Annotated in this window: 55 protein-coding genes and 1 tRNA gene (1 of these 56 running past the window's edge); 23 read left to right on the plus strand and 33 right to left on the minus strand. The window is 72.3% G+C overall.

Annotated elements, in window-relative coordinates:
* Positions 1-466: 466 nt before the first annotated feature.
* The 18 genes from Q7F20_RS02185 to Q7F20_RS02270 form a co-directional block, all read right to left on the minus strand.
* Positions 467-1,063, minus strand: a complete 597-nt coding sequence (locus Q7F20_RS02185; RefSeq protein ID WP_305738473.1) for a dihydrofolate reductase family protein — start codon at positions 1,061-1,063, stop codon at positions 467-469.
* Positions 1,064-1,120: 57 nt separating this feature from the next.
* Positions 1,121-2,218: an LLM class flavin-dependent oxidoreductase gene (locus Q7F20_RS02190; RefSeq protein ID WP_305738474.1), complete on the minus strand. Its 1,098-nt coding sequence runs from the start codon at positions 2,216-2,218 to the stop codon at positions 1,121-1,123.
* Entirely contained in the window at positions 2,218-3,360 is a 1,143-nt protein-coding gene (locus Q7F20_RS02195; protein ID WP_305738475.1) for an LLM class flavin-dependent oxidoreductase, read from the minus strand. Before Q7F20_RS02195 ends, Q7F20_RS02190 begins: the two co-directional genes overlap by 1 nt.
* Positions 3,357-4,982, minus strand: a complete 1,626-nt coding sequence (locus Q7F20_RS02200) for an ABC transporter substrate-binding protein (RefSeq protein WP_305738476.1) — start codon at positions 4,980-4,982, stop codon at positions 3,357-3,359. The genes Q7F20_RS02195 and Q7F20_RS02200 overlap by 4 nt, the downstream gene beginning before the upstream one ends.
* Complete coding sequence (locus Q7F20_RS02205; RefSeq protein ID WP_370871604.1) at positions 4,979-6,625, minus strand: dipeptide ABC transporter ATP-binding protein; 1,647 nt, start codon at positions 6,623-6,625, stop codon at positions 4,979-4,981. Before Q7F20_RS02205 ends, Q7F20_RS02200 begins: the two co-directional genes overlap by 4 nt.
* Positions 6,622-7,512, minus strand: coding sequence for an ABC transporter permease (locus Q7F20_RS02210; protein WP_305738477.1), 891 nt, complete (start codon positions 7,510-7,512; stop codon positions 6,622-6,624). Before Q7F20_RS02210 ends, Q7F20_RS02205 begins: the two co-directional genes overlap by 4 nt.
* Entirely contained in the window at positions 7,509-8,549 is a 1,041-nt protein-coding gene (locus Q7F20_RS02215) for an ABC transporter permease (RefSeq protein WP_305738478.1), read from the minus strand. The genes Q7F20_RS02210 and Q7F20_RS02215 overlap by 4 nt, the downstream gene beginning before the upstream one ends.
* Entirely contained in the window at positions 8,546-9,568 is a 1,023-nt protein-coding gene (locus Q7F20_RS02220; RefSeq protein ID WP_305738479.1) for an LLM class flavin-dependent oxidoreductase, read from the minus strand. The genes Q7F20_RS02215 and Q7F20_RS02220 overlap by 4 nt, the downstream gene beginning before the upstream one ends.
* Positions 9,565-10,926, minus strand: coding sequence for an NtaA/DmoA family FMN-dependent monooxygenase (locus Q7F20_RS02225; protein WP_305738480.1), 1,362 nt, complete (start codon positions 10,924-10,926; stop codon positions 9,565-9,567). The genes Q7F20_RS02220 and Q7F20_RS02225 overlap by 4 nt, the downstream gene beginning before the upstream one ends.
* Entirely contained in the window at positions 10,923-12,167 is a 1,245-nt protein-coding gene (locus Q7F20_RS02230; RefSeq protein ID WP_305738481.1) for an LLM class flavin-dependent oxidoreductase, read from the minus strand. Before Q7F20_RS02230 ends, Q7F20_RS02225 begins: the two co-directional genes overlap by 4 nt.
* A gap of 12 nt (positions 12,168-12,179) precedes the next feature.
* Positions 12,180-12,542, minus strand: coding sequence for a carboxymuconolactone decarboxylase family protein (locus tag Q7F20_RS02235; RefSeq protein ID WP_305738482.1), 363 nt, complete (start codon positions 12,540-12,542; stop codon positions 12,180-12,182).
* Positions 12,543-12,929: 387 nt separating this feature from the next.
* Positions 12,930-14,204, minus strand: coding sequence for an NtaA/DmoA family FMN-dependent monooxygenase (locus tag Q7F20_RS02240; protein ID WP_305738483.1), 1,275 nt, complete (start codon positions 14,202-14,204; stop codon positions 12,930-12,932).
* A complete protein-coding gene (locus tag Q7F20_RS02245) occupies positions 14,201-14,968 on the minus strand; it encodes an LLM class flavin-dependent oxidoreductase (RefSeq protein ID WP_305738484.1) in 768 nt (255 codons plus the stop codon). The genes Q7F20_RS02240 and Q7F20_RS02245 overlap by 4 nt, the downstream gene beginning before the upstream one ends.
* A 141-nt stretch (positions 14,969-15,109) precedes the next feature.
* Positions 15,110-16,333, minus strand: a complete 1,224-nt coding sequence (locus Q7F20_RS02250; RefSeq protein ID WP_305738485.1) for an acyl-CoA dehydrogenase family protein — start codon at positions 16,331-16,333, stop codon at positions 15,110-15,112.
* Between the two features lie 81 nt (positions 16,334-16,414).
* Entirely contained in the window at positions 16,415-17,899 is a 1,485-nt protein-coding gene (locus tag Q7F20_RS02255; RefSeq protein ID WP_305738486.1) for a reverse transcriptase family protein, read from the minus strand.
* 120 nt (positions 17,900-18,019) lie between these two features.
* Positions 18,020-19,387 (minus strand): NtaA/DmoA family FMN-dependent monooxygenase, encoded by a 1,368-nt coding sequence (locus tag Q7F20_RS02260; RefSeq protein ID WP_305738487.1) that lies wholly within the window; start codon positions 19,385-19,387, stop codon positions 18,020-18,022.
* A complete protein-coding gene (locus Q7F20_RS02265; RefSeq protein ID WP_305738488.1) occupies positions 19,330-20,493 on the minus strand; it encodes an LLM class flavin-dependent oxidoreductase in 1,164 nt (387 codons plus the stop codon). The genes Q7F20_RS02260 and Q7F20_RS02265 overlap by 58 nt, the downstream gene beginning before the upstream one ends.
* Positions 20,490-22,025, minus strand: coding sequence for an MFS transporter (locus tag Q7F20_RS02270; protein ID WP_305738489.1), 1,536 nt, complete (start codon positions 22,023-22,025; stop codon positions 20,490-20,492). The genes Q7F20_RS02265 and Q7F20_RS02270 overlap by 4 nt, the downstream gene beginning before the upstream one ends.
* Before the next feature lie 223 nt (positions 22,026-22,248).
* Here Q7F20_RS02270 and Q7F20_RS02275 point away from each other — a divergent pair, with 223 nt between their 5' ends.
* Positions 22,249-22,965: an MgtC/SapB family protein gene (locus Q7F20_RS02275; RefSeq protein ID WP_305738490.1), complete on the plus strand. Its 717-nt coding sequence runs from the start codon at positions 22,249-22,251 to the stop codon at positions 22,963-22,965.
* A 4-nt stretch (positions 22,966-22,969) separates the two neighbouring features.
* Positions 22,970-23,530, plus strand: a complete 561-nt coding sequence (locus Q7F20_RS02280; RefSeq protein WP_305738491.1) for a histidine phosphatase family protein — start codon at positions 22,970-22,972, stop codon at positions 23,528-23,530.
* A gap of 360 nt (positions 23,531-23,890) precedes the next feature.
* On the opposite strand, the gene Q7F20_RS02285 is transcribed toward Q7F20_RS02280, so the two are convergent.
* The 3 genes from Q7F20_RS02285 to Q7F20_RS02295 all read right to left on the minus strand — a co-directional run bounded on the left by Q7F20_RS02285 (position 23,891) and on the right by Q7F20_RS02295 (position 25,907).
* Entirely contained in the window at positions 23,891-24,700 is an 810-nt protein-coding gene (locus Q7F20_RS02285; RefSeq protein WP_305738492.1) for a DUF1684 domain-containing protein, read from the minus strand.
* A 179-nt stretch (positions 24,701-24,879) separates the two neighbouring features.
* Positions 24,880-25,815, minus strand: coding sequence for a transporter (locus Q7F20_RS02290; protein WP_305738493.1), 936 nt, complete (start codon positions 25,813-25,815; stop codon positions 24,880-24,882).
* Positions 25,773-25,907, minus strand: a complete 135-nt coding sequence (locus tag Q7F20_RS02295; RefSeq protein WP_305738494.1) for a hypothetical protein — start codon at positions 25,905-25,907, stop codon at positions 25,773-25,775. The genes Q7F20_RS02290 and Q7F20_RS02295 overlap by 43 nt, the downstream gene beginning before the upstream one ends.
* Before the next feature lie 103 nt (positions 25,908-26,010).
* Between Q7F20_RS02295 and Q7F20_RS02300 the strand changes: the two genes are divergently transcribed.
* Positions 26,011-27,237, plus strand: a complete 1,227-nt coding sequence (locus tag Q7F20_RS02300; protein ID WP_305738495.1) for a cobalamin-independent methionine synthase II family protein — start codon at positions 26,011-26,013, stop codon at positions 27,235-27,237.
* Between the two features lie 178 nt (positions 27,238-27,415).
* Here the strand turns inward: Q7F20_RS02300 and Q7F20_RS02305 are convergent, their stop codons facing one another.
* From Q7F20_RS02305 to Q7F20_RS02315, 3 genes are all read right to left on the minus strand, one after another.
* Complete coding sequence (locus tag Q7F20_RS02305) at positions 27,416-31,996, minus strand: hypothetical protein (RefSeq protein ID WP_305738496.1); 4,581 nt, start codon at positions 31,994-31,996, stop codon at positions 27,416-27,418.
* Complete coding sequence (locus Q7F20_RS02310; RefSeq protein WP_305738497.1) at positions 31,978-32,664, minus strand: hypothetical protein; 687 nt, start codon at positions 32,662-32,664, stop codon at positions 31,978-31,980. Before Q7F20_RS02310 ends, Q7F20_RS02305 begins: the two co-directional genes overlap by 19 nt.
* A 92-nt stretch (positions 32,665-32,756) precedes the next feature.
* On the minus strand, positions 32,757-33,719 hold the full coding sequence (locus Q7F20_RS02315) for an SDR family oxidoreductase (protein WP_305738498.1): 963 nt from the start codon (positions 33,717-33,719) through the stop codon (positions 32,757-32,759).
* A gap of 94 nt (positions 33,720-33,813) precedes the next feature.
* On the opposite strand from Q7F20_RS02315, the gene Q7F20_RS02320 reads away from it, so the two are divergent.
* The 3 genes from Q7F20_RS02320 to Q7F20_RS02330 all read left to right on the plus strand — a co-directional run bounded on the left by Q7F20_RS02320 (position 33,814) and on the right by Q7F20_RS02330 (position 36,379).
* The gene (locus Q7F20_RS02320) at positions 33,814-34,071 is read left to right on the plus strand and encodes a hypothetical protein (RefSeq protein WP_305738499.1); all 258 of its coding nucleotides are present in this window, start codon (positions 33,814-33,816) and stop codon (positions 34,069-34,071) included.
* 52 nt (positions 34,072-34,123) lie between these two features.
* Entirely contained in the window at positions 34,124-35,434 is a 1,311-nt protein-coding gene (locus Q7F20_RS02325; RefSeq protein ID WP_305738500.1) for a PP2C family protein-serine/threonine phosphatase, read from the plus strand.
* A 111-nt stretch (positions 35,435-35,545) separates the two neighbouring features.
* On the plus strand, positions 35,546-36,379 hold the full coding sequence (locus Q7F20_RS02330; RefSeq protein WP_305738501.1) for a glycoside hydrolase family 16 protein: 834 nt from the start codon (positions 35,546-35,548) through the stop codon (positions 36,377-36,379).
* A 3-nt stretch (positions 36,380-36,382) separates the two neighbouring features.
* On the opposite strand, the gene Q7F20_RS02335 is transcribed toward Q7F20_RS02330, so the two are convergent.
* Genes Q7F20_RS02335 through Q7F20_RS02345 form a run of 3 tightly spaced genes read right to left on the minus strand, consistent with a single transcriptional unit; the run spans position 36,383 to position 37,238 of the window.
* Entirely contained in the window at positions 36,383-36,601 is a 219-nt protein-coding gene (locus tag Q7F20_RS02335; protein ID WP_305738502.1) for a hypothetical protein, read from the minus strand.
* A 22-nt stretch (positions 36,602-36,623) separates the two neighbouring features.
* Positions 36,624-36,878, minus strand: a complete 255-nt coding sequence (locus Q7F20_RS02340; RefSeq protein WP_305738503.1) for a Rho termination factor N-terminal domain-containing protein — start codon at positions 36,876-36,878, stop codon at positions 36,624-36,626.
* Positions 36,879-36,902: 24 nt separating this feature from the next.
* On the minus strand, positions 36,903-37,238 hold the full coding sequence (locus tag Q7F20_RS02345) for a DUF3140 domain-containing protein (RefSeq protein ID WP_305738504.1): 336 nt from the start codon (positions 37,236-37,238) through the stop codon (positions 36,903-36,905).
* An 85-nt stretch (positions 37,239-37,323) separates the two neighbouring features.
* Here Q7F20_RS02345 and Q7F20_RS02350 point away from each other — a divergent pair, with 85 nt between their 5' ends.
* On the plus strand, positions 37,324-38,223 hold the full coding sequence (locus tag Q7F20_RS02350) for an SDR family oxidoreductase (protein ID WP_305738505.1): 900 nt from the start codon (positions 37,324-37,326) through the stop codon (positions 38,221-38,223).
* 61 nt (positions 38,224-38,284) lie between these two features.
* The gene (locus tag Q7F20_RS02355) at positions 38,285-38,422 is read left to right on the plus strand and encodes a hypothetical protein (RefSeq protein WP_305738506.1); all 138 of its coding nucleotides are present in this window, start codon (positions 38,285-38,287) and stop codon (positions 38,420-38,422) included.
* Here Q7F20_RS02355 and Q7F20_RS02360 read toward each other — a convergent pair.
* On the minus strand, positions 38,406-39,092 hold the full coding sequence (locus tag Q7F20_RS02360) for a DapH/DapD/GlmU-related protein (RefSeq protein ID WP_305738507.1): 687 nt from the start codon (positions 39,090-39,092) through the stop codon (positions 38,406-38,408). The genes Q7F20_RS02355 and Q7F20_RS02360 overlap by 17 nt on opposite strands.
* Positions 39,093-39,244: 152 nt before the next feature.
* Here Q7F20_RS02360 and Q7F20_RS02365 point away from each other — a divergent pair, with 152 nt between their 5' ends.
* The gene (locus tag Q7F20_RS02365) at positions 39,245-40,192 is read left to right on the plus strand and encodes an isoprenylcysteine carboxylmethyltransferase family protein (protein ID WP_305738508.1); all 948 of its coding nucleotides are present in this window, start codon (positions 39,245-39,247) and stop codon (positions 40,190-40,192) included.
* Here the strand turns inward: Q7F20_RS02365 and Q7F20_RS02370 are convergent.
* Positions 40,173-40,592, minus strand: a complete 420-nt coding sequence (locus Q7F20_RS02370) for a VOC family protein (RefSeq protein ID WP_305738509.1) — start codon at positions 40,590-40,592, stop codon at positions 40,173-40,175. The two genes, Q7F20_RS02365 and Q7F20_RS02370, sit on opposite strands and share 20 nt — an antisense overlap.
* A gap of 96 nt (positions 40,593-40,688) precedes the next feature.
* Here Q7F20_RS02370 and Q7F20_RS02375 point away from each other — a divergent pair, with 96 nt between their 5' ends.
* Entirely contained in the window at positions 40,689-41,402 is a 714-nt protein-coding gene (locus Q7F20_RS02375; protein ID WP_305738510.1) for a hypothetical protein, read from the plus strand.
* A gap of 320 nt (positions 41,403-41,722) precedes the next feature.
* Here Q7F20_RS02375 and Q7F20_RS02380 read toward each other — a convergent pair whose 3' ends face one another.
* Positions 41,723-42,871: an epoxide hydrolase family protein gene (locus Q7F20_RS02380; RefSeq protein WP_305738511.1), complete on the minus strand. Its 1,149-nt coding sequence runs from the start codon at positions 42,869-42,871 to the stop codon at positions 41,723-41,725.
* 104 nt (positions 42,872-42,975) lie between these two features.
* Here Q7F20_RS02380 and Q7F20_RS02385 point away from each other — a divergent pair, with 104 nt between their 5' ends.
* The 4 genes from Q7F20_RS02385 (at position 42,976) to mgrA (ending at position 46,468) form a co-directional block, all read left to right on the plus strand.
* Entirely contained in the window at positions 42,976-43,590 is a 615-nt protein-coding gene (locus Q7F20_RS02385; RefSeq protein WP_305738512.1) for a TetR/AcrR family transcriptional regulator, read from the plus strand.
* A gap of 103 nt (positions 43,591-43,693) precedes the next feature.
* Positions 43,694-44,065: a tRNA-dihydrouridine synthase gene (locus tag Q7F20_RS02390; RefSeq protein ID WP_305738513.1), complete on the plus strand. Its 372-nt coding sequence runs from the start codon at positions 43,694-43,696 to the stop codon at positions 44,063-44,065.
* Positions 44,065-45,372, plus strand: a complete 1,308-nt coding sequence (locus Q7F20_RS02395; protein WP_305738514.1) for a glutathionylspermidine synthase family protein — start codon at positions 44,065-44,067, stop codon at positions 45,370-45,372. The genes Q7F20_RS02390 and Q7F20_RS02395 overlap by 1 nt, the downstream gene beginning before the upstream one ends.
* 52 nt (positions 45,373-45,424) lie before the next feature.
* Complete coding sequence (gene mgrA / locus Q7F20_RS02400; RefSeq protein ID WP_305738515.1) at positions 45,425-46,468, plus strand: L-glyceraldehyde 3-phosphate reductase; 1,044 nt, start codon at positions 45,425-45,427, stop codon at positions 46,466-46,468.
* A gap of 324 nt (positions 46,469-46,792) precedes the next feature.
* On the opposite strand, the gene Q7F20_RS02405 is transcribed toward mgrA, so the two are convergent.
* Positions 46,793-46,865, minus strand: a tRNA-Val gene (locus Q7F20_RS02405).
* 85 nt (positions 46,866-46,950) lie between these two features.
* Between Q7F20_RS02405 and Q7F20_RS02410 the strand changes: the two genes are divergently transcribed.
* The 5 genes from Q7F20_RS02410 to Q7F20_RS02430 are packed head-to-tail and all read left to right on the plus strand — an operon-like array spanning position 46,951 to position 50,598.
* Positions 46,951-47,595 (plus strand): SatD family protein, encoded by a 645-nt coding sequence (locus tag Q7F20_RS02410; protein ID WP_305738516.1) that lies wholly within the window; start codon positions 46,951-46,953, stop codon positions 47,593-47,595.
* Complete coding sequence (locus Q7F20_RS02415) at positions 47,595-48,437, plus strand: hypothetical protein (protein ID WP_305738517.1); 843 nt, start codon at positions 47,595-47,597, stop codon at positions 48,435-48,437. The genes Q7F20_RS02410 and Q7F20_RS02415 overlap by 1 nt, the downstream gene beginning before the upstream one ends.
* 60 nt (positions 48,438-48,497) lie before the next feature.
* Positions 48,498-49,025 (plus strand): hypothetical protein, encoded by a 528-nt coding sequence (locus tag Q7F20_RS02420; RefSeq protein WP_305738518.1) that lies wholly within the window; start codon positions 48,498-48,500, stop codon positions 49,023-49,025.
* Between the two features lie 35 nt (positions 49,026-49,060).
* Complete coding sequence (locus Q7F20_RS02425) at positions 49,061-50,041, plus strand: aldo/keto reductase (RefSeq protein WP_305738519.1); 981 nt, start codon at positions 49,061-49,063, stop codon at positions 50,039-50,041.
* Positions 50,038-50,598, plus strand: a complete 561-nt coding sequence (locus tag Q7F20_RS02430) for a hypothetical protein (RefSeq protein ID WP_305738520.1) — start codon at positions 50,038-50,040, stop codon at positions 50,596-50,598. Before Q7F20_RS02425 ends, Q7F20_RS02430 begins: the two co-directional genes overlap by 4 nt.
* A gap of 136 nt (positions 50,599-50,734) precedes the next feature.
* Here Q7F20_RS02430 and Q7F20_RS02435 read toward each other — a convergent pair whose 3' ends face one another.
* Both Q7F20_RS02435 and Q7F20_RS02440 read right to left on the minus strand, forming a co-directional pair.
* Positions 50,735-52,318: a phenylacetate--CoA ligase family protein gene (locus tag Q7F20_RS02435; protein WP_305738521.1), complete on the minus strand. Its 1,584-nt coding sequence runs from the start codon at positions 52,316-52,318 to the stop codon at positions 50,735-50,737.
* Positions 52,315-53,352 (minus strand): hypothetical protein, encoded by a 1,038-nt coding sequence (locus tag Q7F20_RS02440; RefSeq protein ID WP_305738522.1) that lies wholly within the window; start codon positions 53,350-53,352, stop codon positions 52,315-52,317. The genes Q7F20_RS02435 and Q7F20_RS02440 overlap by 4 nt, the downstream gene beginning before the upstream one ends.
* Before the next feature lie 102 nt (positions 53,353-53,454).
* Here Q7F20_RS02440 and Q7F20_RS02445 point away from each other — a divergent pair, with 102 nt between their 5' ends.
* The 4 genes from Q7F20_RS02445 to Q7F20_RS02460 all read left to right on the plus strand — a co-directional run.
* Positions 53,455-53,832: a holo-ACP synthase gene (locus tag Q7F20_RS02445; RefSeq protein WP_305738523.1), complete on the plus strand. Its 378-nt coding sequence runs from the start codon at positions 53,455-53,457 to the stop codon at positions 53,830-53,832.
* Between the two features lie 113 nt (positions 53,833-53,945).
* Positions 53,946-54,233 (plus strand): acyl carrier protein, encoded by a 288-nt coding sequence (locus Q7F20_RS02450; protein WP_305738524.1) that lies wholly within the window; start codon positions 53,946-53,948, stop codon positions 54,231-54,233.
* Entirely contained in the window at positions 54,230-55,414 is a 1,185-nt protein-coding gene (locus Q7F20_RS02455) for an acyl-CoA dehydrogenase family protein (RefSeq protein ID WP_305738525.1), read from the plus strand. The genes Q7F20_RS02450 and Q7F20_RS02455 overlap by 4 nt, the downstream gene beginning before the upstream one ends.
* Positions 55,411-56,111, plus strand: the 5' portion of a protein-coding gene (locus tag Q7F20_RS02460; RefSeq protein ID WP_305738526.1) for an amino acid--[acyl-carrier-protein] ligase. 244 nt of this gene lie beyond the right edge of the window; the window shows 701 of its 945 coding nt (coding positions 1-701); it begins with the start codon at positions 55,411-55,413; the stop codon falls past the right edge of the window. The genes Q7F20_RS02455 and Q7F20_RS02460 overlap by 4 nt, the downstream gene beginning before the upstream one ends.

Consider the following 56,111-nt stretch of genomic DNA (forward strand, 5'->3'; position numbering starts at 1 on the left):
GGGCGCCGGGTCGCCGGGCGGGCGGGGGGCGGGCGCCGGCGGGGCGCGGGCGCCGCTGCTGGTCCCGACCCGATACGACACGATCGACGTCGGGCGACAACGACCACGTCGTCCGTTGCACACGCGGACATCCGCGGACGCGCGACAGCGACACCGCCGATGTCGTACGACAACGACCGAGTCGTTCGTTGCACGCGCGGGCATCCGAGGAGGCTCCCCGACGGACGCGACAACGCCGACGTCGCACGACAACGACCGAGTCGCCCGTTGCACACGCAGACATTCGCGGACGCCCGACAGCGACACCACCGATGTCGCACGACAACGACGACGTCGCCCGTTGCACACGCAGACATTCGCGGACGCCCGACAGCGACACCGCCGATGTCGTACGACAACGACCACGTCGCATCGAGTCGGCAGCCCGGCAGCCCGGCGGACACGAGCCCCGCCCCCGGCCTCCGCCTCAGGCGTACGCCGGCCGACCCCCGACGCGGAACGTCCGCGCGACGACACCCGTCCCGAACACCCGGTACGAGAGCAGCTCGAGCGCGAGGTCCGGCCCGTGCAACGGGAAGAACTGCTTCCCCTCGCCGAGGATCACCGGGAACTGCACGAGGTCGAGTTCGTCGACCAGCTCGTGCTCGAACAGCCACTGCGCGAGCCGGACGCTCCCCACCACCAAGAGCTCGCCACCAGATCGGGCCTTGAGTGTTCGGACGCCGGAGAGCACGTCCCCGGAGAGCACGGTCGTGCCCTGCCACTCCGGGTTCGTCACCGTGTTCGACACCAGGTACTTCGGCTTCGAGCTGATGGCGTCGCCGAACCCGCCGTCACCGACCTGCGAGCCCCAGTACGGAGCGAACACGTCGTACGTCGTGCGGCCGAGCAGGAAGGCGTCCGGTCGGCGCCAGTCGTCCAGGATGTACTGGACGCCCTCGTCGTCGCCGAGCGGGAGCGCCCAGCCGCCTCGGGTGAACCCCGGGTCGGTGTACTCGTTGTTGCCGCCGTTCGCCTGGGCGACACCGTCGAGGGTGATCTGCACGTGGACGGTGAGCTTCATCGGGACCTCCTGACGCCTCGACCCCATGATGCTCGCCCGCCGGCCCACCGGCCCCGCTCACGCCGCGACGGTCCCCTCGGGCACGGTCGAACCGTGCTCGTCGGCAGCCGTCCAGAGGGTCGTCGGGAACGCCGCGCGCACCACCGGCACCACCTCGGCGGCGAACCGCTCCAGGGTCGCGAACTGGTCCGCCAGCGGGAGCGTGGTCGGCAACGACACGGACTGCAGGTCCGTACCGAGCCGCTCGTGGAAACGGCCGATCTTGTCGACCACCTGCTGCGGACTGCCGACGAGCGCCGGTCCCTCGGCGACGGCGTGGTCGATGTCACGGAACGGCGTGTTGTTCCCGGGAACGTCGCGGCGTGCGACGAGTCCCTCGTACACCGGACCGTAGAGCCGCTTCGCCTCCTGTGAGGTCGCCGCGACGAAGATCCCGCCGGCACCGGCGCCGGCACCGACGTACGGCACACGGTCGGTGTGGCCGGCCTCGGCGAACGCCTGCCGGTAGCGATCGACGAGGACCCCGTAGGCCTCGAGGGGCTGGATGGCGTTGGCGCTGAACAGCGGGTCACCCCACCGAGCAGCGAGTTCCACCGACACCCTCGACGAGGCCGACCCGTGCCAGACGCGAGGTCCGCCCGGACGGAACGGGCGCGGCAGGGTGGTGAGTCCGTGCTGCGGGTTCGTGCCGGGCCCGCCCGCCCAGTCGACGGGAGCCGGACCCCAGAACGCGCGGAGCGCCGCGTACTTCTCGGCGAGCAGGTCCCACTGGTCGGCGAGGTCGAGTCCGAAGATCGGGTACTGCAGCACCTCGTTCCCCTTGCCGACCGTGAGCTCCAGCCGACCACCGGAGAGCTGGTCGACGGTCCCGTAGTCCTCGGCGACCCGGACGGGGTCGAGGATCGACAGCACCGTGACGCCGGTCTGCAGGCGGATGCGGGAGGTCGAGGCCGCGATCGCCCCGAGCAGCACGGTCGGTGCGGCGGAGAGGAACGGACCGGCGTGCCGCTCCCCCACGGCGAACGAGTCGAACCCGAGCTCCTCGACGAACCGCGCGGTCTCGACGACCGACGCCAGGCGCTCCGAGGGCGGCACGATGTGCCCGGTGACCGGGTCCTCCTGGTGCGGGACGATGTCGAGCAGCTGGAAGCGCATCAGCGCACCGTCGCTGCCGCCGCGGGGACATCAGCGCGACGCGCCCACTCGGCCGCGAGCAACTCGTAGGACCGCACCCGCGCTTCGTGGTCGTGGGTGATCGTCGTGACGAGGAGCTCGTCCGCACCCGTGACCCGACGGAGTGTCTCGAGCTGGTCTGCCACCTGCGAGGCGTCCCCGACGAACCGGGTGGCGATCCGGTCCGCGACCGACGCCGCCGCGTCACCCTCCAGCGGGTGCTCCCGCGCCCAGTCCGGCGTCGGGTACTCGATCGCCCCGACGCCCGAGCGGATCGAGTGCACCCACTGGCCGTACCCGAGCGCGAGCTCTGCAGCCTCGTCGGCGTCCCGACCGACGACGACGTCCGCGGAGACGATGACGTGCGGAGCGTCGAGCACGCCGGGTCGGAACGCTTCCCGGTACGCCCCGACCGACGCGAGGACCGTTCCGGGCGACGTGTGGTAGTTCGCACCGTAGGGCAGGCCGAGCGCGCCGGCGGCCCGTGCGCTCGCCCCGCCGGTGGAGCCGTGGATCCAGAGTTCGACGGGGGTACCGGCGGCGGGCGGTGCTTCGACCACCGCGCCGTCGTGCGACCACGTGCCGGCGAACAGCGCCCGGATCAGGTCGAGTTCGCCCTCGAACCGGTCGACGTCGCCCGGCACCCGGCCGAGCAGCTCGCCCTGCAGCGCGAACCGGCTGCGCGGAGCGATCCGGAAGTCGAACGGTGCCGGGATGAGCAGGCCGTCGACGACCTCGGCATCGCGGGACGCGGCTGGCAGGCGCGCAGGAGTACCGGGCGCGGGGGCACCGGACCGGCCGAGCCCGAGGTCGATGCGCGGGCCGTAGAGCGCGGCGAGCGTGCCGAAGGTCTCGGCGATCTGCAGCCCGCGGACGTTGCCGACCAGGGTCGCCGCGCTGCCGACCCGGATCGTCGAGGTCGCCGCAGCCACCGCACCGATCACGATGTTCGGAGCACTGCCCGCGACGCCGGGGTTGAGGTGGTGTTCAGCGAGCCAGTACCGGGTGTAGCCGGACCGCTCGGCGGCGCGGGCGAGGTCGAGCGTGTTCGCCAGCGCCGCGGCAGCGGTCGATCCGGACGACACCGGGACGAGGTCGAGGACCGACAGGGGGACGGCCGTCATGCTGCGTCCGTCCATGCGCCGGTGAGCTGGTCGAGGCGGGTGTCGGCGCCGAACGCGATGCCGTGCACGTCCTTCGCGGTCGCGATGATGCTGGTGAGTTCGTGCACGGGGACGAAGTCGACCTGGGCGGCGATGCGCTGCTGGATCTCGGCGAAGGTCGCGGCGCGCTCGGTGGCGGACGACTGCGAGAGCTCCTTCGTGAAGAGGGCGTCGAGCGTGCTGTCGGCGGCACCGATCGACTGGGCACCGTTGCTCGAGAACTTGGACCGGAGGACGTCACCGTCGGCGCGGGAGCTGTTGTCCCACGCGAGGTCCCAGTCCCCGCTCGTGGTGTTGGCGAGGTACTGCGGGACGGTGCCGCTCTCGAGGGTCAGACCGACGCCGATCTTCTTCAGCTCCTGCTGGATGAGTTCGAGCGACGTCTGGTTCGGCCCGAAGTTCGTGATCCAGATGAGCTTGAGCTGCAGCTTCTGCCCGTCCTTCGCCCGGATGCCGTCCGACCCCGTCTTCCACCCGGCGTCGTCGAGGGCCTGCTTCGCCGCGGTCGGGTCGTACGAGATCGCCGAGGAGGTGTCCTCGTAGCCCGGGGTGGTGGAACCGAGCACGGACGTCGCCACCTTGAACAGGTCGTTCAGGGACGTGTCCCGCACGGTCTTCGGGTCGACGGCCTGCGCGATCGCCTTGCGGACGGCGAGGTCGGCCACGAGTGGGCGCTTCTGGTTGAACGTGAGGCCGAACACCTGCCCGGGGTTGGCGCGGGTGACGAGCTCGTACTGCGACTTCACGGTGTCCACGTCGCTCGGCTGCACGCTGCTGATCGCGTCGAGCTGACCGGACTGCAGGCTGCCGGTCCGGACGCTCGCCTCCGGGACGACCTGGAACGTGACCTTCGACAGGTGCGCTGCCCCGGCGTTCGACCGCGCGGCGGGACCCCAGTCGTAGTCCTTGCGCTTCGTCAGGACGGTGGCGGTGTTCTTCGTGTACGAGGACAGCGTGAACGGCCCGGTCCCGATGACGGCCTTGCCGTCGGCGCGGTCGTCGAACGGCGTCTCGGTGGTCTTCGGTGCGACGATGCCGAGCGCGACCGAGGCCGTGGCGTTCGGGAACGCGGCGTTCGGGGTCGTGAAGTCGACCTCGACGGTGTCGTCGTCGATGACCTTCGTCTCCCGGTACCCCGAGAAGTACGCGGCGGCGGTGCTGGACGCCCCCGCCTTCGCGATGTCGTCGAAGGTGTCCTTCACCGCAGTGGCGTCGAACGCCGAGCCGTCGGAGAACGTCACGCCGGACCGCAGGTCGAACGTGAACGCGGTCGCGTCGCTGTTTGCCGAGTACTTCGTCGCGAGCCAGGGCTTGAGCGAACCGTCGGACGGGTCCTGCCAGAGCAGTGAGTCCACGAGCTGCCGGGTGATGGCGAGGGTGTCGTTGCCGGCGCCGGTCCCGGTCGGGTTGAGCGTGATCGGGTCGTTGGCGATCGCGTAGGTCAGCGAACCGCCGTCGACGGGCTTCGACGACGAGGACGACGACGCGGTGCCGCCCGACGAGCAGCCGGCCATCACCAGGGCCGCCGCGGTACCGGCCGCGATCGCGGCCACCAGACGGATCGGGGTGCGGTGGATGGTCATGAGGCTCCTTCGGAAGGGGTGAGGGGTGTGGCGCGCCGGGATCGCCCGGGGATCGCGTCGAGCAGGGCACGGGTGTACTCGTGCTGCGGGTGGTGGAGGACGTCGGCGACGCCGCCGTGCTCCACCACGCGCCCGCCCCGGAGGACGGACACCTCGTGGGCGATGCGGCGGACGACGGCGAGGTCGTGCGAGATGAAGAGGTACGAGACGCCGAGCGTCTCCTGCAGGGACGCCAGCAGATCGAGGATCTGGGCCTGGACGGACACGTCGAGCGCCGAGACCGGTTCGTCGAGCACGATGAACGACGGGTCGAGCGCGAGCGCCCGGGCGATGGCGACGCGCTGTCGCTGGCCGCCCGACAGCTCCGACGGTCGACGTCCCGCCGCCGAGGCGGGCAGGGCGACGAGGTCGAGCAACTCCGCCGCACGGGCCGCGCGGGAGCGTCGGGTGCCGATCCCGAACGCTGCGAGCGGGTCGGCGATGACCGACCCGACCGACAGCCGTGGGTGCAGGGCCGCGTACGGGTTCTGCTGCACGATCTGCGCGCGACGCCGGTACGCCCGCAGGGACGCACCGCGGGCAGCGGTCACGTCCTCGCCGTCGAACCGGACGGTGCCCCCGTCGGCGCGTTCGAGGCCGAGCACGAGACGCGCCGTGGTCGACTTGCCGGACCCGGACTCCCCCACCAACGCGAGGGTGCGGCCACGCGGGACGGTCACGTCGACGCCGTCGACGGCGGCAACGCGGGCGAAGGACTTCCGCAGGCCCGTCGCGACGACGAGCGGGTCGTCGCGGTCGGACGGGAGGCGCGGCTCGGCTCCCACGGACACGGTCACGTCGTCGAGACTGGGCGCCGCTCGGATGAGTGCGCGGGTGTACGCCTCGCGCGGTGCGCCGAGCACCTCGGCGGGCGTGCCCTGCTCGACGATCCGCCCCTCGGACATCACCACGATCCGGTCGGCCCGGTCCGCGGCGACCCCGAGGTCGTGCGTGATGAAGAGCACACTCGTCCCGCGCTCGGCGACGAGCCGGTCGAGGTGGTCGAGGATCGTCCGCTGCACGGTGACGTCGAGGGCGCTCGTCGGCTCGTCGGCGACGAGGAGTTCCGGGTCGCCGATCAGCGCGATGGCGATGAGCACCCGCTGCCGCATGCCGCCCGAAAGCTCGTGCGGGTACTGCTTCGCCCGGAGCTCCGGTCGGTCGATCCCGGCGCGGCGGAGTTCCTCCACGGCGCGCTCGTGTGCGTCGGCTCCCGTCGCGATGCCGTGGATCTCGAGCACCTCGGCGACCTGACGACCGATCCGCGTGACGGGGTTGAGCGAGACGGTGGGGTCCTGCGGCACGAAGCCGATCCGGACGCCGCGCACGCTGCGCACCTCGGCGTCGGAGGCGGTGACCAGGTCGAGGTCCCCGGAATCGGCGCCGGTCCCCGAGAGCCGCACCGTGCCTCCCGTCAGCTCTGCCGCTGCGGGCAGGAGCCGGAGGACCGCGTGCGCCGTCGTCGACTTGCCCGACCCGGACTCGCCGACGATCGCGACGCGTTCGCCGCGCCCGACGTCGAGGGAGACGCCGTGCAGCGCCGTGCGCGCGTGCCGGCCGTGGCCGTACGCGACCGTGAGGTCGCGGATGCTGATCAGGCTCACCGGACGGCCCGCCGTTCGGTGTCGAGGGCCCGGGCGACGCGGTTGCCGGCGAGGACCGTGACCGCGATGACGAGACCGGGGATGGTCGTCAGCCACCACGAGGTCGCGATGAAGTCACGGCCGGTCGAGACGAGCGACCCCCACTCCGGCGCCGGCGGCCGGGCGCCGTAGCCGAGGAAGCTGAGGCTGGAGACGGCGAGGATCGCGGTGCCGAACTCGAGCGCGGCGAGGACGAGCACGGGACCGGCTGCGTTCGGCAGCACGTGCACGAGCAGGACACGCCACCAGCGGTTGCCGTTGGCCGTGGCCGCCTCGACGTACTGCGCGGTCCGGACCCGGACGACCTCGGAGCGCATGATCCGGGCGATGGTGGCGATGCTCGCGACGCCGACAGCCACCGCGACGTTCACGGTGCCGAAGCCGAGGACGGTGACGATCGTCAGCGACAGCAGCAGGCTCGGGATGGCGAGCAGGACGTCCGCGACGCGCATGAGCACCGTGTCGACCACCCCGCCGACGAACCCGGCGAGGAGCCCGACCACGGAGCCGCCGACGAGCCCGATGAGGATCGCGAGGATCGCCGCCTGCAGGGTGAGCGCCGTGCCGTGCACGACCCGGGCGTACAGGTCGCGACCGAGCTGGTCAGTGCCGAACCAGTGTGCGGCGTCGGGTGCGGAGAGCTTCACGGCGGGTTCCGCGGCGAGCGGGTCGTGGTGGGTCAGGGCTCCGGGGAGCACCGCTGCGAGCACGACCACGGCGAGCCAGAGCACGGCGAGCGTGAGGGTCGGCCGGGTGACGAGGCCCCGGAGCGCGGTCGCGCCGCCGGGGACGCGGTCGGTGACGAGCGCCGCGGGACGGCCGATCGCGAGCTGCGTGGTCTCGGTCATGCGGGGACCCCCTGGGGTGTCGGAGCGGTGGTGCCGCTGCCGGAGGTGGCGCCGCCCGCGCCGCCGCCCGGTGTCGCGCCGTCCCGCTCGCGGAGCTTCCGGCGGCTCCCCGCCAGGACGACGCGCGGGTCGAGGAGTGGGTAGACGAGGTCGACGACGAGGTTCGCGACGACGAAGATCGCCGCGGCGACGAGCACGATGCCCTGCACGACGGGGATGTCCTGCCCCTGCACGGCGGTCGCGGTGACCCGGCCGAGGCCCGGGCGGGAGAACACCGTCTCGGTGACGACGGTGCCGGAGAAGAGCTGCCCGACGATGAGGCCGGTCACGGTGAGGGCCGGCAGCGCGGCGTTCTTCAGCGCGTGGCGGAGCTGCACGCGCCACCGTCCGGCGCCCTTCGCGTACGCGGTGTCGACGTACGGCTCGCGGAGCGTCGCCACGAGGGACTTCGACAACAGCTGGGCGATCGTCGCGCCCGTCGGCAGCGCCAGGGTGACCGCGGGCAGGACGACGGATGCCGGGCCCTCGCCGCCGAACGCCGGGAACACGTGCAGGCCGAACGAGAACCACTGGACGAGCAGCAGGGCGAACCAGAATCCGGGGACGGCGACACCGACCGGGGGCAACTGCAGCAGGAACTGGCCGAGGGCGCGGTTCCGGGTCCACGTCGCGAGGACCGCGAGTCCACCGCCGAACACGATCGCGAGGAGCAGGCCGACGACGGCGATCTGCGCGGTCGGCCCGACGGCCTCGCCGATGACCTCGGTGACGGGTCGTCCGACGCCGATGGAGCGACCGAGGTCGCCGGTCAGCAGCGAGCCGAGGTGCTGGAAGTACTGCACGAGGACCGGCTGGTCGAGTCCGTACTGGTGACGGAGGGCGTCGAGCTGCGCCTCGGTCACGTCGGTGGCGTCCGGACCGAGCATGATCCGGGCGGGGTCGCTCGGCAGGACGTACAGGACGAAGAACGAGATCGTCCACGCCGCCCAGAGGACGAGCACCGCCTGTCCGATGCGTGAGAGGACGTACCGGGTCATGCCGCCACCGCCGTCTGCGCGGGCGCCCAGCCGAGGGCCGGCGCGACCCGGGACACGACGTCCGACACGATCTGCTCGTACTCGTCGCCGGCGAACTCGTACGGCAGCTCGATGCGGAACTCGTCGACCTCGGCGAGCGTGGCGTCGTGCACGAGCTGCTCGACGATCTGGTCCGCCGGGCCGACGAGGTCCGCCGAGAACAGGGTGCGGCGCGGTCCCTGCGGCGCGGTCTGCCGGGCGAGCCGGGACTCGTACCAGGCCCGGTAGCGCTCGCGGGAGACGCGGTCGGCGGAGTCTGTCGGGACGACGCACCGGCCCCACGCCACGCGCGGCGCGCGCCCGGCGGGGAGCGCCGACCGGTACGCGGCGAGCTGGTTCCGCTGTGCGGTGCCGTAGTCGTCGGTCCCCTCGCCCGAGGTGAGGTTGCCGATGAGCAGGTTGAGCCCGGCGCTGCCCGCGAAGGCGGCCGAGCGGAGCGACCCACCGCCGTACCAGACCCGGTCGACGAGCCCCGGAGCGTACGGCTGGAGTCGCGGACGCTGGACGTTCCCCGGGCTCTGGATGACGGTGTCGTCCCCGCCGAGGAAGTCCCCGCGCAGGTTGTCGACGAACCGGGTGACGCGTCCGTAGCCGCGGTCGAAGGAGCGCCAGTCGCCGTCGAACACGAGGTCGCCGAGGATGTCCTCGTGCGGCGAGCTCGTCGACAGGCCCACCTGGACGCGGCCGTGCGACAGGACGTCGGCGAGCGAGAAGTCCTCGGCGAGGCGGAACGGGCTCTCCCAGCCGATCGGTACGACGGCGACGCCGAGCTCGATCGTGCTCGTGCGCTGCGAGGCGGCCGCCAGGAACACCGCGGCGGAGCCGATGCCGTGCTCGAGGTGGCGGTGTCGGACCCAGGCGCCGTCGACGCCGAGCCGCTCGGCGCTCGTGAACAGGTCGAGCGTCGCGTCGAGCCCGTCGACCGGCGCGTCGTCGTCGAAGTTCCCCGGGACCAGGATCGCGAGGCTCGACACCGTCATGCGAGCACGCCCGACCGGTCGCGCGAACGGATGGTCCCCGGCAGACCGAGGGTCTCGCGGAGCGTCGCACCGTCCTCGTAGGACTCCCGGTACACGCCACGCTCCTGGAGCAGCGGGACGACCGTGTCGACGAACTCGTCGAGGCCGTACGGGTTGGTGTGCGGCACGACGACGAAGCCGTCGGTCGCGCGCTCCTGCACGTACCGGTCGATCTCGGCGGCGATGTGCGACGGCGTCCCGACGAAGCCGCCACGGGTCGACGCCTTGATGACGAGGTCGCGGATCGACAGGTGCTCCGACTCCGCGAGGTCCCGCCAGGAGCGCACGAGGGCGGGGACGTCACGGGTGTGCCGCGCGCGGCCGCGGGTGATGGCGGCACCCTCGAGGTCCGGCTCGACGTCGGGCAGCGGCCCGTCGACGTCGTACGACGACAGGTCTCGGTTCCACACCTGTTCGAGGAACGCGATCGCGGTCGCCGGGCTGACCTGCGCGCGCTGGATCGCTCGGGCCTTCTCGGCTGCCTCGGCAGGCGTGTCCCCGAGCACGAACGTCGACGCGGGCAGGATGTGCAGCTCGTCCTTCGAGCGACCCGCACGCTCGAGTCGTGCGGTGATGTCGTCGTAGTACGACTTCGCGTCGTCGAACTCGGTGTGCAGGGAGAAGATGACCTCCGCGTGCCGGGCAGCCAGGTCACGTCCCTCGTCGGAGTCGCCCGCCTGCACGACGACGGGGTGCCCTTGGGGACTGCGCGGCACCGGGAAGGTCCCGGAGACGTCGAACTGCGGCCCGTGGTGGTCGACGTCCCGGATCCGGGAGCGGTCGGCGAACACTGACGAGGCGACCACTGCGTCGGACTCCCACGAGTCCCAGAGCTCGCGGGAGAGCTCGATGAACTCCGCCGCCCGCGTGTACCGGTCGGCGTGGTCCAGGAACCCGCCCCGACGGAAGTTCGCACCGTGGAACGCATCCGAGCTCGTCACGACGTTCCACCCCGCGCGCCCGTCCGTGAGGTGGTCCAGCGTTGCGAGCTGCTTCGCGAGTTCGAGCGGCTCGTTGAACGTGGTCTGCAGCGTGCCGACGAGTCCGATGTGCTCCGTCACCCCGGCCAGGGCGGCGAGGATCGCGAGCGTGTTCGGGCGCCCGACGACGTCGAGGTCGTGGATCCGGCCCTTCTGCTCGCGGAGCCGCAGCCCCTCGGCGAGGAACAGGTAGTCGAACAACCCGCGCTCGGCGTTCCGGGCGAAGTGCTCGAATGACGAGAACGCGATCTGGCTCTCGGCGCGGTCGTCGCTCCAGACGGTCGTGTTGTTGACGCCCGGGAAGTGGGCGGCGAGGTGGACCTGACGCTTGGCGCTCATGCTGAGACCCCCTGGGTGGACGTGGCGTACCGGCTGACCGCCGGCGCGATGCCGAGCCGCGTGCGCAGGTCGGCGGTGGGACGTGAGGCCACGTCGGCGCGGAGGCCGGCCGTGACGAGGGCGGGGACGAGCTCGCGAGCGATCGCCGTCGAGTCGAGCGGGATGCGCAGCGGGCGGAGTCGGACGCCGGCGAACCCGAGGTCCCGCAGCTCGGCGATCAGCGACACGAGCTCGGGAACGGTCGTCGCGAGCACGGAGGTGTCGGAGGCCGATGCGTACGGCGTACCGGAAGCGGCGTCGAGCGCGGCCAGCGCGTCGGCGGCCGCAGCCGGCGACGACCCGATGAGCACCGCGAGGTCGGCGAGGACCGGACGACGGACGTCCGAGCCGGCCGCCTGCTCGGCGTCACGGACCTCCGACAGGACGACCCGCGCCTCTCCCCACCAGCTCGGCCCGCCCGCCGCTCCGCGACGGTCGGGTACCGGCTGGCGTGGGCCCAGTCCCCCGTACCCGGGCGTGACCAGCACGACGTCCGCAGCGTCGACCGCGAACGCGGCCGCGTCGGCGCGGTGCGCCAGCGAGAAGACCGGCGGGCGGCCCTGCGGCGACCGCGGCACGATCGACGCACCGTGGACCGACACGAACGCACCCTGGAACTCGGCGTTGTGGATGCGGTCGCGGTCGATGAACCGGCCGGTGGTGACGTCGCGGATGATCGCGTCGTCGTCCCAGCTGTCCCAGAGTCGCGAGACGACCTCCGCGACCTCACGCGCCTCGTCGAAGAGGACGGAGGCGTCGTCGCCGCCGGGGCGGCGGCCGAAGAGCGCGGCCTCGCGGGCTGTCGGACTCACCTGGATCCGCCACCCGGCTCGCCCCAGCGACACGTGGTCGAGGGTCTGGAGGCCCGTGGCGACGTGGAACGGCTCGGTGTGCGTCACCGAGACGGTCGGCACGAGACCGATCGCGCGGGTCGCGGGGGCGACGGCGTTCGCGACGAGGAGGGCGTCGAGGCGACCGACGACCGTGCTCGTGTCGAGCTCGCCCGCGTGGTCCACCGGGCCGGCGGTGAAGGAGTCCTCGATGGTGACGGCGTCGACGCCGAGGCGGTCCTGCTCGACGACGACGTCGCGCCAGTGCCGGAGGCTGGTGAGGCGCTGCGCCGTGGGGCCGGCGGTGCGCCAGGCGGCGGGGTGCCAGCCGGCGCCCTGCAGGGCGGTGACGAGGGTGATGCGGTCGGGCATGGAGTGCGCTTCCTAGTGGGAGTGGGATTCCGAGGGAGCCGCGGCGTCGGCGCCGAACTTGAAGCCGAGGCGGCCGTGGGCGAACCCGCCGCCGGCCCGGATGGCCGTGGCGACCCAGGCGGCCTCGGCGAGTTCAGCCTCGTTCGCGCCGGCCGTGACCGCGCGCTGGCTGTGGCCGTCGATGCAGTAGACGCACTGCGTGGTGATGCCGACCGCCAGCGCGATGAGCTCCCGGTACTTCAGCGGGATCTCGCGACCCTCGGCCTGGAACACCGACTCGTCGAACTGCACGAAGGCCTTGAGGATGTCCGGGGTCTGCTGCTTGTAGACCTTCGTGAAGGTCTTGTCGTGCTCACGGTCGAGGTAGTCGGTCATGGGGCGACGCTACGGCCGACCGGGCCCGGGCACGACGGGTGTTGCGGAGCGTGACCGGACGTTGCCCCGTGTGACGCGGCGCCCCCGGCCCGGCGTCACACGGCGTCACGCGGCGCGCGGCGCGCTCGCGCTCGGCGCGCTCGCAGTGTGCGAGCTTCCGCGCACCGTGCCGGCTCGCGAGGCTCGCACCGCGCACTGGACCTCGCACGCTGCGGGCCGCAGGGTGGTGGCGGTGCCGATCCGCGCCTCCAGGCCCTGTGCGCCTCGCACGGTGCGAGCGCGACGTACTGTGCGAGGTCCCGCGCACAGTGGGAGGCGCGCACGCTCCCACAGCGAGCGGAACCTCGCACACTGCGTCTCCGCGCCGCCGCCGCGCGCGCCCGCGCGCTACAGCCCGCGCACCCGCGCGCCGAGCCGCCCGCGCAACGTGACGTCCTCGTACTCGCGGTGGAACACCCCGCGCCGCTGCAGGATCGGCACGAGTTGGTCCACCACGGTCTCGAGGCCCCGCGGGAACTCGTCGATCATGAGGTTGAAGCCGTCGGCGGCGCCGGTGCGGTACCACTCCTCGATCGTGTCGGCGGCCTGCTCCGGCGTGCCGACGACGATCCGGGCGCCGTACCCGCCGAAGCCGCGCAGGACCTGGCGCAGCGACGTGTTGTGCGCGCGGACCCAGCGCACGACGGTCTCGTGGTAGCCGAGCGAGGGGCCGTACGTGACCGGGTCGACCTCGCGGTCGAGGATCGTCGCCGGGATCGGCGCCTCCGGGTCGAGGTCGGTGAGGTCGGCGTCGAGGTGGGTCCCGAGTGCCCGGAGTGCGTAGCCGTCGGGGGCGAGGGCCTCGAGCTCGTCGAACCGTCGCTGCGCCTCGGCCTCCGTGCTGCCGAGCACGAGCGACAGCCCCGGGACGATCGCCACGTCGGCGGACCGCCGGCCGTACGTCTCGGCGGCCTGCTTCACGGCGCGGTAGTGCTCCCGGGCGGGCTCGGGGGTCAGCTCCACCGCGAAGACGCCCTCGGCGACCCGGGCAGCGAGGTCCCGACCGTGCGGCGATCCCCCGGCCTGGAACACCACCGGGTGCCCCTGTGCCGACGGCGGGACGCTGATCGCCCCGGCGAACTCGGTGAACTCGCCGTGGTGGTCGACGGGCACCCCGGTCGAGGCGGACCGCCAGAGCGCCTGCACGAGGTCGACGACCTCGCCCGCGCGGGCGTACCGCTCGGGTCGCTCCGGGTTCGTCGCGACGCCGAAGTTCGCCGACACCGACCGGTCGTAGGTCGTCACGGCGTTCCAGGCCACCCGGCCCCCGGACACGGTGTCGAGCGACAGCAGCCGCTCGGCGAGGTCGACCGGGTCGTTGTAGGTCGTCGAGGCCGTCCCGACGAGCCCGAGGTGCGTGGTCGCGCCGGCGATCGCCCCGAGGGCGACGAAGGGCTCGAGCAGCCCGTACGCACGGACGTTCGGGTCGCTGAGGGCCGGGTGGTCGGCGAAGAACACCATGTCGAGCAGACCGCGTTCCGCGATCCGGCCGAGGTCCTCCCAGAACCCCGCGCTGAGCAGGTCGGTCGGCTCGACGTCCTGGGTCCGCCAGGCCGCCGGCCGCTGGCCGAAGCCCTGCAGGTTGACCCCGAGGACGAGCCCGGCGTCCGCGGCGGCACTCATGCGCCGACCGGCGCGGGGACCGGCAGACCCAGCAGGTCACGCAGCGTCCGTGGGCCCGCACCGTGGCCGGTCGTGGTCCGGGAGGCGCGGCTCGGCCCCGCCCCGTCGGCTGCGGCCGGCAGCGGTGCGAGCGGGTGGGCCGCGCCCCCGAGCACCAGGTCGGCACCCTCGTCCGCGACGTCGTGCCAGACCGCGAGGACGGGTTCGCCCTGCCGACTCGACGGCGTCGTCAACGGCCCGCGGACCCGGTAGCCGTCGGGACCGCCGTCGTGGTCGAGCGGGACGATCCGGTCGGTGTCGGCGAAGCGGCCGGCGTCGCGGTCCCCGACGATGCTGTCGAGCGGCCACGTCCGCCACAACCCGCGCACGACCTCGGCGAACTCGGCCGCGTCGTGCTGCTCCTCCGTCGCCGGGAGCCCGTGGTCCCGCGCGCCGACGACGAGTCCGACCCGGGCGTCCAGGACGTGGTCGAGGGAGAGCACCCGGCGGGCGACGTTGTAGGGGTGCGCCCGGGTCGGGGCGGCGGCGACCAGCAGTCCGTGCTCGGGCAGTGCACGACCGAGGGCGAGCGCCGCGGCGGTCGGGTCGAGCCGGTGTCCGCGACCGCGTTCGGCGTCGAAGCGGTCGGTGCCGATCGCGACGACCACGGCGCCGGAGGCCCGGATCCGGTCGGCGAGCCGGGCGATCCCGCCGGGTCGGGCGACGGCGGCGGCGAGGTCGGCGTCCGGCACGGCGACGATCGTCGGTGCGGGTGTCTCGGTCACGGTGGTCCCTCCGTACTCGTGCAGAGCGGCCCGCCACCATCGCCTCCCCTGCGTCCGTGGCGGGCCGTTGCCGACGACCGTACGGGGCGGCACGGACCCAGCGGGTGCAGGTGTCGTCGGGTTGCGCCTCGTGACGGTGGGTTACGCGCGGTCGAGCGGGCTGGCGCCGTTCACGAGCAGGTCCCCGACGATGCGCCGCTTGTGCACGCGCGGGTTGTGCGAGGCCAGGGTCCGGGCGTTCCGCCAGTGTCGGTCGAGCCCCAGGGAGCGGAACGTGCCGCTCGACCCCAGGGCGTCGAACACCAGGGTCGTCGCGTCGAGGACGGCGTCGGTGACGACGGTCTGGGCCTGGGCGACCGCGATCCAGCTCCGTTCGAGCGCGGCGCGCAGCACCGGGTCCGCCGACGGGTCGGCCCCGGTCGCCCGGAGTCCGGCGTGCCGGTCGACGGCGGCGTCCACCGGACCGAGACTCGCGGTGAACGCGGCGTCGGCGGCGTACACCCGTGCCGCGACCGTGCCGATCGTGCCGAGCAGCTCCGGGTCCGCCTTCGGGTCCGCGGCCGTGCCGTTGTGGTGCCCGCGGCGACGATCGCGCAGCGCCCCGATCCCCTCGCGCAGCGCCGCACGCCCGATGCCGACGAGGATCGCGTGCATCACCGTCTGGTAGTACTGCTCCTGGTACGGGTAGCGCGTCGCGTACGGCAGGACCCGCTCGTCGGGGACGTGCACGTCCGTGTAGGTGACGCTCCCGCTGCCGGTGACGCGCTGCCCGAAGCCGTCCCAGTCGTCACCGATCCGCACCCCGGGGTCCTGCGCGTCCACCAGCGCGACGAACCGCGCTCCGGTGTCGTCGAGCGCGAGCACGGTGATCCACCGGGCGTAGATGCTCCCCGTCGAGTAGAACTTGCGGCCGGTCACGCGCCAGCCGCCGTCCGGGTCCGGGGTCAGCCGCGTGCTGATGTCGGGGCCCGCGGGGTTCGGGGTCTCGCTCCACCCGCCGCCGACGAACTCGCCGCCGCCGAGCCGCTCGACGATCTCCCGATCGAACGGCGACCCCTCGGCGTGCACCCGGTCCTCGACGAAGGAGAAGTGGTTGCGCCACACGTGCGCGAGGTTCGGGTCGACCTCGGCGATCTCGGCGACCGCGCGGAAGACGTCCGACAGCCGTGCCCCGACGCCGCCCCACTCGGCAGGGGTGCGCCAGCGGGCGAACCCCGCGTCGACGAGCCAGCCGAGCTGCTCCGTCGCGGGCCGTTCCTCGCGCTCGCGGTCACGGGCGTCGAGGGCGATCCGGGCGATCACCGGTCGCACCGGCGCGATCAGTTCCTCGTAGCGGGCGTCGGCCGGGATCTCACTCGGGGACATGGCGGCACGCTACCGGCGCTCGGACCTCGGGCGAGAGGCCGCTGCAACCGGGCGTCACACCCGCGGGCGGGCAGGCCGGGATCACCACCTGATCCGGGCGAACTCCTCGTGCAGACGCCGTGCCCGGCCCGGGTGGACCTGCTCGACCCACCCGATCCGGCCGAGCAGGTGCGCCCGGAAGTCGGGATGTCCGCGACGGTTCTGCGACGCCGGACCGTGCTCGGCGGCGTTGTGCAGGATCGCGTGCAGCCGGTCGACCTCGCGTCGCCCCGGCGAGGTCCGCTCGTTGACGACGACCCCGGTGACCGACTGCCGGGAGCCCCGTCGGCGCACCCGGGTCTTCGACGGGTTGAGTCGGAGCCCCTGCTCCGTGACGATCCGGTCGACGCCGCGCAGGAAGGCGTCAGGTCGTGCGGCGAGCCGGTCGTCGCCGCTGAACGTCAGGTCGTCGGCGTACCGCGTGTAGACGGCGTCGACCGAGGCCGCCCATCCCGCGAGCCGCGCGTCGAGGTGCCGGAGCGCGGTGTTCGCGAGTGCCGGGGAGGTCGGCGCACCCTGGGGCAGGTGGGCTTCCCGGAGCATGCCACGCAGTGCTTGGCGCTCCTCGGGCCTGCCGCCGTCCGGCATGGCACCGAGGACGTGCACCGGCACGCGGTGCGTGCAGACCCCGGTGAGGACGTGCGCGAGCGGCTCCGCGAAGCCCGTCGAGCGGAACACCCCGTACACGGTGGGCGCGGTGACGCTCGCGAAGAAGGACGTCAGGTCGGCCGTGACGACGACCTGCCGACCGGTGTGCGCGGCGGCCCCCGACACGACGCTCCGACCACCGACGAAGCCGTGCGCCGCGTCGTGCACCGGGAGCGCGGTGAGGAGCTCGTCGAGGATCGTCCGCTGCGTCCGGCGGAGCAGGTCCATCGGCTTCTCGAGCAGGCGCGGCGTCCGACCGGGTCGACGCACCCACTCGTGCCGGTGGTGGTGCAGCGGGCTGGACGCACCGGGCCGGCGGTTCCAGGAGCGGGTGTCCGCCAGCCAGAGCAGCCGCCCGACGGTGAGGTCGAGCTCGCGCGCGAGCTCCGGCAGCGTGTCGACGAGCAGTCGGCTCGTGGTCTCCGGACGCGCCCGGACCGAGGTCACCCGGCGCGCGGTCACCCGGACCGGTCGACGGGACTCGCGCGCGCGGTGCAGTTCGGCGAGCCGCGGCGACGCCCCGAGCACCGCCGCGAGCTGTCGCGGTGCGTCGACCGGTGGTCGCGGGTACGCCGCGAGTGCCGCCGCGACCGCGAGTCCGACGTAGGCGCGCTCCACGCCGACCACCGCCCAGCCGGCGGCGGTCAGGTCGTCGGGCGCCCAGTGTTCGGCCGTCAGGAACGCGTCGGCGAGGGCGGCGGCGACGACGGCGAGGGGCGTGGGGTTCCCGGAGGACCCGTCGGTGCCTCCGTGCGGCTGCGCGCGCGGAGCGCGCCGTCCCGCTCGGGGCGTGTCGTCCTGCTGGTCCTGCGTCCCCCGGGGTGACCCCGGAGAGGTCGACGCGGCACGCGCGTCGGCCGCCTCCCCCGGGAACTCCAAACGCTCACCCTACGGCGATCCCCTGACGGACGGGAGGCGCGGTGCGGGGCCGACCCGCGCCTCCCGTCCGTCGGTCGGTCGCCGCCACGGCGGTGCGCCGCTCCCCGGGACCTGCCCGCCTCAGGCGGCAGCGCGCCGGGTGAGCGGACCGCGCAGGCCGAGGTGGTCCCGCAGTGTGTCGCCGCGGTACTCCGTCGGGTACACGCCGCGGTCCTGCAGGAGCGGCACGAGGCGGTCGACGATGTCGTCGAGGCCGGACGGGACGAGCCACGGCGAGACGTTGAACCCGTGCACGGCCCCGGCGTCGGCGTACTCGGCCAGCCGGTCGGCGACGGTCGAGTAGCCGCCGACGATGCCTCCGCGACGGACGCCGACGCGCGTGACGAGCTGGCGGATCGAGAGTCCCTCGGCCTCGGACAGCGCGCGCCACTGCGTCGCGAGCTCCTGCGACTTCTGGAACTGGAACGCGGAGCCGCGCGTCGAGCCGGTGACCTCGACGACGGGGTCGATGTCGGGGAGCGGCCCGTCCGGGTCGTACGACTGCAGCGACGTGCCCCAGACGTTCTCGAGGTACGCGATCGCGGTGGCGGGCGTGATCTGGTGCTCGGCGACCCAGCGCGCCTTCTCCTCGGCCTCGGTGTCGGTGTCCGCGAGGACGAACTGTTGGCCGGGGAAGATCTTCACGTCGTCCTCGGGGCGCCCCGCCGCGCGGGTCCGACGACGGATGTCGGCGGCGAACGTCAGGGCGTCCTCGAACTCGGGGTGCGCACTGAAGATGACGTCGGCGGCTCGGGTCGCGAAGTCGCGGCCCTCGTCGGAGTCGCCCGCCTGGAAGAGGACGGGGTGGCCCTGGGCGCTGCGTGGCAGCCGGCCCTCGGCCCGGACGGCGTAGTGCCCGAGATCGCGCTCGACGACGTGGATGCCCGAAGGATCGGCCCAGCTCGTGGCGCCCCGGTCGGCGGCGACCACGCCGTCGTCCCACGAGTCCCAGACGGCACGGACCGTCTCGACGACCCGCTCGGCGTGGGTGTACCGGTCCGCGTGGTCGAGGTACCCGCCGCGGCGGAAGTTCGCGCCGGTCCACGCGTTGTCGGTGGTGACGACGTTCCAGGCCGCGCGACCTCCGGACAGCAGGTCGAGGCTCTGCAGGCGGTGTGCGAGGTCGACCGGGTCGTTGTAGGTGGTGTTCTGCGTGGCGACGAGGCCGATCCGCTCGGTGATCGCTGCGAGGGCGGCGAGCTGGGTCTGCGCGTCCGGCCGACCGACGACGTCCAGGTCGTGGACCTGCCCGAGGTGCTCGCGGAGCCGGAGTCCCTCGCCGAGGAAGAACGCCGCGAAGAGTCCCCGCTCGGCGGTCTGCGCGATGCGACGGAAGGACTCGAACGCCGTCTGCGAGCCGGACTCCGGCTCGGTCCAGATCGTCGTCGAGTTCACCCCCTGGAAGAAGACGCCGAACTGGATCTGGTTGCGCGGGGTCCTGGTGCGCATGCGGTGGCCTCCTCGAGGGCGGCGGTGCGGGACGCTGCGTGGCGGTTGACCGCGACGGGAAGGCCGAGGACGTCACGCAACTGGTCGCCGGGTCTGGGCGACCGGAAGGATCCGGCCGCACGGAGGGCCGGCAGCACCGCGCGGCCGATCTCGTCGAGGTCGTCGTCGAGCACCGCGGGGCGGAGCCGGACGCCGTCGACCTGCCCGGCGAGGTCGGCGAGCAGGTCCGCGAGGCCGGCGGAGTCGCCGACGTACCGCCCGACGTCGCCCGGCGCCCACGGCTCGTGGGCGTCGAGGGCGGCGACCCGGCGTGCGGCGGAGACTCCGGCCCGGTCGAGGGCGACCTCGAGCTCGAGCCACACCTGCGCAGCGCCGGCAGCGGCCGCGACCCGACGGGTGGCCTCGGCGCTCGACGTGACGAGTGCGACGTCGGCGCCCGCCGGGAGGCCGCCGGCCAACGGTGCGAAGACGGGGAGCTGCCCCTGCGGCGGCCGCGGGATGATGCTCGGTCCGGCGACGGAGAACCGCGGCGACTCGGCGGTCACCCGGTGCAGGCGCGCCCGGTCGACGTACCGCCAGGTCGTGGTGTCCCGGATGACCGCGTCGTCCTCCCAGCTGTCCCAGAGCTGACGGACGACCTCGATCGCGTCTGCGGCGGTCGCCACGGCTTCGGCGGTGTCGACCGGGGCACGTCCGTACACGGCGGCGGATCGCACGTCGGCGGCCGTGTCGGCGATCCACCCGACGCGGCCGTCGGAGGCCAGGTCCGCAGTGGCGAGCTGCGTCGAGACGTGGAACGGCTCGGTGTGGACGGCGGGGGCGACCGGGACGAGGCCGATCGCCGACGTCAGCGGTGCCGCGAAGGCCGCGCGCTGGACCGCGTCGAGCCGGCCGACGGGACCACGACCGGCCGCCGTCCCCGGCGGGACCGCTGCGTCCGCGAACGTCACGGCGGTGAAGCCTGCTCGCTCGGCGGCCCGCACGGTCGCAGCGACGCGCTTCCCGCTGAGCAGCTCGGCGGGCGCGTGGTCCACCGCTCGCCACGCAGCAGGGTGCGCGCCGTCGCCGTCGAGTTCGATCGCGATCGCGAACGGGGGTGTGGTCATCGTTCCTCCCGGAGTCCGTCCCGAGCGACCCTAGGCAGGACGTCGCCGGCCTCGATCGTCTGTTGCGAACGACGACGGCGTGTTACCCCGCGTGGCACCACCGATGCCGCGAACGACCCGGCGAGCAACACGGCGCACACGACGAGGGCGGCGCGCATCCCGCCGGGCGTGACGGTGACCCCGGTCCTGCCCGCGAACGAGACGCCGGCGACCAGCGCCACGCAGAAGGTGGCCGCGAGCCGCTGGGTGAGCTGGAGGAACGACGCCGCGACCCCGTGGCCGCCGGGGAGCGCGTGTTGGAGCGTCGTGTGGCGCATCGCGGGCTCGAACACGCCGCTCGAGGCACCGACGACGAGCTCGACGCCGAGGACCGTGGCGAACAGCGCGACCCCGTCGAGGGCACCGACCGCCACGGCGAGGGCCACGAGCCCGCTGCCCTGCACGGCCAGGCAGACGGGGAGCAGCCGTGCGCCGAACCGGGCGTGGGCCCGGGTGCTCGCCCACGACCCGACGATCCGGGCGGCGGCTCCCGGGGCCAGGACGAGCGCGACGACGACCGGAGTCAGGCCGAAGCCCTGCAGGAGGAAGACCGTCACGACGGAGGACTGGGCCACGCCCGCGCCGAACCACAGCGCGGCGACCGCGTTGCCCCGCACGAAGCCACCGGATCGCACCAACGCCGGAGCGAACAGGGGCCCGTGCGCTCGTCGTTCCCACCACACGAGGGCCAGGACCGTGCCGACCAGACCGAGCACGACCGCCGCGATCACCCCGCTGCCCACGCCCGGGTCGATGACGGGCACGGTCACGAGCACCACCAGGATCGCGGTGAGGACGATCCCGGGCAGGTCGAGCACCGGACGGCGGCGTTCCCGTCGCTCGCGTGCCGGGACAGCGCGCAGCGCGAGCACACCCGTGGCGAGCACCCACGGCAGGCTGATCGCGAGCACGAACCGCCAGGCCGTGGACGGCGGTGCGACGGCGAGCACGCCGGCGGCTGCGAGCGGGCCGACGATCGCCGAGGCCGACGCTGCCGCGCCGTACGCCGCGAGGGCTCGGACGCGCTCACGGTCCCGGAAGCGGTCCTGGATCACGCCGAGCACCTGTGCGGACACCACGCCGGCGCCGAAGCCCTGTACGGAGCGTCCGACGATCGCCCAGCCGATGCCCGGCGCGAGGACCGCGACGAGGGCGCCGACGGCGAACAGTCCGAGTCCTCCGACGAACAGCCCACGTCGTCCGAACGCGTCGCCGAGCCGCCCACCGGGGACGAGTCCGACGCCGAACGTCAGCGAGTACACCGCCAGGAACCACTGGACGGCGCCCGTGGGAGCGTGGAGTTCGGTGGCGAGCGAGGGAACCGTGTAGCTCACGACCGCCTGGTCGAGCAGGGTGGCGAACCCGGCGCCGAGGCAGGCGGCGAGGGCGAGGCGGCTGGCACGCCGGGCCCCCGGGACCGGCCGATCGATCGGGTCGCTGCCGGTCGGGTCGTCAGCGGTCGGGTCGTCAGCGGTCGGGTCGTCGTCGGCCATCCGGGTCCCCTCGTCGTGCGGTCGTCGCGTTGCGCGGTCGTCTGGTCGCGCGGTCGTCTGGTCGCGCGGTCGTCTCGTCGCGCGGTCGTCTCGTCGCGCGGTCGTCTCGTCGCGCGGTCGTCTCGTCGACCTTCGCGGCACCGCGGCATCCCGTCGAGGTGTCCCGTCACGGACGGACACCGGGCGTCACGCGGCGACGCAGAGCGGGGTAGCGTCGGTCCGCGTGACGATCGAGAACCTCACACAGCCGCTCGCCGGCCAGGGGTGGGTGCAGATCGGCGAGGTCCTGCTCGCGTTCGCCCTCGCGTCGCTGATCGGCCTCGAGCGGCAGCTCCGGTCGAAGAGCGCGGGCATCCGCACGCAGGCGATCGTCGGGACCGCGTCGGCGCTGATGCTACTCGTGAGCAAGTACGGGTTCAGCGACGTGCTCGTGCCGGACCACGTCGTGCTCGACCCCTCGCGCGTCGCAGCGCAGATCGTCTCCGGGGTCGGGTTCCTCGGGGCCGGGCTCATCCTCACCCGACGCGGCGCCGTCCGAGGCCTCACCACGGCCGCCGCGGTGTGGGAGACGGCGGCGATCGGCATGGCCGCCGGCGCCGGACTCTGGCTGCTCGCGCTGGTCGTCACCGCGCTGCACTTCGTGATCGTGTTCGGCTACACCGCGATCGTGCAGGCGCTGTCCCGCACCGCCGAGCAGTCGATGACGCTCGACGTGGTCTACGACGCCGGCCGTGGCGTCCTGCCGGACGTGCTCGCCCTCGTGACGGCCGGCGGGTGGCGGGTCGCCCGGCTCGTGCGGCAGGACACCGACCGGGCGGATGCCACGGCGGTGCGCATCGACGTCGCGGGGCGTTCCGACGGATCGGCCCTCGTCGCCCGGATCGGGGAGGTCGCCGGCGTGCGGATCGTCGACCCGTCGGCCGCCGACGACCTGGAGTGACGCCGTGCCCTCGTTCTTCCTCACCCACGCCCAGGTCGTCGTGGACCCGGCGGTCCCGATTGAGTCGTGGGGGCTGTCCGCCGACGGTCGTGCGCGCGCTGCCGGTGCCGCTGCGGTCGCCTGGGGACCCGGGGTCCGTCGGATCGTGTCGAGCACCGAGCAGAAGGCGATCGACACGGCGGTGATCCTGGCGGACGCGGTGGGGCTCGCGCACTCGACGGAGGCCGCACTGGGCGAGATCGACCGCAGTGCGACGGGCTACCTCCCGCCCGCCGAGTTCGAGGCCGTCGTCGACGCGTTCTTCGCCGCGCCGGACGACTCGGTGCGTGGGTGGGAGCGGGCAGTCGACGCGCAGACCCGCATCGTCCGTGCCGTCGGGGCGCTGACCGACCCGGGTGACGTCACGATCGTGTCGCACGGTGCGGTGGGGGCGCTGCTGCTCGCCGACCTGCGAGGTGTGCCGATCTCCCGCGCGCTCGACCAGCCGGGGATGGGCAGCGTGTTCTCGTTCGACCCGCGGGCGTGGCGGGCGACGAGTGGGTGGGAGCGCGTCGGGGCGGCGTGAGCCGGGCGGGCGGGTGCGTGCACCGTGTCGGGTGGGGCGGGCCGCTGCCGTCGGGCGCTGCCGGAGCGCCTGTTGCGGGTACGCGGGGCCGCTGCGGAACGACAACGCCGATGTCGCACGACAGCGGTCTCGTCGCACCCCCGCGCGCGCAACATCCCGCGCGCGCAAGCAACGACCACGCCGATGTCGCACGACAGCGGGCTCGTCACACCCCCGCGCGCGCAACATCCCGCGCGCGCAAGCAACGACCACGCCGATGTCGCACGACAGCGACGATGTCGTTCCGAGTCGGCAGCCCGCAGCCCGCACCCCCCGCACCCCCACCGCAGCCCGAACCCCGTCGCAGCCGCGCCCCGCGCCTCACACCGGCAGCTGCTCCCCCGCCTCCACCGCGACGTCGAGCCGGTTCTCCGCCGGCGGCAACGGGCACGTCGCGTGCGGTGTGTACGCGCACGGCAGGTTCGTCGCCCGGTTGAAGTCGATCGTCGTCGCGCCCGACGCGTCCGGCGCCGCGACGTCCAGGCTCCGGTTCGCCGCGTACGTCGTCACACCGCTCGTCCGGTCGGTGAACAGCACGAGCAGCCCCTCGCCGTGCCCGTTGAACGCCAGGAGCGACCGCGGCCCGTCGAGGTCGAACGTCAGCACCCCCGGAGCCTCGTACACGTGCTGCAGTCCGTCGACCACCGACCCGACGGTCACCGAGCGCGGGGCGTCGAACGGCTCGAAGTGCGCCGCGACCGCGAACGACGGGTCCGGCGAGTAGCTCGGCGTACCCGTGTACCCGGCCCGCAAGGGGTTCGACGGGTGGCGCGGGCGGAGGACGTCACTGCCGCCGCGACGAGCGACCTCGATGACGACCCGCTCGTCGCCGTCCTGCCACGCGACGGTGGTGCTCGAGCGCTCGGGAAGCGGACCGAAGCGGTGCGTACCGGTCACCCGGACGCCGTCGGCCTCGATCGACTCACCGTCGGCGAGCGCCACCACCGGTCCCTCGTCCGAGGTCCACCACTCGCCGGGAGCGTCGTCGAACCGCTCCGGCGTGCTGGTCAGCCACCGGATGCTCGTGATCGCGAGGAAGCCGTGCTCGCTCGCCCGTGCTGCTTCGTGGGCGTCGTGCCATGTGGTCCAGTCGGTGCGGAAGTCAGCGGCGGTCGGCGTCGTCGTGGTCATGCCACGACGGTACGTCGTGTCGCGGTCGCGTGGTGACGGGCGTCGTCTCCGGACGTCACGCGGTGCAGGCGACCGACTCGGGAGGCGCGGTGCGCGTCCGACGCGCACCGCCGCCCCCCCGGCGGGGGCGGGGGGGGGCCCCCCCCCCCCCCCCCCGCGCCTCCCGAGCGGTGACGCGTTCAGACCGTTCGGGTCGCGCCCGTCACGGGGCCCGGCTCGGCGTCCTCGTCGTCCGCTGCCTGCAGCACGCCCTCGGCCTGCGGCAGCAGGTGTCGCACGGCCAACGCGATCGACCGGGACCCGACGACCGCGACGAGCACCGACAGCAGGGCCAGCACCCCGGCGGTGGGGATCCACGCCCACCCCACGTGGAGCACCCGCGCCCACTCCACCACGGCCGTCGCGACCGCCGCGGCCGGGAACACGAACGACCAGAACCCGAGCGAGAAGGGCAGCCGTACGTACCGCGGGAGCAGGGCGACCTGCACGGCGACGAGCAGCACGCCCAGCCCGGTGATCGCCTGCACCGGGACCGTGAGGACGTCGTCCGTCAGCGCGAACACGGCGACCGTCGCGACCGACGGTGGTGCGACGAGGATCGCCATCGTCGGTACGAGGGGTGCGGGCAGCGCCGGGCGGAAGGACAACCGGATGAGGAGCAGGCCGGTCATCACGACCCAGAAGAACACGCCGACGCCGAACGCGGCCCACGACAGCCAGGTGAGGCCGACCCCGTGCGTGGCGACGGAGCCGACCAGCGCCGCTGCGACGGTCGGCAGGAGGTAGCCGCCGTGCACCGACTCGAGGGCGAGCCGTCCCTCGAACCACGTCGCGAGCAGCCAGGCGGCGAACCCGGCGGCGACCGCCACGGCGACGACCACGAGCACCGTCCCGCCCACCGGCCAGACGTGCGCGAGGTCGACCCCGAGCAGCATCGCGGTGGCCGGCACCAGTGCCGCGAGCGGTCCCTGCGCGGGGTGTCGCAGCTGGTCGACGAGCCGGTCGTGCGCGCGCACCCGGACACCGCGGAGGACGTGTGCGGCGAGCAGCCAGATCCACGCGACGGCGGCGATCAGCCAGAAGACCTCCGGGAGGAACGTCGGCAGGTCGAGCACGGGGCGGCGTAGGTCCAGGTCTCGGCGAAGCCGGCGAGGCCGAACGGCACGGCGAGGGTGTTGAGCGGGATGCGGGTGGTGGGACGGGGCACGGTGCAATTCTCCCGACTCGGAACGGACCGCCGCGACGGACCGCCGCGACGGACCGCCGTCACGGGCCGCCGCGAGCGAGGCGCCCGTGCCAGATTGGGCAGCATGTCCTTCGAGAACACCGACCACGTCCAGGCCACCACCGCCGGCTCGCTGCCCCGCACTCCGGAGCTGATCGCCGCGAACGCCGCCCGACCGCTCGGCGACGACGGCTTCACGCTGCAGACCACCGACGAGGTCCGAGCACTGACGAGCGCCGCGGTCGACGACGTCGTCGCCCGTCAGACCGCCCTCGGCATCACGCAGCCCGGCGACGGCGAGTTCGGCAAGGCGATGTCGAACAGTGTCGACTACGGCGCCTGGTGGGGGTACTCGTTCCAGCGTGTCAGCGGCCTCAGCCTCACCGACGAGACCATCTTCACGCAGGAGCCGGTCCGGTCCGAGCCCGGGCACATCCGGCTCACGAGCTTCCCGGACCGCCGCGACTGGACGATCTTCCGCGATGCCTACACCGACCCGACTTCGGGCATCGGCACGGGCAAGAACGCCACGGCGTTCCCGACGACGACCGGTCCGATCGCCTACACCGGGCACGAGGCTGCCCGGACGGACGCCGCCAACCTCCGACACGCCGTCGAGGCCGCCGGCGCGGCGAACGGCTTCATCACGGCGCTCTCCCCCGGGTCCGCCGCCCGGGTCGCGAACGAGTACTACGCCACCGAGGAGGAGCACATCTGGGCGTGGGCCGACGCCCTGCGCGAGGAGTACCGGATCATTCTCGACGCCGGGCTCGTCCCGCAGATCGACGACCCCTCGATCGCCGAGAACTGGGACCAGATCAACCCCGAGCCGAGCGTCGAGGACTACCGCGCCTTCACCCGCATCCGCGTGGAGGCGCTCAACCACGCGCTGCGCGGCCTCGACACCTCACGCGTGCGCTTCCACCTCTGCTGGGGGTCGTGGCACGGCCCGCACACGACCGACATCGAGCTCCGGCACATCGTCGACCTCATGCTCGACATCGACGCCGGCGCGTACTCGTTCGAGGCCGCCAACGCACGGCACGAGCACGAGTGGACGGTCTGGCAGGACGTCGCGCTGCCGGACGGCAAGGTCATCGTGCCCGGCGTGGTCGGCCACGCCACGAACGTCGTCGAGCACCCGGACCTCGTCGCGCAGCGCATCGAGCGGTTCGCCTCGGTCGTCGGCCGGGAGCGCGTGATCGCCGGCACCGACTGCGGCCTCGGCGGACGCATCCACCCACAGATCGCCGCCGCGAAGCTCGAGTCGCTCGGCGAGGGCGCGCGTCGGGCGAGCGCGACGCTCTTCTAGCGGCCTCGGCGTGCTCGGTTCCGCGCTCCGTGCACCCTTCGGGTCGGGTCACGGGGCACGGCCGCTCGCTCCGTGCGGAGGGACCGTTCGCTCCACCGCGGGCGCGGACCGACACCGCAGGCGTCGATCGACGCATGCGGTGTCGGACGGCCCTTCCGTCCGCAGGAGGCGAAACGGGTCAGTTCGGCATCACGAACCACTGCTGGCACGTGTGGAGCGGTGAACCGCTGCTCCCGCGGACCACCATGTCGAGGAGGGCGTCGACACGCCCGAGGTTCTGGTTGTACCCTCTCGCGGTCAGCCCCAACTCGACCCAGTCCCGGCTCACAGACTTTCCCTTCGCCGTCGCCCAGGCACCCTCGTAGCCGCCGCCCTGGCGGACCATCAGCCCGACATCGGCCTTGGCTCCGTCCCGGAAGACCCGGTACCGCTCGACGGTCGCGGTGTACCGGCCGGACGGCTTCGCCCACCGCACCTGTGCCTCCGCGATCGTGTTCGCCCCAGACCGGCACTGCACGAGCACCTTGTCTGCTGGGAGCGCGGAGATGAAGCCGAACGCAGTCGACCAGCGACGGTCGGCGGCGCTGTCGTCAGCGACCTCGAGGACACCTCCCTCACGCAGGCCACTCGACCACCCCGACTCGGCGTTCCGGACGGTGACGTCGACCAGGAGCGTCGTGTTCGGTCGGAGCTCGTGCACCACGTGCTGACTCGACCAGGTCCGGGTGGACGGGTCGAACCTGACCGGGACGCCCGTCCAGTTGCCACCTCCGGAACTGACCCTGACCAGACCCTCGACCTCCGCCGCGCCGGTGGGAAGCTTTCCGGAGAGGCGGACCGGCACTGCAGGGCCGCTGGCGTGACGCAGTGTGAAGCGGCTCACGCCGGTCGCTCCCTGCTTGATGGACGGGGTCGACCCGCCCGTCACGGACAGGTTCCCGTGCTCGGGGTCGGGATCCGGCACCTGCTCCTCCTCTTGCTCGACCTGCACCGCGAGCGTCGACCGTTTGGCCGTGACCGGACCGCTCACGCTCGCCCAGCCGTCGGTCGCTGTGTCGGTGGCCGACGGATCGACAGCCACCGAGACACCGATGAGGAGTTCGGGGGCGGCGAAGTTGATCGGCAGGGTTGCGCGGAGCTCGGTCCGCGGCGCGTTCAACTCGCCGGAGTAGCTCCCGGTGCCCAACAACGCCCTGGTGACGACGTCACTGTTCGCGAAGGTCGTGCCCGTCAGCGCGTGGAACACCACCGTCACGTCGCGGACGGACCTGGTGGCAGTCGCGCTGAGCCAGACCGTGCTGCTCTCGCCTGGTTTCACCTTCGGCACACGGACCTGGCTGAGGGTTGCCTCGACCGGAGCCTGCGGGTACTGCACAGGCTGGACGGCGTCGACCACCGCCGACCCGTTCGAGGTCGTCGCTCGGACGGTGTACCGGAGCCCGGCACCTGCGTCCTCAGCGGGTTGACTCGTGACGGAGAGCCGCGGCGTCCATCGGAGCTCGGCGCCGTTGGCGAGCGACACCGAGCCGCCTCGCATCGTCCCGATCAACGTCCGCCCGTCGTCCTCGAGCCGGACGCCGTCGAGTGTGGCGTTCGGAACGGTCGCGCCCCCCGAGGTCGTCGCCGTCAGAGCATCCGTCCCGGTGAACACCGCACCCTCGGGAGCGGTCAACTCGACCGCACCGTCGGTGATCGACGTGATGGCTCCGCCGCTCACACGGGTCCGGACATCGACCGCAGTGGGCTGGTCGAACGACAACGTCTTCGACTGCGTGTTCCAGGCCTTGAGCGCGCTGGTCGGACCGAGTCTGACGACGCCAGCGGTGCGTTCCTCGACGCCGCCGAGGACGGCGGTGAGGTTCCACGGCAGCTCGAGGAAGGAATCAGCGACCTCCTCCTGCACCGTGATCGTGGACTCCCACGACAGCTGCCCGGCGCTCTCCTGGATGATCAGCACGCGCTCCGCGGTCCCGACGAGCTTGCGGTAGCCGGTCGAAGTGGCTCTGAGATCAGGACCACTGGGTGACCAGTCCTCGTTCGCGGACGTCCGGAACGACGCCCGGAGCGTCTGGGACAAGGGGAACCGGATGCCCTCCGGGGACTCCGTGCGCAGCTTGATCGAGTCGAAGTACCCCACGCTGTCAGCCATGGCGGCTGTGAAGCGGACCGTCATGCTGCCTTGGTCGATGTCCACGACCTCGCCGTTGACCGCTTCGAAGAACCCGCCACGGCGGACCGTCGTCGATGCGGACGGCGCGAGCGACCGGGTCCCGGCTGCCGCGGCGAAGCGCGCCTCCACGAGGTCACCGGTGACCAGGCCAGCAGTGACGGTCACGGGAACCGCGTACTGCTCCCGACCGATCACAGGGACCGCGGCGGACTTCGCCGTCATGGTGAGCGTCACGCGTCGATCGGTCGAGGACCACTCGGTCACGAGTGATCCGTCGTCCTGGCGCGGCGGGAGCTTCCCGGCGGACAGGCCGCTCGGGAGATCGAGCGTCCACCGCACCGAACCCCGAGCCGGGACGGTCACGGATGCGCCGGCGTCGGCAGCCCGGTTCCAGGAGAGCGTCGCAGCCTTCCCGGGGAGCAGCGCGCCATCGGCGCTCAGGCGGAGGGCGTGGACGCCGGTCGTGGTCGCTCGCTCGTTCGCAGGCACGACGACGCTGCTCGCGACGGCGTCGTCCACCTGCTTCCCCAACGCGCGGACCAGCGAATCCTTGTCCGCGAGCGCCTCGTGCTTGATGCCAGCACGCTCGGACTCGACCACGATGTCGCGCAGCGCCTTCGCCTCCGCGTCACGTCGTGGCCGAGCGGTCGCGAGCTCCCAGGACTCGAAGCGGTCCCAGTGCTTGCCGTACGACGCCTCCCAAGCGATCTCGGAGACCTTGACCGTGTACTGCGAGACCTTCTCGTCGGCGAGGAACCCGTCACGGGCGAGCTCCGACAGGTCGAGCTTCCACGTCTCGGCCGCAGTGGCGTCGACGAGGTCGGGGTACCGGTCTCGGTACTGCTGCACGCGGTCCGCGATCGCCTCCCGCGTGGTGTCGTGCAGCAGGTTCTCCGCGTCGAACGCCGAGCGCTGGACCGCCATCCGCTGGGCATCGGTCGTCGCCCGCTGCAGGACCAGGAAGCGATGACGGTCGATCTCGCCGAGCACGGTCCGCTCGAGTTCCTTGATCACGGTGACGTCCGACCGGATCTTGGCTGCGAGAGTGGAAGCGAGGCGCTCTTCCATGTGCTCGCCGTAGAACCTCGTGAGGACCGCGTTGCGCTCCTTCCCCCACGCTTCGGTGAGCGTGGTCGGCGCAGCGTCGACCTGGTCGTGGGCCTTCGCGAGGTTGTCGCGGAACTCGGCGGTGTAGCTCGGTGCCGGGTGGGCCAGCCCGTAGAGCCAGTCGCCGATGGACTTCAGGACGAGGTCGGCCCAGAGCGCCGGTGCGAGGATCCAGTCGAGTTCCGGGGCGGCGAGCATCATGCCCTGGATGCCCTCGGCTATCGCGTCGGCCGCGAGGTCGCCCCACGCTCCGTGGTCGATGTCCTCCTTCATGGCGTAGCCGGTGGCGACGATGCCGAGGTAGGGGATGAGTTCCGATGCGGTGTCGATCCCGAAGCCCATCGCCTTGCCCAGACTGGTCAGGACGTCGGCGTGCGCCGTCACGTCGGCGAGCGCGTCGACGTCGGTCGCGAACGAGCCGCCGATCTCTTCCGTGAAGTCAGCGAAGGACGAGGGGTCCCGTACGTCGCCGGCGAAGTCCGCCACCACGTCGACGGTGTCGGGGGCGGGCGCGAGGAGCGCAGACTCGTCTGCAGCCAGCTCGTCAGGTCGGAGAGTGAAGTCGACGTCGTCGGGGTCACCCGTGAAGCGGTCGCCGTTGAGGTGGGCGAGGTCGTCCTCGTTCCCCGGGACGGTTGCGCACGACGCGCGAGCGGTGGGGGCTGCGGGACAGGTGACGGCGTCAAACTTGACGCTGTCGAGCGTGGGGCGGGTGGTGGGCTCGGTGAACCCGGGGTTGGCTTCCCACTCGCCCGGGTCCTCGCTCCACTCCCCTACCTCCTCCCCGATCTCCTCGCCGGAGACCCACGATGTGGTCCGGGACTCGACGACGGTGCTGGCGGGGATCCGGCCTCGCGACGCCCACTCGTACTCGCCCTGGACATGCCCGAACCAGCCTCGCTTCGCGCTCTCGAGGCGCTGCAGGAGCGCACGATTGTAGTTCTCGACGGTGCCGTCCGGGTAGATCGAGTCGTAGAACGACTGGACGACGCTCTTGTACTGATCAGAGGGTCTGATCTTGTACACAGTGAAGGTGTCGGCGCCGTCGGGCCTGTTCGTCCACTTCATGAACCAGTCGGGAAGGTCCGGGTCGGAGCTGGTCGCGACGTATCCGGTGTCCTTCGGCTTGATCAGGTCGAGGACGTGGTCGGCGATGTTGCCGTTGTCACCCAAGGGGTCGAACCCGCCAGCTTGCTTGATCTCCTCCCAGGTGCGGAAGTCGCCGCGGTAGACGAATTCAGGGACGGAGAGGGGGTCGATCTCGTTCTCGGGGTCTCCGTCGATGAGCCGACGGAACTCCTCGTAGTAGCTCTGTGCCGTGTCGTCGAGGTCGTCGGCGTGCGCCGGGACCGGGACGAGCGCACCGAGGACGAACGCGAGTACGAGGCTCAGCGCTGCGAGCGGCGCGAGAGTGGCCCGACGAGTGCGCCGGGTCCACCGGCTCGTCGGGGTCGTCAGGACGGTCAAGACGTCGCCTCCCACGAGGTGCACTGGAACCGGACGACGCCGTGTGGCGACTTCTGGTGCTCGCGGGCCGTGATGGCCGCTCCGGCAGGGCAGGTGTACTCGAAGTCCAGTTGGGCGGTGTGGTCGGGCTCCCATTGGAAGGCGGTGATCCAGTCGGACCATCGTTGTTCGCCTACTCGGGCGACGAGTTGCTCGCCCGCTGCCTCGGACTGCAGCACGAGCGGCGCACAGCGGTACTGGGATTCACCGTGGGTGAGGTAGTCGCCGAGGTGGAGGGACGCGATCATCGGGTCACCCGAGCAATCGAAGGTCTTCGGTTCGTTGGGAACCTGGTCGAGCCAACCACTGGCGCGGGGTTTCCCGCCGGGGTAGACGTAGATTCGGTCGTCAGCGGCGACCGCGGGTCGCGCGCACTTGACGAAGTTCTTGCTCTCCTGGAGGCCTCGTGACGGTTCGAGCTTGATGCCGACCATCACCTGGTCTGCGGGGCACCGACTGATCTCGCGGTCGGCTCCCCAGCTCGTCTGCAGCCAGTCGCTCGTGTCGGTCATCGCGATGGACTCGCTGTAGGCCGACGCGCTCGTGGCCATTCCGACGGCGGCGATCGAGGCTGCGATGACCCCCGCGACGCCGACCCCGAAGAGCACCCGTCGAGGTACCGGTTTCTGCCTGAGAAGTTTCACATTTGGAATATATCAGGCATCACGGGGATCGACAGACGGCCGAGAGGTGCGGGGTCTGCTCGCTCCGCGCCTCCCTCCGTCAGACGGTCCGTCTACCGCCGAGAACGGCCGAGCACGACGGCCCCCAACACTGCGATGGCGCCGAGCCACGTGACGGAACGCGTGACGCGCCGTCGCTTCGCGACCCAGCCGCCGTTCGTCGCGTTGCCCGCGTCGGCCGGGGTCCAGAGGTTGCCGTCGGTCGGCGCACCCTTCCCTCGGAGCGCGAACGTCTGCACCATCGGCTTGGTGATCCGGTGGAACAGGCCGGGGAGGGCGTACTGCAACGGCACGAGCGACGCCTGGATGCGGCCCACGAAGCGGTAGCGCTTGGGGTGCAGGGCCGTCTTCACGACAGCACGACCGGCTCGTTCGACCGAGACCGTCGGCGGCAGCGGGTGCGACGTCTTGCCCGTGTAGTTGGCGCCGTTCTGGTAGATCGGCGTGTCGATCGTCGACGGCAGGAGCGCGGCGAAGCGGATGCCCGTGCCGGCGAACTCGTCGCCGAGGACGTCGACCAGGCCGAGGGCCGCGTGCTTGCTCGTCACGTACGCGGACTGGTACGGCGCGGACAGCAGCGACTGGATCGAGCCGACGAGCACGTAGGTGCCCTCGCCCCGCTGCTTCCAGTGCGGGAGCAGGGCGGTGACAGCGTACAGGTGGCCGTACAGGTTCGTGTCGACCACGCGCTTGAACGCCTCGGTCGGGGTCTGCTCGAACAGGCCGTAGACGAACAGGGCGGCGTTCCCGACGAAGACGTCGATCCGTCCGTACCGGGAGGTCACCGTCCCGACGAGGTCCTGCACCTGGTGCTCGTCCGCGACGTCCGTGGGGATCGCGACGGCCTCGGCACCGAGCGCGCGGCACTCGGCGGCGGCGGCCTCGAGCGAGTCGTGGCTGCGGGCGACGAGCACGAGCGTCGCGCCCTGCCGGGCGAACTCGTGCGCGGCGGCCCTGCCGATCCCGCTCGAAGCTCCGGTGACGACGACGATCTTCCCGCGGAACCGATGTGCCATGCTTCCTTGCTACCCGGTCGCGGCTCCGCCCCCGCACAGCCGTCGTCGAGCGCACCGGGGTGCACGGACACCGGCCACCTGCGACCATGGGTGCATGCGCAAGGACGACCTCACCGTCGACGAGGCGACCGTCATCGCCCAGCACGCCCGCGACGGCGTGCTGGAACTGGACGACCCCGAGGTGCGCAAGGTCGTCGAGCAGGCGAACCGGGTGCTCGTCCGCGCTCAGATGTGGGGCGACGAACCGAGTCCGAGGCTCCGACGCCGCCGGCGGTTCATCGCGATCGGCAGCCTCGTGATGGTGCTCGTCTGGGTCGCGGGGCTGCTCGTTCCGCTCGTGCGCTTCGCATGACCCGCCGTCGACGGACTTGCTCCGCCAGGCCGGACAGGCTTGACTCGACCCGATGACCAGTACGGCCGGCTCGACCGCCACCCCGAGGACCTGGACCGTCAGCGCGCGGGAGGACACCGGGCCCATCGCGCTCGTCGGGCTCGGCAACCCGTTGGCTCCCCTGGCGAAGCAGTCGGTCGTCGCTGCCCTGGTGGTGGCTGCAGCGCTGGCCAGCACCTTCACCCCCTGGCTCCTGGTCACCGACGCGCCGCGGATGTGGACCGGCGTCGCGCTCGCCGTCGTCGGGCTGCTGGTGGCCGGCGTGATGGCGCGCTGGCCCGCCGTCGCTCGGGCGGAACTCGTCATCCCGGCGATCGACTTCATCGCCATAGGTCTGCTCCGCTACGGGACGGGCGACACGCGATCGGTGTTCCTCGCAGTCGTCGTCCTGCCCGTGATCTGGACGGCGGCGCGCCCCGGCCGACGCCACGTGGTGTACCCGCTGCTCGGAACCTGCGCCACGTTGCTGCTGCCCTACGTGCTGGAACCGACCGAACCGCGACCGAGCGAACTCGTGCGGCTCGCCTTCGCGGTCGTCGTGTACGGCGCGGCGGCAGCCGTCGTCAACGAGCTCGCTCGGCAGGCGGACCTCCGGCTCAGCACCGCGCAGCGGCGTCGCAGGGTCGCCGAGGGCGAGATCGACCGGGCCGCCCTCGTCCAGCGGTCGCTCCTGCCCACGTCGACGGACGGGCTGCCGCCGGAGCTCGACGCGTTCGGGGTCTGCATCCCGGCGAGGACCGTCGGCGGTGACTTCTACGACTGGTTCCCGACACCGGAAGGCGCGGCGTTCACGCTCGGCGACGTGATGGGCAAGGGCGTCGGCGCCGGCATGATCGCCGCCGCGGTTCGCTCCCTGGTCCGCAGTACGGTCGACGAGCAGGACGCGGCGACGGCGGTCCGACGAGCGGCCGCCGGGCTGGCCACCGGGACGTCGGAGGTCGAGAGTGCGCAGTTCACGACCTGCTTCCACGTGCGCATCGACCGCGACGGCCACGCGCGATGGGTCGACGCGGGCCACGGGTTGAGCCTGCTCCGGCGCGCCGACGGCGCCGTGCAGGCGCTGCGGTCCGGACACCTGCCGATCGGCGTCGGCACGTCGTGGTCGAGCGAGACGACCGACCTCGAGCCCGGCGACGTCGTCGTGAGCGTCAGCGACGGTGTGCTCGACCTGTTCGGCGGCGACCTCGACGCACTCGACCGCTTCGAAGCCTGGGTCGCCGGACGTCCGCACCCCCAGCAGCTCGTCGACGGGATCACCGAGCTCGCTCACCGCGGCGAGCACCCGGACGACGTGACGGTGCTCTGCATCGCCTTCCGACCCTGACGCGGTCCGGACCGCGCGTGCTGGACGGTCCGACCGCGAACGGTGGCGGCCGGCCCGCGGATGGTGCATGATCCGACGACCGCACATCCGTCGCACTGCAGGGAGCACGACATGCCAGACATTGTCGACCGACGCGGGTTCATGACCGCCGGCATCGCCGCCACCGCCGCTGCGGCGATCGGGGCGAGCACCCTGGCGCGCCCGACGTCAGCGTCGGCCGCCACCGGCGCGCTGCTGGCCGCCGACGAGTTCGACGGCCCCGCCGGCAGCGCACCGAACAGCGCGATCTGGCGGTACGACCTCGGCGCCGGCGGCTGGGGCAACGGGGAGCTGCAGACCTACACGGACTCGCGACGGAACGCCGCACTCGACGGCGCCGGCAACCTCGTGATCACCGCACGGCGCGAAGCCGACGGGACGTACACCTCGGCGCGGTTGAAGACCGAGGGCACGTCCACCGCCCAGTACGGGCGGGTAGAGGCGCGCATCCGGATCCCCCGCGGCCAGGGCATCTGGCCGGCGTTCTGGATGCTCGGCGCGGACATCGGGTCGGTCGGGTGGCCGGCCTGCGGCGAGATCGACGTGATGGAGAACGTCGGGTACGAGCCGACCGTGGTGCACGGCACGGTGCACGGTCCCGGCTACTCCGGAGCCCAGGGCATCTCGGCGGCGTACCGGAACCCGACCGGAGCCGCGTTCGCCGACGACTTCCACGTGTTCGGGGTCGACTGGCGTCCGGACGCGATCACGTGGTCGGTCGACGGCACGGCGTACCGCACCGTGACCCGTGCCGACGTCGGGACGAACCCGTGGGTCTTCGACAAGCCGTTCTTCGTCGTGCTCAACGTCGCCGTCGGCGGATCGTGGCCTGGACCGCCCGACGCCTCGACGCGCTTCCCGCAGCAGATGACCGTCGACTGGGTGCGCGTCTTCGCGAACGCCTGAGCGTCAGGGGCGGCCTCGACCGGCCCGGGCGACGAGCCACAGGTACGTGCTGTGCCCGATCAGCGCGAGACCGAAGAACACCGCCGCCACGGCGTAGACGCGATCGAGCTTGCCCTGTCCGATGACGAGCATCACGACGCAGAACACGACGGCGACCGCGAGCACGCCCACCTGCACCGTCGACCAGATCCGTCGGAAGCGCGGCATGCCCGTCTCGTTCACGTCCCCATCGTGCCAGATCCGGTCAGTGGTCCCGGAGCATCTCGACGAGTTCGGCCTTCCGCTTCGACGAGTACCCGGTGATGCCGAGTTCCTTCGCGCGCCGCTTCAGGTCGGCCACGGTCCAGTCGTCGTACGACCCGGACTCACCGCCCTTCTTCGCGACCGCGTGCTCGCCTCGAGCAGCCGCCGCGTTGCTGATCCGCGCGGCCTTCTCCTTCGAGTTGCCCTCCTTGCGGAGTTCCTCGTACATGTCCGGCTTCTTGAGTTGGTTCGGCATGGCGCACACCGTACGCCGGCGCGGTCACCCCTTCTCGGGGTCGTTGCCCCAGTTCATCAGCGAGTACCGCCACGCCGCGTCGTGCACGTCCCCGCTGGGACGCTGCTTCGCGTGCCGCGCCACGTAGCCGACGACCTTGCGCATGTGCTCGTGGTCGGCGTCGGTGAGGTCGCCCTGCTTCTTCTCGAGGATCCGGACGATGTGCCGTCCGCTCGCGTGTCCGGTCGACTCGCCGCCGCCCGACGGCTTCTGGCCGACCTGCTTCGACTCGTCGGTGTCGAGCCACCCGCGGAGCTCAGACGCCGTCATGTTGACCGCGTCGTGGAAGTCCTTGCGGATCTGCTGTTCGTCGTCGCTCATGGCACTGACCGAACACCGCGCTTCTGGGAACCGGTGCAGAGCGGTTCCGGTTCTGTGGGAGGGGACCGACGAGAGGAACCGCACCATGCCGCGCGACCAGTACGAGCCAGCCGATCCGCGTACGCGCTATCCCGACGTCCGGCCGGAGCCGCAGACGCAAGCCGAGCCGGGCCTCCAGAGCCGCATGCGGCCGGTTCCGGACCTCGGCGAGGCGACCTACCGGGGAACCGGCCGGCTCGCCGGTCGGAAGGCGCTGATCACGGGGGCCGACTCCGGCATCGGTGGTGCCGTCGCCATCGCGTTCGCACGCGAGGGTGCGGACGTCGCGCTCGCGTACCTGCCCGAGGAGCAGTCGGACGCGGACCACGTGATCGAGCAGGTCCGCGCCGCGGGTAGGACCGCAGTCGCGGTGCCGGGCGACCTGCGCGATCGGTCGTACGCGTCGACGCTGGTCGAGCAGGCCGTCGCCGGGCTCGGCGGCCTCGACGCGCTCGTCAGCGTGGCCGGCAAGCAGCGCTGGCAGCCCGAGGTCGAGGACCTCACCGACGAGCAGTTCGAGGCGACGTTCGACGTCAACGTGTTCGGACTCTTCCGCCTGGTCCGAGCCGCCCTCCCCCACCTGCAGCCGGGCTCCACGATCACGACGACCGCGTCGATGGAGGCGTACCAGCCGGCTCCCGACCGTCTCGACTACGCGGCCTCGAAGGGTGCGATCAACAACCTGTCGAAGGGGCTCTCGCAGGCACTCGTCGAGCGCGGCATCCGGGTGAACATCGTCGCCCCGGGGCCGACCTGGACCGTCCTGCAGCCGAGCGGCGGGGTCGATCCCGAGTCCTTGCCCGAGTTCGGGTCGAGCGAGTCGCCGATGGGCCGGGCAGCGCAGCCGGCCGAGCTCGCCCCCGCCTACGTGTTCCTCGCCTCGCACGAGTCGAGCTACGTCGCCGGCGAGACGCTCAACGTGAACGGCGGGATGGTGACGCCGTGACCTGGGAATGGAACGACCGCCCCGGGTGTCTCATCCACCACCGAACGCGAAGGAGCACACCATGAGCCAGAACCTCCACGAGAGCACGGCCGTCGACGTCCAGCGCAGCTGCCTGCCGGCGACGACGGTGTCGGTCCTGCACGACGAGCGGAAGCCGTCGTTCGGCCGGTGGCTCGGGCAGATCAACCGCCAGGACTGACCGGCGGTGCGGGGGCGGGGACCGCGACCGGCGTCCCTGCCCCCGCGGGGTTCCAGGCCGACGTCCCTGCGCCTGCGGACATCCTCGCGGCGCGCCCGTCGGGCTTGCTCGCGGAGACCCCGCCGGGCGACCCGAGTTCGCGGATCCGCCGCGCCGGAACGCCGGCGTAGACACCGTGGGAGGTGAGTCGTCCGCGGACCACCGCCCCGGCCGCCACCACGACGTCGTCCTCGATGACCGTGCCCGGCAGCACGACGGCCCGCCCGCCGATCCAGACACGCTCCCCGATGTCGACGGAACGTCCCGACGCGGTCCGGCTCCACGCGCCGTCGTCGCCGATCTCGTGGTGGCTCGTCATGATGAGCACCTGCATGCCGATGGCGGTGTCGGACCCGATCCGGACCGGCGCGACGGCCTCCACGGTGACGTTCCGGTTGAAGTACACGCCCCGACCGACGACCAGGTTCTTCGGGTGGCCCGTCAGCGAGAAGAGCGGCCCGGGGCTCGACGCCAGGTCGGCGCCCGCCAGAGCCGCGATCACCCGACGGAGGGCACGAGGCAGGAACGGCGAACCGAGGAGCAGCGTGAAGAGCGTGTACTCGCGTGCGTGGATCGCGTCGTCGCGCAGGCGTGAGCCGAACGTGGACGGGGATGCGGTGCGTGCGGACATGCCGCCTCCAGGTCTCGTGGGTGGACGTGTGCGACCTCGCACACAGCCGGAACGCTAGGTCGGGGCGCGCAGAGCGGACAATGCGAGTGCCGGGGCGTTGCGCGATTCTTGCGGTGTCCGTCCACGGGATCCCGCGCTGCTACCGTGCTCGCATGTCCTGGGGCCGACGGTACTTCGCGGCCCAGTCCGTCGCGGGAGCCCTCTGGTGGATCGCGGTGGGCACCGTCCCCGGCATCCGGTCGGCGACCCTCGGCTCGCTCGACCCCGTCCTCGTCGCGGTGTTCGACGTCCCGCTGTTCGTCGTCGCGTCGGCGCTCGCCGCGGCCGGCAGCCGAGCGGCCGCGGTGGTCACGACGGGGTGGACAACGCTGGTGATGGGTGCCCTGGCCGTCTGGGCGACCGGGACGACCGAGGCGGGGGCCGGTGTCCTCGTGATGATCGGCGCGACCGTCGGGTCCGCGCTCGCCCTGGCACTCGTCGTGCTCGGCCGGGTCCCCACCGAGTGGCTGAACTCCGGCCCGCTGCGGTTCCGCACCGCCGACCCCGACGCGGGGCGCCGCCGCCACGTCCTCGGTACCGTCCTGCAGATCACCGTGTTCTGGGGACTGTTCCTCGGGGTCCTGCCGCTCCTGATCAGCGCCGCCGAGCACCGCTGGCGACTCCACCCGACGACCCCCGACGGGATCGTGACCGCCGCCGCCGTCACCGGCGCCGTCACGCTCGTCGCCGCGAGCGCGCTCGGCATCGCGTCGGCGGCAGCGATGTCGACGCAGGGCGCCGGGACCCCGCTGCCGTCGGCGATGCCGAACCGACTGGTGATCGCCGGCCCCTACCGGTCCGTGCGCAACCCGATGGCGCTCGCCGGCATAACCCAGGGCGTCGCCGTCGGGCTCCTGTTCGGCTCGTGGATGGTCGTCGTCTACGCGCTCGCCGGGTCGATCGTCTGGAACTGCATCGTCCGTCCGCTCGAGGAGGCGGACCTCGACCACCGGTTCGGCGAGGACTTCCGACGCTACGCGGCGCGGGTCCGGTGCTGGATCCCCCGGTGGCCGGTCCCGGCGAGCGCCCCGGCGGTCGCGATCAGCCCGCCGCGCCGCTGATGTTGATCAGCCAGGTGACGCCGAAGCGGTCGGTGACCATGCCGAACGTGTCGCCCCACGGCGCCGTCGTGAGGGGTTCGATGACCGTCCGGGCACCGTCTGCGAGACCGTTCCAGTAGCGGGTGAGGGCGGCTTCGTCGTCACCGCTGAGCGAGACCGAGATGTTGCTGACGTCGGGCCCCTCCATGCCGGTCGGTGCGTCGGACGCCATGAGCAGCAGGCCGTTCTCGCCCTCGAGCTGTCCGTGCATGACCTTGTCGGCGTCCGCGGGGTCCTGCGCCGTGCCTGCCTCGCCGAAGGTGCTCATGGTGAGCTCGCCGCCGAAGACGCGGTGGTAGAAGTCGAGCGCGGCGCGGGCCTGGTCGCGGAAGCCGATGTACGGGTTGAGTCGGACGGTCATGGTGGACTCCTCGTGGGTGGTGTGCACGGGCGCCGTCGTCCGTGCCACGTCGATCGTCCCAGAGCCGAACCGGGTCCGGAAGGGCAGGATAGGGCGGTGGACCCCGACGACGCGTACGACGAGCACCTCCGCGACGAGATGCCGTGGACCGAGGTCGTCCGGACGCTCGAGGGTCTCGGCTGGACCCGGTGCGGCACCGGGGACTGGGCGGTCGCGTTCCGGTCCCCCTCCGGTCGACTCGCGGCGCGGATCAGTCCGTTCGACCCCGCCGGTCCGTACTCGGCGATGCTCTACCGTCGTGCGGCGCACACCGGGCAGGTGCCCGTGCTCGTCGACCACCGCGTGCTCGAGGGCGGGTCCGACCTGACCGTCATGGAGTACCTCGCGCCGGTGTCCGAGGCCGAGGGCGCGGCCTTCCACCGGTCGATCGACGCTCGCGAGCCCGCCGTGGCAGCGCTCGCGGGGCACATCCACGAGGTGCATGCCCGTGGTGCCCGGGAGCAGCCGTGGTGGGGTCCGCTCGACGACAACCCGGCGAACGTGATGCGCGGCTCCGACGGTCGCCTGGTCGTCGCCGACCTCTTCTACGCCGACGGGCCCTCGCTGTACGCCACGGTGCGTGCTGACCCCGACCGGATCGTCCGGGACTACCCGGAGCACCTGCGCCGGCACATGACGGAGCTCCCGCTGGCGAGTTCCGGGGGCTGGCCGGACGGCGATGCGGAGCGGATGCGCCAGGCGCTGGCAGCGGCAGACGCTCGAGCGGCAGCCGCACCCGCCAGGCGTCAGGATGCCCGACCCGGCCGGTGACCGTGGTCACGGCGTCCACCACGAGCCGGACCGCACCGTCCCTGCGCGCGCAGCTGGGGCGGTGACCGCGACCCGTCGACGGTCTGGAGGCGCGGTGCGGGCCCGAGCCGCGCCTCCCGTCCGACGCGGTGCGGGTCGAGAGCCGCGGCGCTCGCTGAGTGGCCATCAGGTTTTCATCCCTGCGGAGGATGCACCCGTGGTGTGACCGGAGCATGCTGACTGGTGTGTGGGGAGTCCGGTCGTCCGCGGCCGCGGTCGTGGGGGCCGCGGCCGCGACGCGCCGGGCCGTCTGATCGGCCCTTGCCGGAGCCGATGCGCCGTCAGCGGCGGAGCCCGCGCAGGCCGCTGCGGAGCTCGTCGACGAGGACCGCAGGCTGCTCGAGTGCCGCGAAGTGCCCACCACGTGATGCCTCGCCGTAGTGGACGAGGTCCGGGTAGGCGGCCTCGATCCACGTGCGCGGCAGCAGCGGTACGTCCTTCGGGAACACTGTCACGGCCACGGGGAGGTGCAGCACCGGTCCCGCCATGGTCGCGGCACGGTTCTCCCAGTAGATCCGGGCAGAGGACGCGCCGGAGTTCGTGAACCAGTACATCGAGATCGTGTCGAGGATGTCGTCGACGTCGATGGCCTGCTCGGCGAGGCCCTCGTTGTCGGTCTTCGACTGGAACTTCTCGTAGATCCACGCGGCTTGCCCCACCGGCGAGTCCGCGAGGGCGAACCCGGGCGTCTGTGGCTTCGTCCCCTGCAGGTGGTTCGATCCGCCGAGCGGTCCCGCGTAGCGCGCGAGGGTGTCGACAGCGTGCTGTTCCTCGGGGGTGCGCTCGTCCGGGATCGTCTCGGGGACGGCGTAGGGAGTGTTGAGGTGGATGCCGGCCAGTCCCTCCGGCCGCGCCGCCGCCAGAGCGGTCGTCACGACGGATCCCCAGTCCCCGCCGTGTGCCGCCCACCGGGTGTACCCGAGCCGGCTCATCAGCTCGGCCCACGCTGCGGCCGTGCGCTCGGCATCCCACCCCGTGCTCGTCGGCTTGCCGGAGAACCCGAATCCGGGCAGCGAGGGCACGACCACGTCGAAGGCGTCCGCGGGGTCGCCACCGTGCGACGCCGGGTCGGTGAGCGGACCGACGAGGTCGACGAAGTCCAGGACCGAGCCCGGCCAGCCGTGGCTCAGGATGAGCGGCATCGCGCCGGGTTCGGCGGATCGGACGTGCAGGAAGTGGATGTCGAGTCCGTCGATCTCGGTGCGGAACTGCGGGTAGCGGTTGAGTCGGGTCTGGAACCGCCGGAGGTCGTGGTCGTGCAGCCAGTGGTGCACGAGGGCCCGCAGGTTCTCCGATCGGACGCCCTGCGACCAGTCCGGAACGGTCTCCGGGTCGGGCCACCGGGTCCGGGCAAGGCGGGAGCGGAGGTCGTCGACGTCCACCTCTGGGACATCGACGCGGAAGGGTCGGACGGCGGTGCGAACGGTCATGGTCTGCGGTCCTCACGATGGATGCGCGGTAGTTCGTTGCACACTGTTGTGCAACGGACGCGGAAACCGTATCTCATTGCACAGCAGTGTGCAATGATGAGTGCATGTCTCCCGGATCCGCACGCGACCTCGCGATGGACGAGACGCGGAACCGGATCCTCGACGTCGCCCGCGAACTCCTCGGTCGGCGACCCGACGCTGGCATGGGCGAGGTCGCGCAAGCCGCCGGCGTCGTCCGCCGCACCGTGTACGGGCACTTCCCGGCACGCAGCGACCTCGTCCGGACGCTCGCCGAACGGGCAGGAGCGGAGATCGGCGAGATCCTCGAGCACGCCGACGTCGACGGGTCACCCGCCGACGCAGCGTGGGCGCGGTTCGTCACCGATCTCTGGCCGCTCGCCCACCGGTACCGAGTGCTGTTGGCGCTCCGTCGCGGACAGCAGGGCGATGAGATCCACGCCGTGCTCGGAGCCGTCGACCGCCGTGTCGCCGAACTCGTGCAGCGTGGTCAGGACGATGACGTGTTCGGACGGCACCTCCCGGCGATCACCCTGGGGCAGATCGCTTCGGCGACGGTCTTCACGATCGCCGACGAGCATCGGGTGACGACACCCGGTGCACCGGATGCTCCCGACGCACGAGCCGCTGTCACCACCAGCCTCCTCGTCCTCGGCGTCCCGGCAGCACGGGCGCTGGAACTCGGTCCCGTGTCGGCCTGACGAGGCGCCGATACTGAGCGGGTGGACAGGAACGGACAGCTCGCGCTGCGAACCCGTCGCCGAGCGGGAACGACAGCCGCACTCCCCGGTACTGTTCCCGTTCGTGAGTGTTCGTCGTCGTGCGTCCCGTGTCGTCTCGATCGGGGTCCTCGCGGCCCTCGCCGCCTCGCTGACCGGCTGCGGCGAGGGATCCGGGGTCGACAGCGACTACGCGAAGATCTGCCGCGACAACTCCACGCAGAAGCGCCTGCCCGACGACGACTGCAACAACCACGGCGGCCACGCCGGCTGGTACTACCTCCCGCTCAGCGGCAACCGAGCGACGAAGGTCCCGGCCGTCGGCGACGCCGTGTCCGGCGGGACGGCAAGCCTGCCGTCGGGCAAGACCGCGAAGTCCGGCATCTCCTCCCGCGGCAGCTCGGTGACGAAGGGTGGCTTCGGCGGCTCCGGCGAGCACGGCGGGTTCGGCGGCTGATGGAGCGCGTGGAGTTCACCGAGCGCCCCGACTGGCAGCGACGGATCCAGCAGACCGGCCTCATCTACTCGAGGTCCGTCCGCGAGGACGGCACCGCGGTCGAGTACTGGAACGACGGCGCCGCGTACGTGTTCACGCTCCCCGAGGTCGAGGCGCTCGAGCGGCAGACCGAGGAGCTGCACCGCATGTGCCTCGAGGCCGCCCGGTACCTGGCCTCCGGCGAGCTGGGCACCCTCGGGCTCACGCGTGACGGCTTCGACCTCGCCGCCTGGTCGCTCGAGCGGGGCGAACCGGACGTGTACGCCCGCTTCGACCTGGCCTACTCGGGCGACGGCTCCCCCGCGAAGATGCTCGAGTACAACGGCGACACCCCCACCGGACTCATCGAGGCCTCGGTCACGCAGTGGCACTGGCTGCAGGACCGGATCGCGGACGGGACCCTGCCCGCCGAGACGGACCAGTGGAACGGCATCCACGAGGCGATGGTGGCGCGGTGGCGCGCCCTGCTCCACGAGTCGCTCCGTGCCGAGGAGGGCGGTCGGCTCTTCGTCGCGCACTCCGACCTCGACACCGCGGGCGAGGACTGGAACACCGTCGCGTACATGCGGGACCTCGCCAGTGAGGCTGGCTGGGAGCACACCGGCATCGAGATGAAGGACATCGGGTGGCACGCCGTCGCCCGGCAGTTCGTCGGCAACGCCGAACCCGCGGGGTCCTCCCGGAGCGTCTTCACGCTGCCCGGCGACGAGGACGGCACGCAGTACCCGGTCATCCGGAACCTGTTCAAGCTGTACCCGTGGGAGGACCTCGTCTCCGGTGACGACCGCGCCCGTGGTGACCAGGAGTTCGGCGCGTTCCTCGTCAGCGACCGTGGGCGCCTCGGCCGCTGGTACGAGCCCGCGTGGAAGATGTTCCTGTCGAACAAGCTGCTGCTGGTCGCGCTCTGGCGCCTGTTCCCGGGCCACGAGAACCTGCTGCCGGCGTACGCCGACGGCCCGAACGGCATGACGGACTTCGTCGTGAAGCCGGTGTTCGGGCGCGAGGGCGACGGGATCGCCGTGCACCGCGCGGACGGCTCGGTGACGACGAACGGCTCGGAGTACCGCCGCGCCGGGACCGGCGGTGAGCGCGTCTGGCAGCAGTACCACGAGCTGCCCGACTTCCCCGGCTCCAGGGGGCACAACCACCCGGTGCTCGGCTCGTGGGTCGTGGACGGGGAGTCCTTCGGGGTCGGGATCCGTGAGTCGGACGGCCCCATCACCGACTACTGGTGCCGGTTCGCGCCGAATATCATCGCCGAGCCCTGAACGACGACGCGTCCTGAACGGGGCTGCCCCGTGTCCTGCCACGATGGACGGCATGACCTACACCGCGAGCGGCGACCGCTACGACACGATGACCTACCGCCGTACCGGGAACTCCGGCCTCGACCTGCCACTGCTCTCGCTCGGCTACTGGCACAACTTCGGCGACGACGTCCCGTTCGAGACGCAGCGCGCCGTCAGCCGCCGAGCCTTCGACCTCGGCATCACCCACCACGACCTCGCGAACAACTACGGCCCGCCCTACGGCGCCGCCGAGGTCAACTTCGGCCGCCTCATGCGCGAGGACTTCCGGCCGTACCGCGACGAGATGATCGTGTCGACGAAGGCCGGCTGGGACATGTGGCCCGGCCCGTACGGCCAGGGCGGCGGCTCGCGGAAGTACGTGCTCGCCTCCCTCGACCAGTCGCTGCAGCGCACGGGCCTCGACTACGTGGATGTCTTCTACTCGCACCGTCTCGACGCGTCCACCCCGCTCGAGGAGACGATGGGCGCCCTGCACACGGCAGTCCAGCAGGGCAAGGCGCTCTACGTCGGCATCTCGTCCTACGACGCCGAGCGCAGCCGTCAGGCCGCCGCGATCCTGCGTGACCTCGGGACCCCGCTCCTCATCCACCAGCCCTCCTACTCGATGCTGAACCGGTGGATCGAGACCGAGGGGCTGCTCGACGCCGCGAGCGAACTCGGCTTCGGCGTCATCGGGTTCACCGCGCTCGCGCAGGGACTGCTGACCGGCAAGTACCTCGACGGCGTCCCCGAGGACTCGCGTGCCGCCGCCGGAAAGTCCCTCGACGCGTCGAGCATCACGCCCGAGGTGGTCGGCCACCTCCGTGCCCTGAACGACGTCGCCGCCGCGCGCGGCCAGTCCCTCGCGCAGCTCGCGCTTGCCTGGGCGCTCCGCGACGAACGGGTCACGTCGCTCGTCATCGGCGCCTCGCGCGTCTCGCAGGTCGAGGACAACGTCGCCGCCCTCGCGAACACGTCCTTCACCGACGAGGAGCTCCGCACCATCGACGAGCACTCCGTCGGGATCGCGGACGTCGACCTGTGGGCCGGCGCGCGAGCGGGTCAGGTCTCCTGAGCGGAACCGTCACCAGGTGGCGGACGGGAGGCGCGGTGCGGGCTCGCACCGCGCCTCCCGTCCTGCAGGCGGTCGAGTCCACGGCAGGGAACAGCGCCTGCACACGTCGCCGCGTCCCGGTTGCGGCCCGCGGCCGCAGTCGTGCAGTCTCGACCCGTGAAGTTCCTGCGCAGCCAGATGACGCTCGACGAACAGATCCGTGACGATCGTCGCGGCATGCGGGTCGGCTGGGCCGGGGTCTGGTTCGGCGCGGGCCGGACGGCCACCCGGAGGACGAGCGGGCTCGCTCGGCTGACGGGCACTGAGCGGATCCGCCGTGTCGGGTGGGCCCTGCCGGGATCGAACCGACGACATCCACGGTGTAAACGTGGCGCTCTACCAGCTGAGCTAAAGGCCCTCGGGTCGAGTCTACGGGGTCCGACCCGGACCGGATGTTCAGCCCCACGCTTACTTTCGGCGAAATGAAGTCGTACCCTTAACACGTGCAGTCCGACCCCGTGATCGCAGTGATCGTCGACCTCGTCGACTCCCGCGCCCTCGTCGACCGCTCCGCGGCGCAGCACGACGTCGAGCGTGCCTTCGACGGTACCGCAGACGTCACCGCCCTCGACCCGCTCCGCGCGACCGTCGGCGACGAGTTCCAGGTGATCTACGCCACGCTGACCGACGCACTGGTCGCGACCACGGCCGCGATCCTCGCGCTCCCGCCGACCGTCGGGATCCGGTTCGGCATCGGACGCGGCACGGTGCGGACGATCGGCTCGGGCGCGGTCGGGCCGCTGCAGGACGGCCCCGGGTGGTGGTCCGCACGCGACGCCATCAACGAGACACACCGCCGCGAAGACGGCCGGACCGCGTTCCTGCGCGCCTGGTACCACGACGCCGACGATCGCCACGGGGCGACGGAGCGACTCGTGAACGCCTACTTCCTGAGCCGCGACCACGTCGTGTCGCGCCTGACGCCGCGCGCGCGTCGGATCGCCCTCGGGCTGGTCCAGGGCCGGACCCAGGCGCAGATCGCCGCCGACGAGGGCATCACCCCGTCGGCCGTGTCCCAGTCGGTGCAGAAGTCGGGCGTCGCCGCCCTGGTCGAGGGTCTGCGGGTCCTCGGGGACGGGGGCCGCTGATGCTCGCCGGCATCCTCCTCGCCCTCGTCGGGACGGCCGACCTCGTCCGTGCGCGGACCGGCAGCGACGCCGCACCCCGCCGTGTCCTGACGACGATCGTGGTGGCGCTGCTGTGGGTGGGGGTGACCGTCGTCGCCGTCGCCGGTCTCGGCGTCCAGGTCGGCGCGGTGCTCGCCGCCGTCGTGCTCGCCGCCCTGTGGGTCGCCACGACGACGCCGGTGCGACCGACCGACCCGCGGCCGTCGACGACACCGCGCCCGGTCTGGTGGCGCCGTTCGGGATCGTGGCCGTCGGTCCTGCTCGCGGTCGCGCTCGCCGTGCTGCTGGTGGCGGTCCCGTCCGCCGATCCCGCGGGGTTCGTCGTCGAGTGGCAGCGTGCCTCCGCCCCGGCGTTCGTCGCGGCGGTTCCGCTCGCCGCGATCGTCGGCGGCGTCGGAGCGGCACTGTTCCTGGTCGACTCGGCGAACGTCGTCGTCGCCCAGGCCCTCCCGCCGGGGCTCTCCCCCGACACCGTCGGCCGGACGGTCGAGGACGACCGGGGTCGACGCCTGTTCGCACGACGGCCCCGACGCGACGAGGGGGACGCCGGCGACGGCACGGTCCTCCTGCAGGGTGGCCGCATGATCGGTCCGATCGAGCGCCTGCTGCTCGCCGGCTTCGCACTGGTCGGGGCCTTCCCCGTCGTCGCGGCACTGATCGCCGCGAAGGGCATCGTCCGGTTCCCGGAGATCCGTCGTGAGACGACGGGGTACCAGGCCGAGTACTTCCTCATCGGCAGCCTCGTGAGCTGGGCGATGGCGTTCGCCGCGGCCGGCATGTGCTGGTTGCTCGCACAGGGCTGACGGACAGCGCCCAGGCGACGCACGGTGAGCGCACCGTCGCCGCCGGGTAGCGTCGTCCGCGTGAACGGAGTCGGAGTCCTCGACGAGGCCGGACGCCTGAGGCTGCTCGGTGCCGGCGCGACCGGTGCCGCGTTCGCCGTCGTGCTCGTCGTCCTCGTGGCGTCGTCGTGGACGGAGCCGACCCCGGCCCTCCTCGTCGGTCTCGGCGTCCCGGCGGCAGCGGTGGGCGTCGTGATCGCTGTCGTGCTGCAACTCCGCTCGTGGCGCGCCGAGGGCGGCTACGAACGGAGCGTCGTCGTCCGGAACTGGGTGCTCGACGGTGAGGTCCCCCCGACGGTGCCCGCCGCCGAGTGGATCCCCCTCGTGCAGGCCCAGGCCGAGCGCGAGGTCGCCGGCTGGGGCAAGATCGTGCTCTCGACGATCTGGATCCTGATGACCTGGTCGATGCGGGACCAGCACGGACCGGTCATCACGACGATGCTGATCCTGCTCTGGATCGGCCTCGGCACGTGGAGTGCGCTCTGGGTGATCCCACGCGCGCGGGCCGCGAAGCGACTGCTCCGGCACGGCGTCGCCGCGCCGACCTGATCCCCCGCGGGACCGGGCTGGGTACGCTCGCCCTCATGCAGAGTCGCACCCTCGGCCGCACCGGCCGCTCCGTGTCCGTCGTCGGCCTCGGCACCTGGCAGTTCGGCGGTGACTGGGGTCCCGTCACGGACGCCGACGCACACGCCGTCATGGACGCTTCCGTCGAGTCCGGCGTCACGCTGTTCGACACCGCCGACGTCTACGGCGACGGCCGCAGCGAGCAGCTCATCGGAGCCTGGCGCGCGGCCAACCCCGACGTCCCGCTGACGATCGCGACGAAGATGGGCCGACGCGTCGACCAGGTCCCGTCCAACTACGTCGCCGCGAACTTCCGCGAGTGGGTCGACCGCTCGCGCCGCAACCTGCAGCAGGACACGCTCGACCTCGTCCAGCTGCACTGCCCGCCGACCGAGGTCTTCTCCGACGACGCGGTGTACGACGCCCTCGACGCCCTCGTCGCCGACGGGTCCGTCGCCGCCTACGGCGTCAGCGTCGAGACCGCCGACCAGGCCCTCACCGCGATCGCCCGCCCCGGCGTCGCCACCGTCCAGATCATCCTCAACGCGTTCCGTCTCAAGCCACTCGACCGCGTGCTGCCGGCGGCTCGGGAGGCAGGGGTCGGCATCCTCGCGCGCGTCCCGCTGGCATCGGGGCTGCTGTCCGGCAAGTACACGGCCGACACGTCGTTCGCCGAGGGCGACCACCGCAACTACAACCGCCACGGCGAGGCGTTCGACCAGGGAGAGACCTTCAGCGGCGTCGACTTCGAGGACGGTGTGCGCGCGGCACAGGTCTTCGCGGCGTCGTTGCCCGACGCCGTGTCGGTCCCGCAGGCCGCGCTCGCCTGGGTCATCGCCCAGGACGGCGTCACCGCGGCGATCCCCGGCGCCCGGAATCCCGAGCAGGCCCGGTCGAACGCCGACGCAGGATCCCTCCCCGAGGTGCCGGGACTCGACGAGACCGTCCGCGAGCTGTACGACGAGTGGTTCCGCGCCGCCGTGCACGACCGGTGGTGAAGCCGGCCGCCGTCGGCGCAGCGCTGGCCGCGCTCACGGTCGTGGCGCTCGTCGCCGGCGGGACCACTGCGGCGGCGGGCACCTCGCGGTCCGCTCCCCCGTGGCCGGCACCGACCGCCCTCGCCGCGCGCGCCGACGACGCAGGGCTCCGGAACGTCTGGGGTGAACGACTCGCCGAGCACGTCCACACGCACCTGACCGTCCTCGACGGCGACGTCCCCGTGACGGTTCCCGCGAACGTCGGCCACTCGGACGCCCGACGGTTCGCGGCGCAACTGCACACCCACGACACGTCGGGCATCCTGCACGTCGAGTCGCCCACCCGGCAGACCTTCACGCTCGGGCAGTTCTTCGACGAGTGGGGCGTCTCACTCGGCCCCGCGCACGTCGGTGGTCTCCGTGGCGAGCTCACGGTGTGGGTCGACGGCCGGAGGTTCATCGGCGACCCCCGGTCCATCGCACTGACGAACCGCCGCGAGATCGTGCTCGACATCACGACCATCGGCGAGGTCCCGCACCGTCCGGCGCCCTTCGACTGGCCACCCCAGTACCGCTGACCCGCCCGCCCGGCCACACCCGCGCGCCCGGAGCGCCGTAGTGTGCGAGGTTCCGTGGACCGTGCGACCCGCGTTGCCTCCCACCGTGGTCGGGACCTCGCACACTTCGACCAGGGCACCGGCGCGCCGGCGCCGGTCACGCCTCCTTCGGGGCGGTCCACCCCAGGTCGAGGTCCCACCCGTCCACCGCGCCCGCCGGCAGCTGCCAGACGTACTCGTTCTTGAGCTTGCGTCCGTCGTCGCGGAACGGTCCGGTCCGGTACGGGTAGAAGGCCACCGTCGGCAGGGTGCCCGGCGGTGCCGTCCGGATCGCGTTCGAGAAGTCCCGGTTCAACCGCCGCAGCTCGGTGACGACCGCGGGACGAGCCTCCTCCGCGTCGAACCCTGCCGCGCCGGACGCGAGCTGGAACGCGATGTGCAGCTGCCGGTCGCCCCGGTCGTCCTCGTAGCTGATGAGCCGGTGGTTCTCGACCGCCTCGAGCAGGGTCGGGTCGCCGTAGACCACGTCGCGCACGACGTCCGGCGCGACGACGGCCCCGTTGTAGTCGACGGACAGGTCGGAGCGCCCGTAGTGGAACAGCAGCGGCAGGTCGAGCTCGGCGGCGTCGGCGAGTTCGTCGAACCCGTGCTCTCGCAGGGTCCGGCGCACCGAGCGCATCCGCAGGACGTGCCCGCGGTCGTGGATGTTGTAGCGGATGCGGGGGCTGATGTTCTCGGACCGGGCGATGGTCACCACGAGCTCCCCGAGCACGTTCGTCTCGATGAGGTACCCGAACGGGTTGAACTGGAACACCATCGGCAGCACGCCGTACTCGGCCTGCTTCGTGAGCGCCGCCGAGAGCTCGGGCGACCCCGCGATCGCCCGTCGCAGCTGCACGCTGAACGGCGTCTCGATGCCGAGGTTGATCTCGAGGTCGCTCGCCCCGTACGAGCCGAGTACGGCCTGGGCGTACTGCTCGATGTGCGCACGCATGTTCTCACTGATGCCCTCACCGCCGAACGCCGCGACGATCGTGTAGGCGCTCCAGTCGAGCCGGTCGTCCTCGAACAGCGCCTTGAGGAACGGCGGGTAGCTGCAGATGATGTACGTGAAGTCCGGGCCGAACTCGCGCATCGTCTGCACGATCTTGTCGCGGTCGGGGCCGATCGACTTGATCATCGACGACTCGGTGAGGGACGCCGTGACGTTCATGCCGGTGGCCCAGGCGCCGAGCGAGAACGCGTTGAGGACGAACGGCTGCTTCGGCAGGTCCTTCGCGGTGCGCGAGAAGCCGAGCTGCAGCAACTGCCTGGTCGCCTGCCGTTCGTCGGGGCCGCGCACCCAGCTCGTCGGCGTGCCGCTCGACCCGCTCGACTCGTCGACGACGACCCCGCGTCGTGGCAGTCGACCGTCGACGCAGCGCTCCGGGATGCTCCAGCGCTTGACGTAGGAGTCCTTGTCCATCTCCGGCAGCCCCGACAGCGCTGCGGCGATCCCGTCACGCGTGTCGAGTCGGAAGGGCCGGGAGGCGCGTCCCGCCTCCGCCAGGAACGCCCGGTACGCAGGCACCCGCTTCGCAGCGCGCTCGGCCGTCCGCCACGCCCGCCAGCGACCGAGGGTCCAGCGCAGCGGCTCGATGCCCGGCGTGAGCAGGAGCTTGTGCGTGCCGACGCGCGGCATGAACAGCGCCACGACCGTCTCGACGACCCAGACCACCGAGAACACCGCTGCGCGCTTCACCGGGCACCTCCGACGGTCATCGCCGCCGCGGGTCGACGATGCGCCAGCGGCGGCGGCGCACTGTGGCCGAAGCGGAAGAGCATCCAGGCCATCCGACCGTCGGACTCGTCGACGCCGGCACGCTCGACGAACGCGGCGTGGGATCGAGGGTTCGTGATGACGGTGCCGAACGGGTGCAGGGCGACGCCCCGCGCCGTGAGCTCGAGCCAGATCCGCATGAAGGTGCGGCCCGCCTCGACGTACTCCGCCGGCGACGAGAACGGTCCCTCGAGCCATCCGAGCTGCCGCACGCCGCGCATCGTCGACAGGTACACCCGCTTGAACAGCCCACCGACGCCGGGCGCCTCCCAGAGCCCGCGGTGCTCCATCGCGAATCGCAGCACCGGGCCGGGCATCAGCATGGTCTCGGCCGACAGTCCGTCACCCGACTCCGCCGCCTGCCGCTTCGAGAAGCGCAGCCAGTGCAGGATCTCGTCGTGCACGGCGTCGTGCTGCAGGTCGTCGAACAGGGTCTCCTGGTTGACGCGGACGATCTCGTCGACCGTCGCCCGGTCGGCAGTGGTGCGGAAGCGCTGGCCCGCGGCCGCGGCGATGGCGGACGCGGCCTCGATGGCGGACCCGTCCACCAGGGTCGCGTCGTAGGGCCTGCGCGAGGTGCGCCGTGCGAGGAACCGGGCCAGCGCCTCCCGGTCGTCCGCCGTGACCCCGCGCGGACGCAACGTGACCGTGCCCAGCAGGTGCAGGTGGTCGTCTTCGGCGTCGGCGAGCCGTCCGAAGTCCATCTCGGCGTGGTCCAGCCGCTCCTGCACGGTGAAGCCGTGCGCCCGGGCGACGACATCGAGCCCGGCCAGGAACACCCCGGCACAGACGTGCCCGAACGGGATGCCGAACGACTCGGCCGGCAACCCCCTGCGCAGGTCGTAGAACACGGTCGCGGTGCGGTCATCCTCGACGCGCACGACGATCGGTTGCGAGTTGTGCGGCGACGGGTAGTGCCGCGCGTCCTCGATGATGCCCGTCCACGGTGATGCCATCGGTCCCCCTCGGTGGTCTCTGGCGTCGATCATACGAACGCTCGCTGACGCGCATGCCCCGCGGGGAATGCAGCGCGCCCCCGCCCCGCGTAGGCTCGGCCCGTGACCACGATCCGGACCGGCACCGACCTCGCCGCCGTCGAGGACGTGATCGCCGGCATCACCGCACACGGCGAGCGCTACCTCGCCCGGGTCTTCACCCCGCAGGAGCGCGCCGACGCCGGGGACGATCCGGAACGCCTCGCAGCCCGGTTCGCCGGCAAGGAAGCCGTGTTGAAGCTGCTCCGCCCGGAGCGCTCGGACGCCGTCCCGCTGACCGACGTCGCCGTCGTGCTCGACGCCGCGGGTGCCCCCGTCATCGAGCTGAGCGGTCGTGCGGCCGAACTCGCCGAGGCCGCCGGGTGCACGACGATCGCGGTCTCCCTGTCCCACGAACGGGGACTGGCGATCGCCACCGCGGTCGCGCTCTCCGACCGCTGATCGCGGACCCTGGACCGGTCCCTGTCAAGACCCTCAGGTCCGGCGCGGCACGTGCGGTTTCACGCACCCGCACGGCGGCTTTCCGGGCCGCGGACCTCCCTATGGTGGCCAGCATGCACCAGGACCCGACCTCCGCAGCACCCGCAGTCGCCCTCGTCGCCCCGACGACCGAACAGGCCGTCCGGCGCGCCCTCGCCGACCACGGGCGGCTCGCCGTCGACGCCATGGACGTCGCATCGATCGCCGACCTCTACGCCCTCGGCCTGACCTCGCACGCGACCGTGAACGTCATGCTCGCCGTCGAGAACGAACTCGACGTGGAGTTCCCCGACGCTGCGCTGCACCGATCGACCTTCGCCACCATCGAGTCCATCGCCGCGGCAGCGGAGACGGCGGCGTGATCACCGAGGAGCGTCCGAGCAGCACCGCGACGGCCACCGACCGGTTCGCCGAGCGCACCGCTCTGGTCGTCGACATCGCCGCGCGGTTCGCCGACGAGGTCGACCGCGACGCCCGTCCCCCGCGTGAGGCGATCGCCGCGATGAAGGAGCACGGTCTCCTCGCCGCGGCGGTGCCCGTGGAGCTCGGCGGCGAGGGTGCCACCCTCGCCGAGCTCTCCGTCATCGCGACCGAGCTCGGACGGGCGTGCGCCGCGACCGCCATGGTGTTCGCGATGCACCACGGCCAGGCCATGGCGCTCTGGCGGCACGGCGGCGTGGCGCTCGGCGTCACCGCACTGATCGGTGCCGTCCGTGACGGTGCCCTCGTCGCCTCCTCCACCACCGAGCGCGGCATCGGCGGCGACGCCCGTCGGAGCACCTGCGCCATCGAACCCGACGCCGCCGGGCGCATCCGTCTCCGCAAGGACGCGCCGGTGATCTCGTACGCGACCGAGGCGGACGCCATCCTCGTCACCGCCCGGCGGGACCTCGACGCGCCGGCGTCCGACCAGCGGCTCGTCATCGCGCTGCCCGCCGAGACCACGCTCACGCAGACCTCGACCTGGGACACGCTCGGGCTCCGGGGCACGTGCAGCAACGGTTGGCTGCTCGACACCGAGACGCACGAGGACCGGGTCCTCCGCGACGACTACGCCACGATCTCCGCCCGAACCGTCCTGCCGGTGTCGCACGTGCTCTGGGCGTCGGTGTGGCTCGGCATCGCCGCGGACGCCGCCGACCGGGCCCGCCGAGCCGTCCGCAAGCAGGCCCGGGCGACTGTCGGGCAGACACCGCCCGGGGCCCTGCGGCTCGCCGAACTGCTCGTCGACCTGCAGGCCGTGGCGGACGCGGTCCGGCACGCTGCAGCGCGGTTCGACCAGGTGGCCGACGACCCCGAGGTGCTCGAGTCGACCGCGTACGCGCTGGCCGCGAACGCCCTGAAGATCGGGTCCTCGGAACGGGTCACCGACCTCGTCACCAAGGCCCTGCGGATCGTCGGCATCGCCGGGTTCGCCGCCACCGGGGAGCTCAGCATCGCCCGACACCTCCGAGACGCCCACGGGGCCGCCGTGATGGTGAGCAACGACCGTCTCCTGCAGAACGACGCCGCACTGGCACTCATGACCGGAGCCATCCTGTGACCATCACCGAACCGACCACCGTCCCTTCGGACCTCGATGCCGCCCGCGCCGACCTCCGGGCGCGACTCCTCGGCGACGGGGTCCTCATCGACCTCGGCTCGCCCGGCCTGTACGGCCGGACCGGCGTCTTCGAGCGCGTCTACACGTCCGTCGACGCCGCCGCGGTCCGGAGCCAGCGGGACCTGCACGCCGAGGTCCTGCGCTTCCCCCCGGTGGAGCCCCTCGCGTCGTTCGAGCGCACCGACTACATCGCGTCCTTCCCGGACCTCGCCGCGTCGATCTCCGGCTTCACCGGTGACGACCGCACGCACCGGGCACTGCTCGCCGCCCGCGAGCGCGGTGAGCGCTGGGAGACCTTCCTCGAGCCGGCGGACCTCATGCTCACGCCGGCCGTGTGCCACCCGGTGTACGGCCTCGTCGGGGACACCGTCCCGCAGGAGGGCCGGTTCTTCGACATCGTCGGCGACTCGTTCCGCCGCGAGCCCTCGCTCGACCCGATGCGGCTGCAGGCCTTCCACATGCACGAGTTCGTGCACGTGGGCACACCCGCGTCCGCGAAGGAGCACCGTGACGGCCGGATCCCGGTGATGCGCGCCCTGCTCGAGTCGTTCGGTCTCGAGATCGACGTCGTGCCCGCGAACGACCCGTTCTTCGGACGCGTCGGGCAGATCCTCGCCCGCAACCAGGTCGAGCAGGC

It is taken from the genome of Curtobacterium sp. A7_M15 (assembly GCF_030705415.1).
GTDB lineage: Bacteria > Actinomycetota > Actinomycetes > Actinomycetales > Microbacteriaceae > Curtobacterium.

Excerpts from the sequence above, each read along its gene's own strand:
- Q7F20_RS02320 (WP_305738499.1), top strand. The coding sequence starts at position 33,814 with ATGCGCAAGGACGACCTCACCGTCGACGAGGCGACCGTCATCGCCCAG.
- Q7F20_RS02370 (WP_305738509.1), bottom strand. The coding sequence starts at position 40,592 with ATGACCGTCCGACTCAACCCGTACATCGGCTTCCGCGACCAGGCCCGC.
- Q7F20_RS02365 (WP_305738508.1), top strand. The coding sequence starts at position 39,245 with ATGTCCTGGGGCCGACGGTACTTCGCGGCCCAGTCCGTCGCGGGAGCC.
- Q7F20_RS02355 (WP_305738506.1), top strand. The coding sequence starts at position 38,285 with ATGAGCCAGAACCTCCACGAGAGCACGGCCGTCGACGTCCAGCGCAGC.
- Q7F20_RS02395 (WP_305738514.1), top strand. The coding sequence starts at position 44,065 with ATGGAGCGCGTGGAGTTCACCGAGCGCCCCGACTGGCAGCGACGGATC.
- Q7F20_RS02265 (WP_305738488.1), bottom strand. The coding sequence starts at position 20,493 with ATGACCACACCCCCGTTCGCGATCGCGATCGAACTCGACGGCGACGGC.
- Q7F20_RS02440 (WP_305738522.1), bottom strand. The coding sequence starts at position 53,352 with ATGGCATCACCGTGGACGGGCATCATCGAGGACGCGCGGCACTACCCG.
- Q7F20_RS02300 (WP_305738495.1), top strand. The coding sequence starts at position 26,011 with ATGTCCTTCGAGAACACCGACCACGTCCAGGCCACCACCGCCGGCTCG.
- Q7F20_RS02450 (WP_305738524.1), top strand. The coding sequence starts at position 53,946 with ATGCACCAGGACCCGACCTCCGCAGCACCCGCAGTCGCCCTCGTCGCC.
- Q7F20_RS02315 (WP_305738498.1), bottom strand. The coding sequence starts at position 33,719 with ATGGCACATCGGTTCCGCGGGAAGATCGTCGTCGTCACCGGAGCTTCG.
- Q7F20_RS02345 (WP_305738504.1), bottom strand. The coding sequence starts at position 37,238 with ATGAGCGACGACGAACAGCAGATCCGCAAGGACTTCCACGACGCGGTC.
- Q7F20_RS02240 (WP_305738483.1), bottom strand. The coding sequence starts at position 14,204 with ATGAGTGCCGCCGCGGACGCCGGGCTCGTCCTCGGGGTCAACCTGCAG.
- Q7F20_RS02220 (WP_305738479.1), bottom strand. The coding sequence starts at position 9,568 with ATGACGGTGTCGAGCCTCGCGATCCTGGTCCCGGGGAACTTCGACGAC.
- Q7F20_RS02185 (WP_305738473.1), bottom strand. The coding sequence starts at position 1,063 with ATGAAGCTCACCGTCCACGTGCAGATCACCCTCGACGGTGTCGCCCAG.
- Q7F20_RS02260 (WP_305738487.1), bottom strand. The coding sequence starts at position 19,387 with ATGCGCACCAGGACCCCGCGCAACCAGATCCAGTTCGGCGTCTTCTTC.
- Q7F20_RS02340 (WP_305738503.1), bottom strand. The coding sequence starts at position 36,878 with ATGCCGAACCAACTCAAGAAGCCGGACATGTACGAGGAACTCCGCAAG.
- Q7F20_RS02385 (WP_305738512.1), top strand. The coding sequence starts at position 42,976 with ATGTCTCCCGGATCCGCACGCGACCTCGCGATGGACGAGACGCGGAAC.
- Q7F20_RS02215 (WP_305738478.1), bottom strand. The coding sequence starts at position 8,549 with ATGACCCGGTACGTCCTCTCACGCATCGGACAGGCGGTGCTCGTCCTC.
- Q7F20_RS02270 (WP_305738489.1), bottom strand. The coding sequence starts at position 22,025 with ATGGCCGACGACGACCCGACCGCTGACGACCCGACCGCTGACGACCCG.
- Q7F20_RS02250 (WP_305738485.1), bottom strand. The coding sequence starts at position 16,333 with ATGTCCCCGAGTGAGATCCCGGCCGACGCCCGCTACGAGGAACTGATC.
- Q7F20_RS02235 (WP_305738482.1), bottom strand. The coding sequence starts at position 12,542 with ATGACCGACTACCTCGACCGTGAGCACGACAAGACCTTCACGAAGGTC.
- Q7F20_RS02425 (WP_305738519.1), top strand. The coding sequence starts at position 49,061 with ATGCAGAGTCGCACCCTCGGCCGCACCGGCCGCTCCGTGTCCGTCGTC.
- Q7F20_RS02325 (WP_305738500.1), top strand. The coding sequence starts at position 34,124 with ATGACCAGTACGGCCGGCTCGACCGCCACCCCGAGGACCTGGACCGTC.
- Q7F20_RS02330 (WP_305738501.1), top strand. The coding sequence starts at position 35,546 with ATGCCAGACATTGTCGACCGACGCGGGTTCATGACCGCCGGCATCGCC.
- Q7F20_RS02225 (WP_305738480.1), bottom strand. The coding sequence starts at position 10,926 with ATGAGCGCCAAGCGTCAGGTCCACCTCGCCGCCCACTTCCCGGGCGTC.
- Q7F20_RS02415 (WP_305738517.1), top strand. The coding sequence starts at position 47,595 with ATGCTCGCCGGCATCCTCCTCGCCCTCGTCGGGACGGCCGACCTCGTC.
- Q7F20_RS02195 (WP_305738475.1), bottom strand. The coding sequence starts at position 3,360 with ATGACGGCCGTCCCCCTGTCGGTCCTCGACCTCGTCCCGGTGTCGTCC.
- Q7F20_RS02210 (WP_305738477.1), bottom strand. The coding sequence starts at position 7,512 with ATGACCGAGACCACGCAGCTCGCGATCGGCCGTCCCGCGGCGCTCGTC.
- Q7F20_RS02190 (WP_305738474.1), bottom strand. The coding sequence starts at position 2,218 with ATGCGCTTCCAGCTGCTCGACATCGTCCCGCACCAGGAGGACCCGGTC.
- Q7F20_RS02230 (WP_305738481.1), bottom strand. The coding sequence starts at position 12,167 with ATGCCCGACCGCATCACCCTCGTCACCGCCCTGCAGGGCGCCGGCTGG.
- Q7F20_RS02380 (WP_305738511.1), bottom strand. The coding sequence starts at position 42,871 with ATGACCGTTCGCACCGCCGTCCGACCCTTCCGCGTCGATGTCCCAGAG.
- Q7F20_RS02350 (WP_305738505.1), top strand. The coding sequence starts at position 37,324 with ATGCCGCGCGACCAGTACGAGCCAGCCGATCCGCGTACGCGCTATCCC.
- Q7F20_RS02200 (WP_305738476.1), bottom strand. The coding sequence starts at position 4,982 with ATGACCATCCACCGCACCCCGATCCGTCTGGTGGCCGCGATCGCGGCC.
- Q7F20_RS02360 (WP_305738507.1), bottom strand. The coding sequence starts at position 39,092 with ATGTCCGCACGCACCGCATCCCCGTCCACGTTCGGCTCACGCCTGCGC.
- mgrA (WP_305738515.1), top strand. The coding sequence starts at position 45,425 with ATGACCTACACCGCGAGCGGCGACCGCTACGACACGATGACCTACCGC.
- Q7F20_RS02285 (WP_305738492.1), bottom strand. The coding sequence starts at position 24,700 with ATGACCACGACGACGCCGACCGCCGCTGACTTCCGCACCGACTGGACC.